Annotated in this window: 37 protein-coding genes, 1 tRNA gene and 2 pseudogenes; 29 read left to right on the top strand and 11 right to left on the bottom strand. The window is 67.7% G+C overall.

Translation table 11 applies throughout. From position 1 onward, the window contains the following. Nucleotides 1-1,256, top strand: a 1,256-nt coding sequence (locus JX283_RS01585; protein WP_204829037.1) for a polysaccharide deacetylase family protein, incomplete at its 5' end; no start/stop codon positions are given. A gap of 7 nt (nt 1,257-1,263) precedes the next feature. Continuing rightward, nucleotides 1,264-1,995 (top strand): GntR family transcriptional regulator, encoded by a 732-nt coding sequence (locus JX283_RS01590; protein ID WP_204829038.1) that lies wholly within the window; start codon nt 1,264-1,266, stop codon nt 1,993-1,995. A 231-nt stretch (nt 1,996-2,226) separates the two neighbouring features. On the opposite strand, the gene eda is transcribed toward JX283_RS01590, so the two are convergent. Both eda and JX283_RS01600 read right to left on the bottom strand, forming a co-directional pair. Further along, nucleotides 2,227-2,874, bottom strand: coding sequence for a bifunctional 4-hydroxy-2-oxoglutarate aldolase/2-dehydro-3-deoxy-phosphogluconate aldolase (eda, locus tag JX283_RS01595; RefSeq protein WP_204829039.1), 648 nt, complete (start codon nt 2,872-2,874; stop codon nt 2,227-2,229). Nucleotides 2,875-2,876: 2 nt separating this feature from the next. Further along, a complete protein-coding gene (locus tag JX283_RS01600) occupies nt 2,877-3,842 on the bottom strand; it encodes a sugar kinase (protein ID WP_204829040.1) in 966 nt (321 codons plus the stop codon). A gap of 367 nt (nt 3,843-4,209) precedes the next feature. On the opposite strand from JX283_RS01600, the gene JX283_RS01605 reads away from it, so the two are divergent. The 4 genes from JX283_RS01605 (at nt 4,210) to JX283_RS01620 (ending at nt 7,757) form a co-directional block, all read left to right on the top strand. Beyond that, entirely contained in the window at nt 4,210-4,971 is a 762-nt protein-coding gene (locus tag JX283_RS01605) for an SDR family NAD(P)-dependent oxidoreductase (protein ID WP_204829041.1), read from the top strand. A gap of 40 nt (nt 4,972-5,011) precedes the next feature. Further along, complete coding sequence (locus tag JX283_RS01610; RefSeq protein ID WP_204829042.1) at nt 5,012-5,962, top strand: C-terminal binding protein; 951 nt, start codon at nt 5,012-5,014, stop codon at nt 5,960-5,962. Between the two features lie 15 nt (nt 5,963-5,977). Further along, nucleotides 5,978-7,240 carry an MFS transporter gene (locus JX283_RS01615; protein WP_204829043.1) on the top strand — a complete coding sequence of 421 codons (1,263 nt, stop codon included), beginning with the start codon at nt 5,978-5,980 and terminating at the stop codon, nt 7,238-7,240. Between the two features lie 79 nt (nt 7,241-7,319). After that, nucleotides 7,320-7,757, top strand: coding sequence for an HIT family protein (locus tag JX283_RS01620; RefSeq protein WP_204829044.1), 438 nt, complete (start codon nt 7,320-7,322; stop codon nt 7,755-7,757). Between the two features lie 88 nt (nt 7,758-7,845). Here the strand turns inward: JX283_RS01620 and JX283_RS01625 are convergent, their stop codons facing one another. Beyond that, nucleotides 7,846-9,033, bottom strand: a complete 1,188-nt coding sequence (locus JX283_RS01625) for an MFS transporter (protein ID WP_204829045.1) — start codon at nt 9,031-9,033, stop codon at nt 7,846-7,848. Nucleotides 9,034-9,151: 118 nt separating this feature from the next. Here JX283_RS01625 and JX283_RS08735 point away from each other — a divergent pair. Together JX283_RS08735 and JX283_RS08380 are read left to right on the top strand one after the other, a co-directional pair. Next, nucleotides 9,152-9,355, top strand: a pseudogene (locus tag JX283_RS08735) (ArsR/SmtB family transcription factor); the annotation flags it as partial. Nucleotides 9,356-9,403: 48 nt separating this feature from the next. Beyond that, nucleotides 9,404-9,694 (top strand): hypothetical protein, encoded by a 291-nt coding sequence (locus JX283_RS08380; RefSeq protein ID WP_239652418.1) that lies wholly within the window; start codon nt 9,404-9,406, stop codon nt 9,692-9,694. A gap of 686 nt (nt 9,695-10,380) precedes the next feature. Here the strand turns inward: JX283_RS08380 and JX283_RS01635 are convergent. Both JX283_RS01635 and JX283_RS01640 read right to left on the bottom strand, forming a co-directional pair. Next, nucleotides 10,381-10,788 carry a hypothetical protein gene (locus tag JX283_RS01635; RefSeq protein WP_135977945.1) on the bottom strand — a complete coding sequence of 136 codons (408 nt, stop codon included), beginning with the start codon at nt 10,786-10,788 and terminating at the stop codon, nt 10,381-10,383. 170 nt (nt 10,789-10,958) lie between these two features. Continuing rightward, nucleotides 10,959-11,750, bottom strand: coding sequence for a DeoR/GlpR family DNA-binding transcription regulator (locus JX283_RS01640; protein ID WP_204829047.1), 792 nt, complete (start codon nt 11,748-11,750; stop codon nt 10,959-10,961). A 243-nt stretch (nt 11,751-11,993) separates the two neighbouring features. Between JX283_RS01640 and JX283_RS01645 the strand changes: the two genes are divergently transcribed. The 7 genes from JX283_RS01645 (at nt 11,994) to JX283_RS01675 (ending at nt 17,873) form a co-directional block, all read left to right on the top strand. Continuing rightward, on the top strand, nt 11,994-12,458 hold the full coding sequence (locus tag JX283_RS01645) for a PTS sugar transporter subunit IIA (RefSeq protein ID WP_204829048.1): 465 nt from the start codon (nt 11,994-11,996) through the stop codon (nt 12,456-12,458). Between the two features lie 78 nt (nt 12,459-12,536). Beyond that, nucleotides 12,537-13,952, top strand: a complete 1,416-nt coding sequence (locus JX283_RS01650; protein WP_204829049.1) for a PTS ascorbate transporter subunit IIC — start codon at nt 12,537-12,539, stop codon at nt 13,950-13,952. 165 nt (nt 13,953-14,117) lie between these two features. Next, the gene (locus tag JX283_RS01655) at nt 14,118-14,405 is read left to right on the top strand and encodes a PTS sugar transporter subunit IIB (RefSeq protein ID WP_204829050.1); all 288 of its coding nucleotides are present in this window, start codon (nt 14,118-14,120) and stop codon (nt 14,403-14,405) included. Nucleotides 14,406-14,537: 132 nt separating this feature from the next. Next, nucleotides 14,538-15,389, top strand: coding sequence for a transketolase (locus JX283_RS01660; protein ID WP_204829051.1), 852 nt, complete (start codon nt 14,538-14,540; stop codon nt 15,387-15,389). Continuing rightward, the gene (locus JX283_RS01665; RefSeq protein ID WP_204829052.1) at nt 15,389-16,351 is read left to right on the top strand and encodes a transketolase family protein; all 963 of its coding nucleotides are present in this window, start codon (nt 15,389-15,391) and stop codon (nt 16,349-16,351) included. The genes JX283_RS01660 and JX283_RS01665 overlap by 1 nt, the downstream gene beginning before the upstream one ends. Before the next feature lie 106 nt (nt 16,352-16,457). Next, nucleotides 16,458-17,099 carry a deoxyribose-phosphate aldolase gene (gene deoC / locus JX283_RS01670; protein WP_204829053.1) on the top strand — a complete coding sequence of 214 codons (642 nt, stop codon included), beginning with the start codon at nt 16,458-16,460 and terminating at the stop codon, nt 17,097-17,099. A gap of 105 nt (nt 17,100-17,204) precedes the next feature. Continuing rightward, nucleotides 17,205-17,873 (top strand): transaldolase family protein, encoded by a 669-nt coding sequence (locus tag JX283_RS01675; protein WP_204829054.1) that lies wholly within the window; start codon nt 17,205-17,207, stop codon nt 17,871-17,873. A 284-nt stretch (nt 17,874-18,157) separates the two neighbouring features. On the opposite strand, the gene JX283_RS01680 is transcribed toward JX283_RS01675, so the two are convergent. Beyond that, complete coding sequence (locus tag JX283_RS01680) at nt 18,158-19,375, bottom strand: Nramp family divalent metal transporter (RefSeq protein WP_239652419.1); 1,218 nt, start codon at nt 19,373-19,375, stop codon at nt 18,158-18,160. A 75-nt stretch (nt 19,376-19,450) separates the two neighbouring features. Further along, entirely contained in the window at nt 19,451-21,280 is a 1,830-nt protein-coding gene (locus JX283_RS01685; RefSeq protein WP_204829055.1) for a magnesium transporter, read from the bottom strand. A gap of 331 nt (nt 21,281-21,611) precedes the next feature. On the opposite strand from JX283_RS01685, the gene JX283_RS01690 reads away from it, so the two are divergent. From JX283_RS01690 to JX283_RS01705, 4 genes are all read left to right on the top strand, one after another. After that, entirely contained in the window at nt 21,612-22,367 is a 756-nt protein-coding gene (locus tag JX283_RS01690) for a DeoR/GlpR family DNA-binding transcription regulator (protein WP_204829056.1), read from the top strand. A 176-nt stretch (nt 22,368-22,543) separates the two neighbouring features. Then, nucleotides 22,544-24,838: a formate C-acetyltransferase/glycerol dehydratase family glycyl radical enzyme gene (locus JX283_RS01695; RefSeq protein WP_204829057.1), complete on the top strand. Its 2,295-nt coding sequence runs from the start codon at nt 22,544-22,546 to the stop codon at nt 24,836-24,838. Then, nucleotides 24,828-25,688: a radical SAM protein gene (locus tag JX283_RS01700; RefSeq protein ID WP_204829058.1), complete on the top strand. Its 861-nt coding sequence runs from the start codon at nt 24,828-24,830 to the stop codon at nt 25,686-25,688. Before JX283_RS01695 ends, JX283_RS01700 begins: the two co-directional genes overlap by 11 nt. Before the next feature lie 103 nt (nt 25,689-25,791). Next, nucleotides 25,792-26,460 (top strand): transaldolase family protein, encoded by a 669-nt coding sequence (locus JX283_RS01705; RefSeq protein WP_204829059.1) that lies wholly within the window; start codon nt 25,792-25,794, stop codon nt 26,458-26,460. Nucleotides 26,461-26,694: 234 nt separating this feature from the next. Here JX283_RS01705 and metA read toward each other — a convergent pair. Continuing rightward, nucleotides 26,695-27,615: pseudogene (gene metA, locus JX283_RS01710) on the bottom strand (homoserine O-succinyltransferase); the annotation flags it as partial. Between the two features lie 1,262 nt (nt 27,616-28,877). On the opposite strand from metA, the gene JX283_RS01715 reads away from it, so the two are divergent. The 4 genes from JX283_RS01715 to JX283_RS08745 all read left to right on the top strand — a co-directional run bounded on the left by JX283_RS01715 (nt 28,878) and on the right by JX283_RS08745 (nt 33,798). After that, nucleotides 28,878-30,149, top strand: a complete 1,272-nt coding sequence (locus JX283_RS01715; protein ID WP_204829060.1) for a DEAD/DEAH box helicase — start codon at nt 28,878-28,880, stop codon at nt 30,147-30,149. 114 nt (nt 30,150-30,263) lie between these two features. Beyond that, nucleotides 30,264-31,553 (top strand): class I SAM-dependent rRNA methyltransferase, encoded by a 1,290-nt coding sequence (locus JX283_RS01720; RefSeq protein WP_204829061.1) that lies wholly within the window; start codon nt 30,264-30,266, stop codon nt 31,551-31,553. A gap of 446 nt (nt 31,554-31,999) precedes the next feature. Beyond that, on the top strand, nt 32,000-32,689 hold the full coding sequence (locus JX283_RS08740; RefSeq protein ID WP_204829062.1) for a response regulator transcription factor: 690 nt from the start codon (nt 32,000-32,002) through the stop codon (nt 32,687-32,689). An 83-nt stretch (nt 32,690-32,772) separates the two neighbouring features. Next, a complete protein-coding gene (locus tag JX283_RS08745; RefSeq protein WP_370583389.1) occupies nt 32,773-33,798 on the top strand; it encodes a histidine kinase dimerization/phospho-acceptor domain-containing protein in 1,026 nt (341 codons plus the stop codon). A 16-nt stretch (nt 33,799-33,814) separates the two neighbouring features. On the opposite strand, the gene tadA is transcribed toward JX283_RS08745, so the two are convergent. After that, nucleotides 33,815-34,381 carry a tRNA adenosine(34) deaminase TadA gene (gene tadA / locus JX283_RS01730; RefSeq protein WP_255533399.1) on the bottom strand — a complete coding sequence of 189 codons (567 nt, stop codon included), beginning with the start codon at nt 34,379-34,381 and terminating at the stop codon, nt 33,815-33,817. Between the two features lie 52 nt (nt 34,382-34,433). Between tadA and JX283_RS01735 the strand changes: the two genes are divergently transcribed. Both JX283_RS01735 and JX283_RS01740 read left to right on the top strand, forming a co-directional pair. Then, nucleotides 34,434-34,523: transfer RNA gene (locus JX283_RS01735), tRNA-Ser, on the top strand. Nucleotides 34,524-34,582: 59 nt separating this feature from the next. Further along, a complete protein-coding gene (locus tag JX283_RS01740) occupies nt 34,583-35,137 on the top strand; it encodes a LemA family protein (RefSeq protein WP_204829063.1) in 555 nt (184 codons plus the stop codon). A gap of 222 nt (nt 35,138-35,359) precedes the next feature. On the opposite strand, the gene yfcE is transcribed toward JX283_RS01740, so the two are convergent. Next, nucleotides 35,360-35,884, bottom strand: coding sequence for a phosphodiesterase (gene yfcE, locus JX283_RS01745; protein ID WP_204406554.1), 525 nt, complete (start codon nt 35,882-35,884; stop codon nt 35,360-35,362). Between the two features lie 825 nt (nt 35,885-36,709). On the opposite strand from yfcE, the gene JX283_RS01750 reads away from it, so the two are divergent. The 4 genes from JX283_RS01750 (at nt 36,710) to JX283_RS01765 (ending at nt 43,869) form a co-directional block, all read left to right on the top strand. Continuing rightward, a complete protein-coding gene (locus JX283_RS01750) occupies nt 36,710-37,732 on the top strand; it encodes a Gfo/Idh/MocA family oxidoreductase (RefSeq protein ID WP_204829064.1) in 1,023 nt (340 codons plus the stop codon). Nucleotides 37,733-37,883: 151 nt separating this feature from the next. Beyond that, a complete protein-coding gene (asnS, locus tag JX283_RS01755) occupies nt 37,884-39,287 on the top strand; it encodes an asparagine--tRNA ligase (RefSeq protein WP_204829065.1) in 1,404 nt (467 codons plus the stop codon). Between the two features lie 992 nt (nt 39,288-40,279). Beyond that, complete coding sequence (locus JX283_RS01760) at nt 40,280-42,118, top strand: NAD(P)-binding protein (protein ID WP_204829066.1); 1,839 nt, start codon at nt 40,280-40,282, stop codon at nt 42,116-42,118. Then, the gene (locus tag JX283_RS01765) at nt 42,097-43,869 is read left to right on the top strand and encodes a [FeFe] hydrogenase, group A (protein WP_204829067.1); all 1,773 of its coding nucleotides are present in this window, start codon (nt 42,097-42,099) and stop codon (nt 43,867-43,869) included. Before JX283_RS01760 ends, JX283_RS01765 begins: the two co-directional genes overlap by 22 nt. A gap of 267 nt (nt 43,870-44,136) precedes the next feature. On the opposite strand, the gene JX283_RS01770 is transcribed toward JX283_RS01765, so the two are convergent. Continuing rightward, on the bottom strand, nt 44,137-45,326 hold a 1,190-nt coding region (locus JX283_RS01770; protein ID WP_204829068.1), incomplete at its 5' end, for a serine/threonine-protein kinase.

Consider the following 45,326-nt stretch of genomic DNA (forward strand, 5'->3'; position numbering starts at 1 on the left):
GCTTCAAGCCCGTGCGCGAGCAGCCCGGCTCGGGCCGCCGCCGCCTCGATCCCAAGAAGCGCAACCGCGCCATCCTCGTGATCGTGCTGGTGTTCGCGCTCATCGGCGCCATGGCGCTCGTCTCGTGGCTCAACCGCAGCGTTACGTTCAGCCTCAACGGGTCCGACGCCACCGTGAAGGTGGGCACCACCATCGAGCAGNTCATGGCCGACAAGGGCCTCTCCTACACCCCCGGCGACATGCTCAGCGTCAAGGGCGAGGTGCTCAAGCAGGGCGAGGGCAACCCCTTCTCGGCCAAGGTGGGCGACAGCGACCTTTCCGTGGACGACGCCCGCGCCTACCGCATCCAGGGCGGCGAGACCATCGAGCTGGGCGACGGCACCGACACCACCGAGCCCTACACCACCCAGGTGCAGGAGGAGCAGCCCAAGCTCGTCATGGACGGCACCTGGGGCGCCGTGAGCTACGTGAGCCAGTGGGGCAAGGTGGGCAAGGTGGAGATGCGCACCGGCTCCATCTCCGGCGAGACCGCCCAGGGCGACGTCATCCAGGAGGTCCAGAACTGCGTCATCCCCGTCCGCAACGTGGAGCCCANGGACGGCGAGAAGCTCGTGNCCCTCACCTTCGACGACGGCCCCTCCGAGTACACCCAGAAGTACCTGGACATCCTCAAGCAGTACGACGCCAAGGCCACCTTCTTCAACCTCGGCGANAACATCGNCAACTACCCCGACCAGGCCAAGGCCATCGTCGACGCCGGCTGCCAGCTGGCCAGCCACACCCAGACGCACCAGCAGCTGCCCACCCTGGGCGCCGAGAAGCTCCAGTCCGAGCTCAAGGCCACGTTCGACGAGATCGAGAAGGCCACGGGCGTCAAGACCACGGTCATCCGCCCGCCCTACGGCGACTTCAAGGAGCGCACCTGGCTGGAGAGCGGCGGGCTCATGAGCCTCTCGGTGCTCTGGAACCAGGACTCCCTCGACTGGAAGCGGCCCGGCGCCTCCACCATTGTGGACAACTCGCTGGTCAACATCACGCCGGGGTCCATCATCCTCATGCACGACGGCGGCGGGAACCGCGACCAGGACGTGGAGGCCCTGCCCACCATCATCCAGCGCCTCCAGGCCGACGGCTACAAGCTCGTGACCNTCGACGAGCTCCTGGCCAGCGACCCCAACGTGCCCGAGGACATTGCCACCGGCGACGCCACGGTGCCCGAGGGCTGCGTGTGGCCCACCGAGCTCGGCGACGCCTAGGGGCCCCGTGGGTATCGCTCAGCGCATAGAGGCGAGCATCGACGCCGCCTCGTGCATGCACCTGCTCGACCGCGAGCCGCGGGAGCAGGCGGCCGACTGGTGCTACCGGGTGCTGCTCCNCAACATCCAGATGCTGTACATGCCGCCGGGCNCCATCCTGCGGGAACCGGACCTCGCCGCGCGCATGGGGGTCTCCCGGACGCCGGTGCACGAGGCGGTCAAGCGGCTCGTCGAGGCGCACCTGGTCTTCGTGGCGCCCAAGCGGGCCACGTTCGTCTCCCTCATCGACATGGACGTCCACGCCCAGGGGCGCTTCGCCCGCACGGCGGTGGAACCCCTGCTCATCGCCAAGCTGCAGGGCCGGCTCACGCCTGGGCAGCATGCCGACTACGAGGCCAACATCGCCCGGCAGGCGGAGATGGCCCGCCTGGGCGCCAACCCGCGCGACGTGGTGACCGTGGACGACGAGTTCCACCACCTGCTCTACACCCACACCGGTAACGAGCTGGTGTGGGAGGCCAACCGCATGGTGTCGGCGCAGTTCGACCGTGTGCGCTACATGGGCCTGGTCCTGGGCTACGAGCACCTCATGGTGGGGGAGCACGACTTCCTCCTCGACATCCTCGAGACCGGCGACGTGCCCGTGGTGGATATCTACGACATGGTGGACGCCCATCTCAAGGGTTATCGCCGNTTCATCGACCGCCTGACGGCGGACCACCCCGACTACTTTGCCTAGGGGCCTTCGTTTCCCGGGGCCGCGGCGCCCGCATCGGCGGAGGCAATTCGAACGGGGGTGTGTATCTGGCGATACACACCCCCGTTCTCAGATGCCTCCTTATGATGCGGGCGCCGCGGCCNGAGCTGTGACCCCGTTGCTCCACCTGGGAGATGTCGAACCTTCGTCCCGTTGGTCGGACACCTCGGGTGTCACACGCCGCCGTGGCGCGTCGTTCCCGGCAGCGAGCGCCTACCGCACCAGGGCCGCCGCCTCGCGCACCAGGCGCTCCACGGTGGCGAAGTCGCCGGCGGCCACCACGTCGGCNNGGGCCACCCAGGTGCCGCCCACGCAGCAGACGTTGGGGGCGTCCAGGTACTCGTGGGCGTTGCCCGGCTTCACGCCGCCGGTGCACATGAACTTGACGCCGGGGAAGGGGCCGTTCATGGCGTGCAGCANGGCNGTGCCGCCCANTACGGAGGNGGGGAAGAGCTTCACATGGTCCACGCCCAGGTCGATGGCGCGCACGACCTCGCTCGGGGTGGCGAGGCCCGGAACCACGGGGACCTCGTGGCGCACGCACCAGCGCACGGAGTCCTCGGCGATGCCCNGGCTCACGATGNACTTGGCGCCGGCCTCCANGGCGGCCTCGGTGGTGGGCACGTCGATGACGGTGCCGGCGCCCACGAGCAGGTCGGGCACCTCCTCTGCCATGCGGCGGATGCANTCGGNGGCGCAGGGCGTNCNGAACGTGACCTCGGCCGCGGGCAGTCCGCCGGCCACGAGGGCGCGGCCCAGGGGCACGGCGAACTCCGGGTTGTCGATGGTGATGACGGGGATGATGCCGATCTGCTCGAACCGGTCGAGCACGGCGGTGACTGCGGGGTTGTCCTTGTACATGCTTACTCCTTGACGGGTGCGTGGGACGGGTCGGCCATGAAGGCGTCGAGCTGCTCGCGGGTGGGCAGCCCCTCGTTGTCGCCGCGGCTGGTGAGCTGGATGGCGCCGATGGCNCAGCCGNGCGTGNCGGCCTGCTCAACGTCCTGGCCCTCGAGCAGGGCCGAGATGACGCCGGCCGCGAAGCCGTCGCCGGCGCCCACGGTGTCCACGATCTCGTCTACCTGGAAGCCGGGCACATAGCCCTCGCGCCCGTCCTCGCAGGCGTAGTAGGCGCCGTCGGCCCCCAGTTTCACCACCACGAGCTTGGAGCCGGCCTCGAGGTAGCGGGCCGCGGCCTCGCGCTCGTCGCGGGTGCCGAGGAGCACCTCGNACTCGTTGATGCCGGGCAGGAAGATGTCGGACAGCGCCGCCNGGGTGTTGGTGGTCNCGACCATGGTCCGAGTGTCGGGCCAGAGCTGCGGGCGCAGGTTGCAGTCGAACGACACGGTCACGCCGGCGTCTCGGGCCTTGCCCATGAGGTCGAGGGTGGCGGCGCGGCAGGGGTCGGAGAGGGCCGGCAGGATGCCGGTGAGGTGCACCATGGCGCACTCGGACAGGTCGATGCCGGCGAGGTCCTCGGGGGAGAGGGTGCTGGCGGCGGAGCCTGCGCGGAAGTAGTAGATCTCGGGGTCGCCCTCGGTCACCTGGCTCTTGAGCATGAAGCCCGTGTTGCGCTCGTCGGTCCTGATCACCATCTTGGTGTCGATGCCGATCTCGTCCATGGACTTGACGATGCGGGCCCCGAAGGGGTCGGGGCCGAGCTTGGTGAGGAAGGCCGCCTCGTGCCCCAGGCGGGTGAGGCCCACGGCAACGTTGAACTCGGCCCCGGCCACGGCGAACGTGTAGCTGCCCACCGAGTCGAGCGGGCCGGGGTTGTCGGCGATGAACAGGCCCATGGGCTCACCCACGAGCAGGACCTTGTCGGACATGGTGCGACTCCTTTCGCATAGGTGCCCCTCTGGGCTCAGCGATTATATATTTCCACTCATGGGGAGCGATGGGGACGAGAATCGCGGTTTTTTGCCGAAGGCCCCTCATTTTTCTGTGAACGTTATCGCGTGAGAACAACCTGAAAAGAAGCGAGCTGAGAAGCCCATAAAACCACAGTTGAAATGACGTAGATGCTAGGAACTGTCCAGCATCTATAAATGAGATTGAAAAAGAGCTCGAACTACCGTCCACGGAGGGAAATATACCGTCTGCCGTCTGAACCACACCTAAGGGGACATGCATAGAAATATATAACCAGACACCGGGCCTGGCCGACACANGCCCGCGACCCCAGAGGAGGAACAGATGACTTCCCTTTTCGACCTCACCGGCAAGAAGGCCATCGTCACCGGAGGCACCCGCGGTCTCGGCCGCGGCATCGCCGAGGGCCTCATGGAGGCCGGCGNCTCCGTCACCATCTTCGGCACCGGCGAGTCCGCCAAGACCGTGGCCGACGAGTTCTGCAAGAAGGGCTTCGACTGCCGCGGCATCATCGTGGACATCNGCGACCGCGTGGCGTGCAAGGAGGCCTACGACGAGGCCGTGGCTGCCATGGACGGCCTCGACATCCTCGTCAACTGCGCCGGCGTGCAGTCCNGCCACCCCTCCGAGGAGTTCCCCTTCGAGGACTGGGACTGGGTCATCAACGTGAACCTCAACGCCANGTTCGAGCTCTGCCAGCTGGCCGGCAACACCTTCATCGCCCAGGGTCACGGCAAGATCATCAACCTCGCCTCCATGCTCTCCTTCTTCGGCGGCTTCACCGTCCCGGCCTACGCCGCCTCCAAGGGCGCCGTCGCGCAGCTCACTAAGGCCCTCTGCAACGAGTGGGCCTCCAAGGGCATCAATGTCAACGCCATCGCCCCCGGGTACATGGCCACCGACATGAACGCCGCCCTCACCGACCCCGAGAACCCCCGCTACAAGGAGATCACCGACCGCATCCCGGCCCACCGCTGGGGCACCGGCGACGACATGAAGGGCGCCGCGATCTTCCTGGCCTCCGCCGCCTCCGACTACCTCAACGGCGCGGTCATCCCCGTCGACGGCGGCTACCTCGTCAAGTAAGCCCCCCCCTGAACAAGCCCCCGGAAGGAGCCCCTGGACCATGCAGGTCATCATCACCGACAACGATCACGCNGANANCGACACCGAGCGCCGCATCCTGGAGGANGCCGACGTGCCCTTCCGCCTCGAGCAGTGCGCCACCGAGGACGACGTCATCGAGCGCTGCGCCGACGGCGAGATCTTCCTCAACCAGTACGCCCCCATCACGCGCCGCGTCGTGGAGGCCCTGCCCAACCTCAAGCTCGTGGTGCGCTACGGCGTGGGCGTCAACAACGTGGACGTCGAGGCCTGCACCGAGCACGGCGTGCAGGTGGAGAACGTGCCCGACTACGGCATGAACGAGGTGGCCGACCAGGCCANCGCCCTCATGATGNCCCTCCTGCGCAAGGTGGTCCTCATGAACGACCGTACCAAGACCGAGGGCTGGGACTACACCCGCTCGGTGCCCGTGCACCGCCTCTCCGAGCTCACCTGCGGCGTCATTGGCCTCGGCCGCATCGGCCGCGAGTTCGCCAAGCGCGCCCACGCTCTGGGCATGAAGGTGATCGGCTACGACCCCTACTTCACCCCCGGCGAGGAGTTCTCCTTCGTGGAGCAGGTGGACCTCGACGACCTCATGGNCCGCTCCGACGTCATCTCCGTGCACTGCCCGCCCGAGCACGCCATGGACATGTTCAACAAGGACGCCTTCGCCCGCATGAAGGACACCGCCTACCTCATCAACGTGGCCCGCGGCGGCATCGTCAACGAGGCCGACCTCGAGGTGGCCCTCACCGAGGGGCAGATCGCCGGCGCCGCCCTCGACTGCATGGAGAACGAGCCCGCGGCCNCGGGCAACCCCCTGTTCGCCCACGAGAACCTCCTCGTCACGCCCCACATGGCCTGGTACTCCGAGGAGGCCGCCGACGAGCTCAACACCAAGGTGGCCGAGGAGGCCGTGGCCTTCGCCTGCGGCGAGCCCATCCGCTACCCCGTCAACCACCTGGACTAACCCCGAGGAGGACCCATGCGCAAGCGCATCCCCATCCTGGTCGTGGGCACGGTGACCCTGCTGTTCCTCGGCCTCATCTACGGCTACTCCGTGGTCATGGCACCGCTCAAGGCCCAGTTCGATTNGTCGGTCTCGGGCCTGACCACCATCTTCGCCCTGTCCATGATCGCCTTCACCGTGGGCAACCTCGTGGCCGGCAAGCTCCTCAAGCGCCATAACGTGCGGTTCGTCATGACCGTGGCCATCGCCTTCCTCCTGGTGGGCTTCGTGGGCTCCGCCTTCGCCGACGGCGCCGCCAGCCTGCCGGTGGTGTGGCTCACCTACGGCATCGTGGCCTCGGTGGGCATCGGCTTCGTCTACAACGTCATCGTGCCCACCGTCACCGCGTGGTTCCCCGACAAGACCGGCATGGCCCAGGGCATCTGCCTCATGGGCTACGGCCTGGGCGGCTTCGTCCTTGGCCCCGTGCTCACCCAGCTCTACACCGTGACCGACTGGCGCATCGTGTTCGTGGCCATGGCCGTGGTCTTCTCGGCCCTCGTCTTCGCCAGCTCCATCGTGATCCACATGCCCACCCCCGAGGAGGCCGCCGAGCTGCCCGTCTCCCGCGCCGCGGGNGACAACGCCGGCAACGCCGCCGGCACCCAGGACGTGCCCACGTCGGGGCTCTTCCGCGACCCCACGTTCTACCTCTTCTACCTGTGGATGTTCCTGCTCGGCGCCGTGGGCATGGCCACCACCGGCATCGGNCGCGAGTTTCCCACGAGCCTGGGCGCCGACGCCGTGACCGCCGCCTTCGTCATCGGCTTCGTCAACATCGGCAGCGGCCTCGGGCGCCCCATCGGCGGCACCCTGCTCGACCGCATCGGCCGCGCCCCGTTCATGGTGGGCACTGCCTGCCTCTCCATCGCCGGCGCGCTGATCATGCTGGCGGCCCAGGTCGCCGGCTCCATCGCCGTCCAGGTGGCGGGATGCCTGGTCACCGGCCTCGCCTGGGGCGCGGTCATCGTCACCATGGCCTTCGTGGTGCGCAAGGTGTGGGGCCAGGCCAACTTCGCCGAGAACCTGGCCGTCGTGAACTCCTACGGCATCTTCGCCGCCCTCGTGGGCTCCATCGGCTCCGGCGTGCTGCTCCAGGCCGTGGGCTCCCTGGCCACGGTGCTCGTGGTCATGGCCTGCTTCGGCGTCGTGGGCCTGGTGGACGCCCTGGTCCTCAACGCTCACCGCTCCAAGGTGGCCCGCCTCAAGGCCGCCCACGCCGGCGCCCGGGCGGAGTAGGGGAGGCCCCGGCCCCGTGCCGCCGTCCCCGTCCCGCCCACGTTCGACCCCTCGCAACCAACCCCGTAAGGAGGTCCCCATGAAAGACGAGAAGTGCGCCTACTGCACGGCCTGGGACGACCCCAGCCTCATGGACGCCTACGGCATCCCCCTGGCCGAGCTCGAGAACTCCAACCTCATCCTGTTCAAGGAGCAGAGCCACCCGGGCCGCGNCATCGTNGCCGCCAAGCAGCATGTGGACGACATCTCCGACCTCACCGAGGACGAGGCCCTGGCCTACATGGCCGACGTCCGCCGCGTGTCCGCCGCCCTCCACAAGGCCTTCGCCCCGCAGAAGATCAACTTCGGCGCCTACGGCGACCTGATGCACCACCTGCACTTCCACCTGGTGCCCAAGTACGAGAANGACGAGTACGAGTGGGGCGACGTCTTTGCCATGAACCCCGGCCGCGTGGCCCTCACCCCCGAGGAGTGCGACGAGCTGGGCAAGAAGATCCTCGCCGCCCTGGAGGACTAGGGCGCTCCGAGACATGAAGCACGGCCGTAGGGGTGCCCCTGGTGACGGGGCACCCCTTCTTTGATCGGGGCCGCGGGCCCACCTGCCGTCAGACGGGGATTCGAAGGGCGGCGCAGCGGGCGGCCCATACCGCGATGGCGACAAGGGCGAACCCGAACACGGTGAAGACGGCGGCGGCACCCCACGCCTGGGCGATGGCCCCGCAGAGGAACGAGGACAGGGAGGCCGTCCCAAAAGAGGCGAGGCTTAGGACGGCCATGGACCGACCTCCTTCCCCCGATTCGACCGACCCGAGGTAGCTGGCGGTGAGAAACGCGGAGGCTTCTCCGGCGGCGGCCCCCGANAGGGCGACCCCTGCGGCTGCCAGCTCGGCGGAGGGGGATGCGGCAACGAGGCAGAGGGCGATCCCCATGACCGTCATGGAAGCCGCCACAACGAGGCCCAGGGGGTGGCGGCCTCTCGACGTGAGGGAGGCGGCGGCCCCTGCCACGGACCCGGCGCNATAGGCCGTCNCAAGCANCCCCATGGTCGCCGCCCCCCATCCACGGTAGTCCACGAGGAGCGTTATGCCCGTGGAGAAGGCCCCGGAGCAGACGAGCTCGGATACGGCCACANGTGCGAGCATGGCTCGGCACGGCCTTTTTTGCATGAGTTCGACGAGCGTTCGCAGGGTTCCCTTTTGAGGGTGGGCGTCGATGTCGTCGGGTCCGGTTCTGGTCGTCACCGAGTTCAAGGCGACGGCGGACAGCGCAAAGCAGGCGCCGATGGCCCCANATACGAGCGCCACGGGCCATTGGGCGAGCATAAGGCCGGCAAGTGCCGGGCCAAGCACCACGCCGCACCGCTGCACCACCGAGAACTGCTTCTGGACCATGGGAACCCGGGAGGGCTCCGCCACTGCCCACGGCATGGATTGGATGGCGGGAAGAAAGATCGCGTCGAAGGCGCCGACAAGGACTGCGGTCATCGCGAGGCCCGTCACGGTCTCGGCGCCAGAGCGAGCTGCGCTAAGACACGCGATGAAAATCACCGCCGCCTTGAGAGCGCTGGATATGGTCGCGACCCTTTTTGTCCCAAAGCGGTCTGCGAGCATTCCTCCGGGGAGCAGGAGCAGGGCTCTTGGGAGGCTGCCGATGCCCATGACCGTACCCACGACCATCGGGTCCGGGGTCAATGCGGCCGCATACCACGACAGGCTGAGGTAATAGGCTTGGTCCGCCAGCAGTCCGACCGCATAGGACCCGAGCCATCGGGCCGTGTTCTTGGGTAGGGTCATCGGTCTTTCCCTTGTGCGGGTTTTTGCGAGCGTCTCTCTCGGGTGCCGTATCCTCATGGTAGGGTGTCTTTCAAATAAAGACAATATGTGTTGCACATATACTTCTCGGAGGGGCTCCATGGAAGGAAAGAGGGACGTCCATCTGCGACTCAGGGCGCTCGGCAATGCGGAGCGGTTGCGCGTGCTGGCGTTTTTGCGAAACGCGGGGGAGGCNACTGTCGGCGNTGTGGNAAAGGCGCTCTCCATNGCTCCNGGAAGCGCGAGTTACCACATTGGCTGCCTGGTCGACGGGGGGCTTGTGGAGAGGGCCGAGCGNCCTGATGGCGATAAGAGAAAAAGCTGGTGGCGAGCGGTTGATGGGGAGAGCCGGTTGGAAGGGCACGAGGAGGCCTCTTTGTTCCAGGCCGCAAACAGCGCCTATGGAGACGCCTACGACCGGTATCTGGCAAGCAAAGACAACTTGTCCGACGCCTGGATCGAGGCCGAGGTGGGGGTGGACACGGTTCTTGCCCTCACAGTTGATGAGGCTGCCTTGCTCAAGGAGGAGCTGGAGTCCTTTGTGCGGCGATGGATTGAGGCGAACAAAAAGACGGCTGCGGCCCAAGGAGAGGAGCGTGGGCAGGTCGCCCTTGTGGTGAGGGCGTTCCGCTGGATCCCGTAGGGCGCTCTACCTGCGCCCCGCCCACCCCCTGCGCCTGAAAGCGATTGAGGGCACTCCCAATCAGGCGCAGGGGGCANGACGGGAGCGGGTTACTCGCTCGTTGGCTCAACGCGCAGGTCCCATCCGATGGTCTCGCCGCTTGTTGTTGGGCTATCGCTTGCTGCCGAGGCTCTAGCTGTCAAAGCGTTCCAAGGGCGTGCCGAGCAGCGCCCCGGCTTCGTCGTAGCCTTTGGCGAGCTCCCAGCCGCTTACGTAACCGGAGGTGTCCGAGGGATAGAGGTGTGTCCATGTGATGATGTCGCCCTTCTCCAGGGTCGCCATGACGTCTTGAACTGACGGCTCGTCGGTTTTGAATGTCACGAGCACGCAGATGCCTTTGTTGANGGAGTGGCTGTCCAGCACTCTCGCAACTACCAGGTACTTTTCGTCCTGCACGCCCTTCATTACGACCTCGCCGGTGGATGCAATCTTGACCATGCTGTCGATGCTCGGGCTGGACGAGCAGCTGGGCGGTGGCGAGAAGAGCGCAAGCATCAGGAGGACCACAAGGCCGGCTGCGACAAGAAGGCGCTTCTTGGAAAACGATGCCATGGGTGCAGTCTCCCTCCTCCGTGCGATAGCCCGGGGTCTGCCCCCGCGCCTGAAAGCCGTTGAGGGCGCCCTCAACGGCTTTCAGGCGCGGGGAGTTACTTGCTTGTCGATTTGACGCGCAGGTCCCACGCAGATATGTAGCCCAGGGTTTCGGGTGCGAGGGTGCTCATCCAGGTGATGAGGGTGCCGGGCGATACGGTTGCGTCAGCTACGGCATTGCGAAACGTCACGAGCACGTAGGAGCCAACCACGAGTCGGGGGCTGTCGAGCACCTTAGCGATCACGAGGAGCTGCTCTCCTTCCCTTTGCGAGAAGACCGCCTCGCCCTCGGATGTTCCGGCCGCTGCACCCTCGCCGCCGGTCTGCGCCTGGGAGGCGTCGCCGTCGCCCGCGTTCGGCGAGCGCGCTGTCTCGGTTTGGGCGCCCTGCCCGCATGAGGCTAGGGCGCCGCCAGCCAACAGGCCGGCAATTGCCATGAGGTGCCGCCGGGAAATGGCCACCACGTTGCCTCCCTCATTCGTGTNACGGGGGACGGTGCCATCTGTCACGTGCTCTATTTCACTCTACATGAGTTGGCGCAGGGGGGGCACGCGCAGTGGCAGGCCCGGGGACAGCGGGATAGCGGCGATGGCGGCAGCGGAGTCGCGGCAGGAGCGCGGCGTCCCGCCCACCCCTAGCAGAGCGTGGGGATCCCCATGGAGGCGATCTGGCCCAGCACCGCCACGTCGCTCTCGTTGGTGACCACGGCCGTGAAGTCCCGGATGGAGGCAAAGCGGTAGCCGGCCCGGTTGGAGAACTTCCAGTCCTCGGCCAGCAGGAACCTGTAGGTGGCGTTCTCTATGGCGCGCTGCTTCACCAGGCCGTCGTCCATGACGTCGGCCATGACGGCGTGCTTTTGCAGCGAGATGCTCGAGCACGAGACGAAGGCCTTCTCAAAGAGGAGCGGCTCGAGCAGGCTGATGGTGGTGGGGCCGGTGAAGCCGCGCATGTCGGGGGNGAGGTACCCGCCGGTGGCCAAGGCCGTTACCTTGGGGTTCTTGGCCAGGACCGTGGGGATGTCGATCATGTTGGTGGTCACGATGCAGCGCTTGTCGCCCGCGGCCAGAAGCTCGGCGATGTAGAGGCAGGTCTTGGAGACGTCCAGGAAGATGGCGTCGCCGTCGGCGATCTCCATGTAGGCGCGGGCGGCCACGGCCCTGCGACTGTGCTCGGCGGNGTCCTCCTCGGCGAGGTCGAGGGCCCCGTGGAGCAGGGCCGCCTCGCTGGCGGGCTCGGGCTCGGGCCGGTCGATCCGGGTGGCGCCGCCGTACTCGCGNCGGCAGACCCCCTCCGCCGCCAGGACCTGGAGGTCCTTGCGGATGCTATCCACCGAGACGGAGAACCGCTGGGCCAGCTCCTCCACGGTGGCGTGGCCCTCGGCGTCGATGTATGCGGCCATGGCGCGGCGGCGCTCTTTGGGAAACACGGGGCTCCTCAGGCGGTTGGCGGCGGGTTGGGGTGAGAAACCGGGAAAAGCAGACTGTTTCGAGACTCAATTTAGTCTCTGCATGCCGTTTTTTCCAGCTTCTTCCTGATTCATCTACCGTTCATCGTCAAATACCAACCGTTCGCGGGAGAAAACCGGAAGAAACAGGAAAAATCTAGGAAGTCCTGTCATTGTCAGGGCTGTCCAAGCATCATTAAGTTGTCTGAAGAGGAAAGGGGCGCCATGGNCAACGCTATCGAGTCCATGCTCAAGCGCGAGAACGTCCAGATCTGGGAGGGGGCAGACTCCTGGGAGGAGGCCGTGAAGGTGGCCGTCACCCCCCTGGTGGACGGTGGCTTCGTGGAGGACCGCTACATCCAGGGCATCATCGACAACGCCGCCGAGTTCGGCCCGTACTTCGTGATTTGCCCCGACCTCGCCCTTCTCCACGCCCGTCCCGAGCAGGGCGCCCTCAAGACCCAGCTGGCCGTCACGGTCATGCGCGAGCCGGTCTTCTTCAAGCCCGAGGGTCCCGGCGTGCGCGTTCTGGTGACGCTGGCCGCCACCGACTCCAACTCCCACATCGAGGTCATGCNCGAGCTCGCCACGATGTTCTCCGACCCGGCCACCATCGAGGCCGTGGCCTGCGCCGCCGACGCCGACGAGGCCTACCGCCTGTTCGTCGACGACGCTGANGCGTCTGGCTGACAGGGCATCATCCGGCCTCCGGGCCGGCAGCCATAGGAAACGNGTAAGGAACCAACGCGACAAGAAAGGAGACGGATGATGGCAGTGCTCGACTTCTTCGTCAACATCCTGTCCACTCCGGCGATCCTCGTCGGCCTCCTCNCGCNCATCGGCCTCGTGCTTCAGAAGAAGCCCGTCGAGGACGTCGTGAGCGGCACCATCAAGACCATCGTGGGCTTCCTGGTGCTCTCCGCCGGCGCCGCCTACCTCCAGAGCGGCTCCCTGCTCGCCTTCGGCGAGGTCTTCAACTACGCCTTCAACATGCAGNGCGTCGTCCCCAACAACGAGGCCGTCGTGTCCATGGCCCTCAAGGACTTCGGTCAGGCCACGGCCATCATCATGTGCCTGGGCATGGTGCTCAACATCGTGCTCGCCCGCTTCTCCCGCATGCCCTACATCTTCCTCACCGGCCACCACACCCTGTACATGGCCTGCATGCTCGCCGTCGTGCTCTCCATCGGCGGCCTCGAGGGCTGGGGCCTCTACGTGGCCGGCGGCTGCGTGCTCGGCCTGATCATGGTGCTCTCGCCGTTCTTCTGCCAGTTCACCTTCCGCAAGGTCACCGGCACCGACGCCATCGCCCTCGGCCACTTTGGCGGCATCGGCTACGCCATCTCCGGCTGGGTGGGCAAGTTCTTCGAGGGCGGCACCTNCACCGAGGACATCAACTTCCCCAAGCGACTCACCTTCCTGCGTGACACCGNGGTCTCCATCTCNATCACCATGATGGTGTTCTTCATCGTCGTCACCGGTGTGGCCGTGGGCCGCGGCATCCTCGACGCCGACCCCACCCAGTTCCAGTACCTGAACGATCTCCTCAACGTGGGCACCGAGACCCACACCAACTGGCTNGTCTGGGCCCTCACTTCCGNNNTGGCCNTCGCCGGCGGCGTGTACATCATCCTCTCCGGCGTGCGTCTCGTCGTGGGCGAGATCGTCCCCGCCTTCAAGGGCATCGCCACCAAGCTCGTGCCCGGCGCCGTGCCCGCCATCGACTGCCCCGTCGCGTTCCCCTATGCCCCCAACGCCGTCATCATCGGCTTCCTGGTCTCCTTCGTGGCCGGCATCGTGGGCCTCGTGATCCTCGGCGCCATNAACGCCTCCCTGGTGCCCGTCGCTCTGATCCTCCCCGGCGTCGTCCCCCACTTCTTCTGCGGCGCCACTGCCGGCGTCTTCGGCAACGCCCGCGGCGGCATCAAGGGCTGCGTGGCCGGCTCCTTCGTGCACGGCCTGCTGATCACCTTCCTGCCGGCTCTGTGCATGCCCGTCTTCACCGCCCTCGGCTTCACTAGCGCCACCTTCTCCGACTTCGACTTCTCCATCCTGGGCATCGCCTTCGGCAACCTCGCCCAGATTGTCCCCGGCATGCCGCTGCTCATCATCTGCGTGGTCTGCTACCTGGCGCCCATCGTCTACAACTTCGTGGCGCCCAAGAAGGCCGAGGAGGCCAAGTAAGGCTCCTTGCCCGTGCACTCCCGGCGGGGGCGCCCTGAGCCNCACCGGCCCGGAAGGCGCCCCCGCCGATTTCTCCACACCGTGGACGCATCAAAGTTCCACGATGGAACCCGTACCTACAACCCGGCGCCCCAGGGCGCAAGCAATGGAAAGGAAGTCACCACCATGGCTATCTCCAAGATCATGTGCGCCTGCGGCTCCGGCCTCGGCTCCAGTCTGATGGTCCAGATGAACATCGACGACGTCCTGGCCGAGCTCGGCCGCACCGACGTCACGGTGGACCACACCACCATCTCCGACGTCCAGCCCGGTGCCGCCGACCTCTTCGTCATCGGCCGCGACCTCGAGAGCTTCGTCAACGACATCCCCGAGGAGCAGAAGGTCGTCCTCGTGAACATCGTCGACAAGAACGAGCTGCGCGACAAGCTCAAGGCGAAGTTCGACGCCGAGTAGGCGCGGGCGCCCCACCCACCACAACGCAGGATCAGTGCGGCCCCTGATCTGGGCCGCGACTACCTGATGAGAGCCCCAGGCGGGCGGCCCTCCAGNACCGCCCGCCTTTGCTATCTAAAGAAAGGAGATACGATGCAGGCAGAAGAGTTGGAGCGCGTGACCACCCTCGCGGCCAAGATCCGCCGCGANGTGCTCGAGATGCTGCTNCCCCTGGGGTCCGGCCATCTGGGNGGGTCCTTCTCCATAGCCGACCTCATGGCCCTGCTCTACAGCAAGGTCCTGGCCTACGACCCCGAGAACCCCCGCTGGGAGNGCCGCGACCGCGTGGTCCTCTCCAAGGGTCACGCCGGCCCCGCCTGGTATGCTGCCCTCGCCGAGAGCGGGTTCTTCGGCCGTGACATGCTGCTCACGCTCAACCAGGGCCACACCGACCTGCCGAGCCACCCCGACCGCCTCAAGACCCCGGGTGTGGACATGACCACCGGGTCTCTCGGCCANGGCTGCTCCACCGCCGCGGGCATCGCCTACGCCAACCGCCTCAAGGGCTCCGACGCCTACACCTACCTCATCGTGGGAGACGGCGANCTCAACGAGGNCCAGTGCTGGGAGGCGTTCCAGTTCATCGCCCACAACCGCCTCAACCGCTGCATNGTCATCATCGACGACAACAAGAAGCAGCTCGACGGCTACACCGCCGACGTCATGAACCCCTTCGACATCGCTGGGAAGATGCGGGCCTTCGGCTTTGCCACCCAGCGCGTGAACGGCCAGGACGTCGTGGCCCTGGACGCCGCCATCACCTGCGCCAAGCACACCGATGACAGCGCTGTGGCCATCGTCATGGACACCGTCAAGGGCGCCGGCGTCCCCTACTTCGAGCAGCTGATGGACAACCACTCCGTGAAGTTCAACGCCGAGGCCAGGGCGGCCGCCGAGGCCGCCATCGCCGAGCTCGAGGCCGTCATCGAAGGGAGCCGAGCCTGATGTTCACCCTCGCCAAGGACCGTTCCCAGATGGGGACCGAGCTCCGCGCCGTGGTGGTCTCCACCCTCCAGGAGCTCATGGCCGAGCGCGACGACGTGGTGGCCCTCGAGGCCGACCTCGGCGGCGCCAGCGGCTTCACCAAGATCGCCAAGACCAACCCCGACCGCTTCGTGCAGTGCGGCATCGCCGAGGCCGACATGATGGGCATCGCCGCCGGCATGTCCTCCGAGGGCTTCGTGCCGTTCTNCCACACCTTCGGGCCCTTCGCCACGCGCCGTGCCTTCGACCAGGTGTTCCTCTCCGGCGCCTATGCCGNCAACGCCCTCAACNTCTACGGCTCCGACCCCGGCNTCACCNTGGCCACCAACGGCGGCACCCACACCACCTACGAGGACGTGGCGCTCATGCTCACCCTCCCCGGGGCNGCGGTGGCCNACGCCGCCGACGCCACCCAGATGGCCTGGATCGTGCGGGAGTTCGCCGGCCTGGGCACCGGTGTGCACTACGTGCGCGGCAACCGCAAGGCCGTCCGCGACGTCTACGCCCCCGGCTCCACCTTCGAGATCGGCCGCGGCAACGTGGTGCGCGAGGGCACCGACATCCTCGTGGTGACCGCCGGCCAGCTGGTCTCCGACGCGCTGGACGCCGCCGAGGCCCTGGCTGAGAAGGGCGTCTCCGTCGAGGTGGTGGACATGTTCTGCATCAAGCCGCTGGACGTGGACCTGCTCGTCTCCGAGGCCGCCGGCAAGAAGGCCGTGGTGGCCTTTGAGAACCACAACGTCATCGGCGGCCTGGGCTCTGCCGTGGCCGAGGTCATGGCGGAGCGCGCCATCGCCGTGCCGCTCGTGCGCCACGGCGTGGAGGAGCGCTTCGGCCAGGTGGGCCCCGCCTCCTTCCTGCAGGAGGAGTACGGCCTGACCGCCGACGCCCTCGCGGCCANGGTCGCCGAGGCGCTGGNCTAGCCGCCCGCCGCGCGACACGCGTGACAGAGGTGCCCGGCCCATCTGTCACTTCGCCTATTCAAGTACTGATAACCACTGACACCAACTGTGGAAAGGGGTAGGTCCCGTGAACCTGAACGCGTTGATCGACCACACCNTCCTCAAGGCCACCGCCACCNGCGACGACGTTNCCCNCCTCTNCGACGAGGCNGTCGAGCACGGCTTCGCCTCGGTGTGCGTGAACACCTGCTGGGTGCCCATGGTGGCCGAGCGCCTCGCCGGCACCCCCGTAAAGACCTGCTGCGTGGTGGGCTTCCCCCTGGGCGCCATGGCCACCGATCCCAAGGCCTACGAGGCCAAGTGGGCCGTGGACAACGGCGCCGACGAGGTGGACATGGTCCTCAACGTGGGCTGGCTGCTCGAGGGTGCGGACGACGCCGTGCGCGAGGACATCGCCGCGGTGGTGCGTGCCTCCCAGGGCCGCTGCGTCAAGGTCATCCTCGAGACCTGCTACCTCGACGACTCCCAGATCGCACGCGCCTGCCGCCTCTCTGTGGAGGCCGGGGCCGCGTTCGTGAAGACGAGCACCGGTTTCGGCACCGGTGGCGCCACCGTGGGCGACGTGGCGCTCATGCGCGCCACCGTGGGCGACGCCTGCAAGGTCAAGGCCTCGGGCGGCATCCACACCGCCGAGGAGGCCGCCGCCATGGTTGAGGCAGGCGCCGACCGCATCGGCACCAGCTCCGGCATCGCCATCGTCGCGGGGTAGCCCGCGGTCACGACCGGTCGGCCGTCAGCCGACCCGGGTGGGTTCTTCAACCAATCAGGCTGGGTACCAACGTCGTGACCCGGCACTTCCGAGAAGGGACACATCATGAAGTTCTTCATCGACACCGCAGACCTCGATCAGATCAAGACCGCCTACAGCTGGGGCTGCGTCGCCGGCGTGACCACCAACCCCTCCCTCTACGCCAAGACCGGCGGCAAGCTCGCCGACTTCGAGGCCCACATGGTCAAGATCGCCGAGGCCTGCCCCGANGTGCCGGTGTCCGCCGAGTCCANCGCCACCACCACCGAGGAGATGGTGGCCGAGGGCCTGCGCCTGGCCGCCCTCGCCCCCAACATCGTGGTGAAGCTGCCCATCTGCGCCGAGAGCCTTGCCGCCACCAAGGAGCTCAAGAAGCACGGCGTCGACGTCAACATGACGCTCATCTTCACCGTGCCCCAGGCCCTCATGGCCTGCTCTGCCGGTGCCCGCTACGTCTCTCCGTTCGTGGGTCGCTTCGACGACATCGCCGAGGACGGCATCGACCAGCTCTCCGCCATCGTGACCGCCGTCAAGAACTACTACGGCCCCGAGCACACCGAGATCATCNCGGCGAGCCTGNGCACCCCCAACCACGTGACCCAGGCCGCCCTCCTCGGTGCCGACATCGCCACCGTGCCCTTCGCCGCCATGGAGAAGTGCCTGCACCACCCGCTGACCGACGCCGGTCTGGCCGCCTTCGAGGCCGACTGGGCCAAGGTGTCCGCCGCGGAGTAGGGCGCTACCCCTTATCGTTGCCGCCCTCCGGCACCCCCCATCGGCACCTGAATGCGATTGAGGGCGACTTCCAGCGCGGAAACGTGCCGGAGTCGCCCTCATCGACGTTCAGGGAGGCGGAATCCGCCCTCAGGTGCGTTCAGGCGCGGAGAGAGGCGCCCTCAACCGTGTTCAGGTGCTGAGGGGGCGAAGGGCCGCGGGACCGCCCGGTGCACCTGGGGGTGCGACCGGCCGGGGCGACCGGCCAATGTGGGACAAAAGTGTCCGACCATTGGGACGGGGGCTCAGTAGCCCAGGGCCTGCAGCACGAACATCACCACGGTGAGGGCCGCGATGACGCCGATGGTGGCCCACGTGATGGCCGTCCACACGCGGCCGTTGACGTAGCGGCCCATGATCCTGCGGTCGCTGGCGATGCGCACCATGTAGACCATGAGCACCGGGAGCAGCACGCCGTTGACCACCTGCGCGGCCATCATGATGCCGAAGNGGTCCACGTCGGGGATGAGCACCACGCCGGCCGACAGGCAGATGATGGCGGTGATGATGCCGCGATACACCGGCGCCTCGCCCCAGGTGTGGTCGGCGCCGTGCTCCCAGCCGAAGGCCTCGCACACGGCGCTCGAGGTGATGCCCGGCAGNACGGAGGCGGCCAGCACCGAGGCACCCACGAGCCCCAGGCCGAAGAGCTTCTCGGCGTAGGCGCCGGCGATGNGCACGAGGGCCTGGGCCGCCTGGGCGGCGTCGTCCACGGCNATGCCCGCCGGGTGCAGGGTCACGCCGGTGGCCATGATGATGAACCAGGAGATGGCGGAGGCCAGGATGGCCCCGGTGGCGGTGTCGATGCGCTGGAAGGGGATCTCTGAGGCGCCCACGTTCTTGTCCACCACGTTGGACTGCGCGAGGAAGATCATCCACGGCGCGATGGTGGTGCCGATNTTTGCCACGAGNAGGCTCAGGTACTCGGGCGTGGCCTGGAGCCGGGGCACGAGGGTGGCGTTGAGGGCGTCGCCCCAGTCGGGGCCAACCATGAAGCCGGCCACCACGTAGGTGATGAACACGCAGCAGATGGCCAGCAGCACCTTCTCGATGCGCTTGTAGCTACCGCTCATGGTGAGCAGCCAGATGACGATGGCCGCCGCCGGCACGGATACCGTGGCCGGGATGCCGAACAGCGCCATGCCGCTGGCGATGCCGGCGAACTCGGACAGCGTGACCATGGTGTTGGAGACGAGCAGCGCGAGCATGGCGAAGGCCGAGAGGCGCACACCGAACTGCTCACGGATGAGGCTGGCGAAGCCCTTGCCGGTGACGCAGCCCATGCGGGCGGCCGTCTCCTGCACCACGANCATGAGGAACCCCATGATGGGCACGGNCCAGAGCTGGCCGAAGCCGAAGNNGGCGCCTGCGTNGGAGTAGGTGGCGATGCCGCCGGCGTCGGTGCCGGAGAGCGCGGCGATGAGGCCGGGGCCCATGGCGGCGAGCACGGTGCCCACGCGCATGGCGCGGCCGCCGTCGCGGCCCTTGTCGGGGGTGGTCTGCGGGGACTGGTCCCGCTTCCTGAGGGCGGCCACGGGTTACCCCTGGACCCAGATCATGGGCAGCGCCACGGCGCAGAACACCGCGATGGCCACGAGCAGGGCGCAGATGCGCAGCGAGAGGCGCGAGACGTCCTTGCCGCGGTCGTCGCGCACGCGGAGCACCCGCAGGTAGATAGGCGCTGTGACGTAGCTCACGAGCGATGCTGCCGCGGCGGCCCAGAAGCCGTCGAGCAGGGCGGCGGTGGCCGGCGCCTGGGGCACGAGCTCGCCGAACCCGGCGGCCACGAGCACCACGAGGGCCAGGTACACGAGGGCGATGCCCAGGCCGCGTGCGATGAAGGCGCCGGTGGACGGGGCGTCCTCGTCGTCGGGGTCGAACTCGATGAAGAAGCCGACCACGTAGCCCACCATGTCGTCGGCCATGAGGAGGCAGACCGGCAGGGCCACCGACGCCACGANGGCCGGCTCGCCGATGCCGAGCACGCCCCCGACGGCGGCCNTGGCGCAGGCGCCCACCACCCACAGGAAGAACCACAGTTGGCTGCCGAGGAGCCAGCGCAGGTCGTGGGTGGGTCGGTCGGGGTCGNAGTCGGAGCGGCCGCCGGCGAGCTGGAGGTCCTCCTCGTGCTCCTCCTCGAGGACGTCGAGGGCGTCGTCCACCGTGACGATGCCCACGATGCGGCGCTNGTCGGTGGCCACGGGGATGGCGAGCAGGTTGTACTTGGAGATGGCCTCGGCCACGTCCTCCTGGTCGTCCTCGGGGTCGGCGCAGATGACGTCGGTCTCCATGATGGAGGAGAGGGTGGCCTCCATGGGCTCGATGAGCAGGGTGCGCAGGGAGAGCACGCCGAGGAGGCGGCGGTCGGCGTCGGTGACGTAGATGTAGTTGACGGTCTCGACCTCCTCGGTATCCACCGAGCGGATGGCCTCGATGGCGTCGCGCACCGTGGCGGTGGGGGGCAGGTCGATGAACTCCGAGGTCATGATGCGTCCGGCGGTGTCCTCCCGGTAGCCCAGGAGCTGGCGGATGGCCCGCTCCTCCTTCACGCCCANGAGGCGCAGGAGCGTCTCGGCGCGCTCGTAGTCGAGCTCGCTCACGAGCTCGGCGGCGTCGTCGGGGTCCATCTCCGAGAGCATGCGGGACGCGTCGGCCGCGTTCATCTCGTCCATGATCTCGGCGGCCATCTCGTCGTCGTCGAGCTCGGCCATGGCCTCGGCCGCCTGGACGTCGTCGAGCTGCGCGAAGACCTGGCCGCGGAGGCGTGGGTCGAGCTGCTCGAGGATGTCGGCGATGTCGGCGGGGTGCATGTCGTCGAGGGTCTTGTGGCTCACGTTGAGCTGCACGTCGGAGAGCTCGCGGTCGAGGAGGTCCATGTAGCTCCAGGCNATGATTTTCTCGGGGNGCTCGTGGCCGAAGACGCGCCCCACCTTGACCGCCAGCGACTCCAGGTGCGGGGAGAGGCCGCGCAGCACGCCGCGGGCGCCCACCTCGGCGCCGAGGAGGCGCAGCTGCGACGAGCCGGAGTCTGAGAGCTTGAGGTCGTTCACGCGCACCACGCGCAGGCCGCGGGTGTCCACGATCTGCTTGTTCATGAGGTCCCGGTTGATGAGGACCTCCTCGGGCTGCAGGTAGGAGAAGCGGATGTCGGTGGCGGGCACCTTGAGGCGCACGGCGTCGCCGTCGAAGTCCTCCACGTACTTGCGCCAGCTGATCATGAACGGCGTCTTGCCCGGGCCCACGAAGGCCAGGGAGGTGACCCGGGGGAAGACCTCGCCGGTGGCGATGCCCAGGTCGTTGACGGTGCCGACCTGCTCGCCCTCGGAGTCGACGACGGGAAGGCCCAGCATCTGGGACAGGTAGATCATGCGTGCTCCTTCGTGGTCCAGGGTCTCGCCCTGTCACGGTGCCGCCCGTGGGCGGCCGGACACCCCTCGCCCGGTGTCCGAACGGTCTCGGAGTCACGCGGGAGGGGTCATCGACTGCGAGGTCGGGGTTTCATCGATGTCCCTTCTCATGTAGTGAGGCTGCCGGCCCGTCGCCGGCGCAGACGGTTCGTAGTATAGCCGCCCCGGCCACGGGTCAGAGGCCGGTTTTCCCGCCGCGGGCCCACCGTTTGCGGGGAGCCCGGGTCGCCGCGGTCCAAATACGATAAAATCGGACAAAACAATACGTGAACAACGGCAAAGGGGGTGCCCGGTGTTTCTCCAGGAGCGGCAGAACGCCATCGCCGACCTCATCGCCGAGCAGGGCCGCGTGGCCGTGGACGACCTCGCGGCGCGCTTCGACGTGAGCGAGGACTGCATCCGCAAGGACCTCAAGCAGCTGGNGGAGGAGGGGCGTGCCAAGAAGGTCTACGGCGGTGCCATACGCCCGGAGGTGCCCCTCGAGCGCGTGGTGCTCAACCGCGTGGACATCAACGCGGACGCCAAGCGCGCCATCGCCGAGCGGGCCTACGGCCTCATCGAGCCCGGCGACACGGTGTTCCTCGACGTCTCGTCCACCAACCACTACCTGGCGCAGCTCCTGGCGNCCGGGGACACCCGCTGCCAGGTGGTGTCGACCATGATCGACATCCTCCAGATCCTCGCCGCGAACCCGCTGGTCACGGCCGTGGGCACCGGTGGCACGGTCAACCGGGAGCTCAACGGCTTCGTGGGGGCGCGCACCGTGGAGGCGCTGGGGCCGCTGCGGTTCGACCGCGCGTTCATCGCCGCGCTGGGCGTGGACGCGGCGTCGGGCGACGTCCTCACCTTCGACGCCGACGACGGCATCGTGAAGCGGTGCGCCCTCGAGCGCTCGCGCGAGGCCTACCTGGTGGCCGATGCCGAGAAGTTCGGCGTCTGGGGCACGTACGCCTACGGCAACGTCCGCGACTTCGCCGCGGTGATCACGGCCCCCGCGACCCCGGCCCTGGTGGAGTCGCTGGAGGAGGCCGGGGCGACGGTGCTCTGAGCGGAGCCGGATGCGGGCCCGTTGCCGGGCTGGNGCCCGCGGCGCCGACCCGGCCCCCAGATGGGCCTCCATCGGTGGAGGTGCTGTGGAGTCATTCAGTCTGTCTTGTTCTTGTAGATACCACGACAGAATAGGATAAAGTAAGAGCAAGTAATAACCCCANCAGGGAGGACGCCATGCTCACCCAGCGCACCCAGGCCATCAAGGACAGTCTCTTTGCACAGGAGCGCCCCATCGACCNCGAGCGCGCCACCCTCTATATGGAGAGCTACGGTGAGACCGAGGGTCAGCCCGCCATCCTGCGCCGCGCCCGCGCCCTCGTCCATCTGCTGGAGAACCATGAGATCGTGATCGACGACCACGACCTGCTCGCCGGCAACCGCACCCGCGTGCCCCGCGCCGGCGTGGTCTCGCCAGAGATGAGCCCCTACTGGATCCTCGACGAGCTCGACGAGATCGGCACCCGCCCGCAGGACCGCTTCTCCATCACCGAGGAGGACAAGGCCTACTACCGCGACGTCCTCTATCCCTTCTGGCGCGGCCGCAGCCTCAACGACTGGTACCGCGCCCACGTGCCCGCCGAGGTGGTGGAGGCCCAGAGGACCCGCGTGTTCGCCGTGGCCCAGACCGACAAGGGCCAGGGCCACATTATCCCTGACTTCGAGGCCGTCATCACCCGCGGCTGGGGCGCGCTCCTCGCCGNGGCCCGCGGGCACCTGGCCGCCGAGCCGGGGAACGGGTTCTACCAGGCGGCCGTGATCGTGCTCGAGGGCACCGTGGCCTACATCCGCCGCTACGCCGAGGCCTGCCGGGCCCTGGCCGCCACGGCCGGGCCCGCCCGAGCCGGGGAACTCTCCCGCATGGCCGCCATGCTCGACCACCTGGCCGAGGGCCCGGCCCGCGACTTCTACGAGGGCCTGCAGGCGCTGTGGCTCGCCGAGCTCGTATTCGAGCACGAGTCNAACGCCAGCTCCATCTCGCTGGGCCGCGTGGACCAGTACCTCTGGCCCCTCTACCGCGCCTCCCGGGACGCCGGCGCNGACCCCGCGTTCATCCGCGAGCTCATCCAGGACTTCTACCTCAAGTGCAACACCGTCGTGTTCGTGCGCAGCACCGAGAGCGCCAAGTTCTTCGCCGGCTTCCCCTCCGGCTTCAACATCGTGGTGGGCGGCGTCGACGAGACCGGTCGCGACTGCTCCAACGAGCTCTCCGAGCTGCTGTTGGACGTGCAGAACGACACCCGCCTGCCCCAGCCCAACCTCTCGCTGCGCATCCACTCCACCACCCCGGCGCGCCTGCTCCGCACCGCCGCCGAGGTGATCCGTCTGGGCGACGGCATGCCGCAGGTCTTCTCCGACGACGCCAACATCCTGTCGNNCGTCNACCGCGGCGTCTCCCTCGAGGACGCCNGCGACTACGGCGTGGTGGGCTGCGTGGAGCTGTCCATCCCCGGCCGCATGTACGGCCTGCACGACATCTCGATGTTCAACATGGTGCGCTGCATNGAGATCGCCCTGGCCGAGCACCCGGAGGGCTTCGACACCTTCGAGGNGCTCGTCTCCGCCGTGGAGGCCGTCATCGACCGCTACGTGGNCCTCATGGNGGAGGGGTGCAACGTCTGCGACCTCGCCCACCGAGAGACCAGCCCCANCCCGCTTTTGTCCTGCGCCGTCCGCGACGCCATGGAGAAGGGCGCCGACATCACCGCCGGCGGCGCGCGCTACANCCCCTCCGGCGTGCAGGGCGTGGGCACCGCCAACCTGGCCGACTCCCTGCTGGTCATGAAGCAGGCCGTCATCGAGCAGGGCCTGCTCTCCTGGGGCGACCTCTACGCCATGCTCGACCGCGACTGGTCCGGCGAGGGCGACGAGGTCTGGCGCCAGCGCTTCGTCAACCGCTTCGCCAAGTACGGCAACGATGTCGACGAGGTCGNCCTCATCGGCGAGCGCCTGCTCTCCCACTACGGCCACGAAGTCGTGCGGTACGACAACCCCCGCGGCGGCCGCTTCCAGCCCGGCAGCTACACCGTCTCGGCCCACATCCCGCTGGGCGAGGCCTGCGGCGCCACCCCCGACGGCCGTTGCGCCCACGAGCAGCTGGCCGACGGCGGTCTCTCGCCCATGGTGGGCCGCGACAAGGAGGGCCCCACCGCGTCGCTGCGCTCCGTGGCCAAGCTCGACAACACCCTCGACTCCAACGGCAGCCTCCTGAACGTCAAGTTCTCGCCNGCCACGCTGGCCGGCGACGACGGCGTCGAGAGGCTCTGCGCCTACCTGCGCGNCTTCAANCGCCTCAAGGTCCAGNACATCCAGTTCAACGTGGTGGACAGGGCCACGCTCCTCGACGCCCAGGAGCACCCCGAGGANCACGGGGACCTCGTGGTGCGCGTGGCCGGCTACTCGGCCATGTTCGTGGAGCTCGCCCGCGGCATCCAGGNCGACATCATCAACCGGAGCGAGCATGTCCTCTAGGGCCGGGCAGACGGCCTGCGTCACCAACGTGCAGCGCTACTCGCTCCACGACGGNGGCGGCANCCGCACCACCGTGTTCCTCANGGGCTGCCCNTTCACGTGCCCATGGTGCTGCAACCCCGAGAACCTCTCGGCNGCCCCGGAGGTCTCCTTCAAGGAGCGGCTGTGCATGGGGTGCTCCCGCCGCGAGCCGGGCGGCCTCTGCGCCACGGCGCCCGAGGACTGCCCCACCGGCGCCAAGACGCTCCTCGGCGAGGAGCTCTCCGTGGACGACGTCATGGACCGGGTGCTGCGCGACGCGGCCTTCTACGAGGAGAGCGGGGGAGGGCTCACGGTCTCCGGCGGCGAGGCGCTGCTCTGGCAGCCCTTCGTGCGGGCGCTCCTCGGGCGGGCCAAGGCCGAGGGCCTCGGGACCGCCGTCGAGACCACCCTGGCCCTGCCCATGNCGGACCCCGCGGGGCTGGCCGCCGTGTGCGACCGCTGGCTCGTGGACTTCAAGGTGGCCGACCGCGACCGCTCCGTCGGGGTCTGCCGCATCGACCCGGAGGTGCGCGACCGCAACCTGGCGCACCTCCGGGGGCTCGGCGCCGACGTCGTGGCCCGGATGCCCATCGTCCCCGGCCACACGGACTCCCCGGAGAACGTGGCCGCCAACCTCGACGCTGTGGGGGCCGCCGGTCTCACCCGCGTGGACGTGCTGCCGTTCCACCAGCTCGGCAGCGCCAAGTACGACTCCCTGGGGCTCGACTACGCCATGGGGAACGTCTCACAGCTCTCCGAGGCCGACGTCGCCTGGGTGGTCGACGAGGCCCGCGCCCGCGGCCTGGACGCCCGCGTCCGTGGGGAGTGAGGCTGGTATATATATCTGTTCGTAGCATATAATCGTTTCGTTCGTAAACAGCTATCATAAGGCCAGTGTAGAAAACCCAGGCCGGGACCAGAAAGGGAAGACCATGGAACTCATCCTCGACACCGNCGACATCGACGCCATCCGCGAGCTCAACGAGGTCTACACCGTCGACGGCGTGACCACCAACCCCACCATCATCACCCGGAGCGGTAAGACCTTCGAGGAGGTCCGCGACGGCATGCTCGAGGTGCTGGCGCCCGAGCAGAAGCTGTTCATCCAGGTGGTATCCACGGACTTCGACGGCATCATGGCCGAGGCCCGCTACATCTGCGCCCTGCGCCCCGAGAACACCTACGTCAAGATCCCGGTGACCCACGAGGGCATGCGCGCCATCAAGGCCTGCAAGGCCGAGGGCCTGGGGGTCCTGGCCACCGCCATCTACTCCGCCAGCCAGGGCTTCATGGCCGCCAAGAACGGCGCCGACTACCTGGCTCCCTACGTCAACCGCATGTGCAACCTGGGCGACGGCGTGGGCGAGGTCGTGCGCCTGCAGGCCATGCTCGACCAGGCCCGCATGGACACCCGCATCGTGGCCGCCTCGTTCAAGAACGTGGAGCAGGTCAACGAGCTGCTCGAGAACGGCATCGAGGCCGTGACCGTCCCCGTGGACGTGGCCNGGAACATGCTCGACATCCCCAGCACCCCCATGGCCGTGGACGAGTTCACCCGCAACTGGGACGCCGCCTACGGCCGCAAGACCCTGCTGGCCTAGCCGCTCTGTCCCACCGGTCGGACACTTCTGTCCCAATGGTCGGGCACTTGTGTCCCACAAGGGTTTGATGTCGAGGGGCCCCGACGCGCCGAAGCGTCGGGGCCCCTCGACCGTGCGTCGGGTACGGAGATGCGCCGTGCGGGTGGGTGGGGCGACAGGTGCCGTCGTCCCCTCGTCACGNCACAGCTTGGCNGGCACGCCGTGCTCGGCTNCGGCCTGCTCGGCCAGTTGGGCCTTGACCGCAGGCATCGTCTCCAGCTCGTAGGGCGTCATCTGGTAGACGTAGTTGAGCCAGTTGCGCCACAGCAGGTTGGCGTGGGCGCGCCAGGTGAAGATCGGCTGGCGCTCCGGGTCGTCGTCGGGGAAGTAGTTCTCCGGCAGCTGGATGGGCAGCCCCGCCTTGAAGTCGCGCCAGTACTCGCCGGCCAGGGTGTCGCGGCAGTACTCAAAGTGCCCGAGCACGTACACCTCGAAGAANTGGGGCNTGGCCNCGAGGGCCGGGCCGCTCGTGAAGCCGCGGGAGAGCACCTGCAGGGACGGGTCGGCCTCGATGGCGTTGGGGTCGCTCGTGGCGTGGCGCGAGTGGGGCATGTTGTGCACCTCGTCGAACCCGTTGGTGAGGAAGTTGTACTCGTCGCACAGGCGCTGCGGGAACACGCNGAAGANCTTGNCCCCCAGCAGCCGCTTGGGCACGCCGTGCAGGTGGTAGAGGCCGGCCATGGCGCCCCAGCACAGGTACATGGTGGAGAACACGTGGGTCTGGGCCCAGTCCATGATCTCGCAGAGCTCGTCCCAGTAGTCCACATCCTCGAAGGCCATCTGCTCCACGGGCGCGCCGGTGATCACGAGGCCGTCGTAGTAGCCGTCGCGGAAGGCGTCGAACGTNTCGTAGAACTTCACCAGGTGGTCCTGGCTCACATGGGTGGACTCGTGGCTGGAGACGCGCATGAANTCGACGTCCACCTGCAGCGGGCTCTTGGAGATGAGCCGCAGGATCTGGGTCTCCGTCTCCACCTTGGTAGGCATGAGGTTGAGGATGACCACGCGCAGCGGGCGGATGTCCTGGTTGGAGGCGACCTCCTCCTCCAGGGCGAAGATGCGCTCCTGCCGCAGGATCTCCTTGGCGGGCAGGCCGTCGGCGACTTTGATGGGCATGGGACCTCCGGCGCTCTGGCTGAACGTTGGTTGACAGGGACCCATGCTATCAGGTGCGCCTCCGGACTTGCGGCTCTTACCGATTGTGGGAGATCGGGCCTTGCGGGTTGTCTGCCAAAAAATAATATTCAGTCCTATTTTAAAGGACTAACGGTAAGAAATAATGCTATAAATGAGGTAGAAGAAGGATAATTAGCTGATAGCTAAGAGAGGAGGTCGTAAGCATTCTCCGATGGTTTATGCATTATGAAAAGGAGAGAATAATGAAGAAAAGGATTCTGATCCTCCCCTTGTTGGCTGCTGCGGCGCTCTGCTGCGGCACTTTTGTCGTCACTCCTGCGATGGCCTCTGAGGCCATCGCCCCCTTTGCTCAGGAATCTCCTGCTAGGCGCCCCACCATGCAGGCAACCCAGACGCTCTATTACAACTGTGGTGCTCGCATTTGGGTTACCTACACTATCTTGTCGGACAAAATCANCGGGATTNTGTCCTATCAGGTNACCACCCAGCCCACATCCTCCCAGAACTATTCCGTGAGTTACAGGGCGGTTGATGGTGGGGCTCGCCATGACTTCACTATTCGGTACACCTTCGCAGACGGAAGTGTGCACACCGAGACGAAGTACCTTCTTCCTTAAGTTGGGAGGGATACCATGAAGCGCAATGGTGCAAGGTCGCGTGCGCTGCTTCTTTTTGGCTTCGGTNCGCTCCTTCTCCTTGGGGCAGCGACGGTGGCGCTTGCGAGCAATGCNCCCCAGTTTGTCACCCAGTCTCCTGCTAACGAGTGTGCTCCGGGCGTCGNGCAGTTCAAAGGCCGCGTCACTCATGTGGGAAACGGGCGCATCGTGCTCGAAGACCCGCGAGTATTGACCCACGACCCCATCCCGGAGGACGAGGAGCCCTTCAGGGTCTTCATGGTGGATGGCTCCACGTTGGTCACCGATGCNCGCGGCAACTCCATTGATTTGGAATGCCTAGAACCCTTGTCTTGGGCTTTGGTCGAGGTCTCTTCGGGCCAAGAGAACGAGAGGTATTCCACGGCGCTTCGCATATGTGCTGTTGACCTTCAGACGCATCTGGATGCCATGGAGGAGCCGGCTGTAGAACACTAGGTGCAAGCGAGTGATTTTAAGCCCGCCGCCCACTGTCCTGGGCGGCGGGCTTTTCGTCCTGCCGTACCGACCCGTGTGCCGTGGGCAGCCCTCGTGCAAATTGGCTGGTCTCGCGCGTGGCTGCGGCGCGTTTGTCCCATACTGGAGAGCATGTCTACTTCATTTGCCGAGCTCGGGCTCACAGAGCAGATTCTCTCGGGCGTCGACGCCCTCGGTTTCACCCAGCCCACCCCTGTGCAAGCCGACGCTATCCCCTGCGTTCTTGCAGGTCACGACGTCGTGGCTTCCGCCCAGACCGGCACGGGCAAGACGGCCGCCTTCGTGTTGCCGGTGCTCCAGCGTATCGCCCAGAGCGCCCAAGCCGATAAGCGCCCCGCCGGTGCCACGGCGCCCCAGGCCCTCGTGGTCACCCCCACGCGCGAGCTGGCCCAGCAGATCGAGGACGTCGCCTCGGTGGTGTGCGGCAAGACCGGCCAGCACGCCGTCATCGTCATGGGTGNGGCGCGGTTCGAGAGCCAGCTCAAGAAGCTCGAGAAGGGCTGCNACCTGCTCGTGGCCACCCCGGGGCGCCTNNTCGACCTCNTGGAGCGCAGGCTCGTGGACCTCGACGCCGTGGAGGTGCTCGTCCTCGACGAGGCCGACCGCATGCTCGACATGGGCTTCTGGCCCAGCGTCCGCCGCATCATCCACGCGCTGCCCGAGGAGAAGCAGACGCTGCTCTTCTCGGCCACCCTCCCGCCGTCCATCTCGTCGACGGTGAACGCGCTGCTCCACGACCCCGACGTCATCGAGATCGCCCGGGTGGGCGAGACGGCCGCCACGGTGGAGGAGGCCCTCATGCCCGTGGTCCAGGGCCAGAAGACGCCGCTTCTGGAGGAGCTCGTGCGCCGCGACGACTTCGAGCGGGTGCTCGTGTTCTGCCGCACCAAGGCGCGAGTTGACCAGCTGGAGCGCTCCCTCAAGAACGCCGGCTTCAAGGTGGACGTCATGCACGCCGACCGCCCCCAGAAGGCCCGTGAGCGCGCGTTGGAGCGCTTCCGCGACGGGCGCGTGCGCATCCTCGTGGNCACCGATGTCATGAGCCGCGGCATCGACGTCTCGGGCATCGACGCCGNGGTCAACTACGACGTGCCGTTGGACCCGGAGGACTACGTGCACCGCATCGGCCGCACGGGCCGCGCCGGCGCCACGGGCCACGCCTACACCTTTGTGGCCCCCGACGAGATCAGCCCCCTGCGCGAGATCGAGTANTTCACGAAGAAGCTCGTGCCGGTGGCCGACCTCGAGGGTTTCGAATATGCCGCCGGGCGCATCGTGCCCAACCCCCGCCGCTCCACNGTGAAGCCCCGGCGCACGATGTTCTCGGGCTCCCGGTCCCGCGGACGCGGCCCCTCGGGTGGGCGGTTCGGCCGCCACTCGTAGCGGCCACGTCGGATGTGACAGCGGTGCCTGGCCCATCTGTCACTTAGCCTNTTGAGAANCTGATTGTCCTGCCCGCGGTGTTTGCCGCGCGCGGCCCGCGACCCCGGAGGAACCATGAAGCAGCTGCGCCCATACCCCCAGGCGGTCGTCACCAAGAAGGCCGCCCGGGCCATCTCGGCGGGACACCCCTGGGTCTTCGAGGGAGAGGTCCGNTCCCTGGAGCCGTCGCCGGCCACCGGGGAGGCGGCCACCAACGGCTGTGTGGTGGACGTGCGCGAGGAGAAGGGCACCTATCTTGGCACGGGTCTGCTTTCCGAGCAGAGCAAGATCCGCGTGCGGCTGGTCACCCGCNACGCCAACGACCGCGTGGACGACGCCTTCTGGCGCCGCAAGGCTGCCTGGGCCTGGGACTACCGCGAGTGCGTCATGGGCGCCCGGGCCCTCCCCGGCGCAGAGCCCGACACCAACTGCTGCCGCGTGGTCTTCTCCGAGGCGGACGGCTTCCCGGGTCTTACGGTGGACCGCTATGAGGACGTGCTCGTCTCGCAGGTGGGCACTGTGGGCATGGAGCGCCTCCGCCCCACGGTGTACCCCGCGCTCCTCGACACCCTTCGCGGCCGCGGCCAGGCCATCCGCGGCATCTACGAGCGCAACGACATCGCCAGCCGTGCCAAGGAGGGGCTGCCGTCCTACACCGGCTGGTGGCCCGAGCCCGGTGCCTGCGACCCCGGCGAGCCCTCCGTGGTGGCGCGCGAGANCGGCGTCGCTTACGCCCTTGACCTCGTGCACTCCCAGAAGACGGGCTTCTTCCTCGACCAGAAGTACAACCGCCGCGCGGTCCGCGACATCGCGGCCGGCCGCCGCGTGCTCGACTGCTTCTCCCATGTGGGCCCGTTCGGTCTCAACGCCGCGGCGGGAGGGGCGGCTTTTGTGCGCTGCGTGGACATATCGCAGGCGGCGTGCGACCTGGCCGCCGCCAATGCCCGTCTGAACGGCCTCGAGGACGTCATGGGCTTCACCTGCGCCAACGTCTTCGAGTACCTGGACGCCCTCATCGCCGACAAGCGCCGCCGCACCGAGGAGGGCGGCCCCTTCGACCTCATTGTTTTGGACCCGCCGGCCTTCACCAAGAGCCGCAAGAACGTGTCCGCCGCCGCCCGCGGTTACCGCGAGATCAACAACCAAGCCCTGCGCCTGCTGCCCCGCGGCGGCTACCTGGCCACGTGCAGCTGCTCCCACTTCATGGACGCCGACCGCCTCAAGGATGCCGTCGCCCAGGCGGCCCACGACGCCAACGTGCAACTCCGCCAGGTGGAGGAGCGCCAGCAGGCCCCCGACCACCCCATCGTCTGGGGCATCCCCGAGACCCACTACCTGGACTTCCTGATCTTCCAGGTGGTGTAGGGCTCCGCGCCCGCCTCTGTCTCCAGCTCTCTGTGCCAGGTCATCCCTCTACCTGATTCTGCGTCTGACCTGCGCCTGAAATCGATTGAGGGCACCCTTAATCGCCTTCAGGCCAGCGGTGGTCCAGCCGTGGGAGATCCGTGATGCTGCTGAAAGGACTGGCCGTAAATAATTAGAACACGTCCAATCAAAGAAGGGAGATGCAAGATGTCCAGTGGCGGTTTGAGTGAGCGGTTGGCGCTTTCGAGGTACGGGAGGCGCGAGTTTCTCCAGATTCTTTCCCTTGCTGCGGCAGGGGCCCTTCTCCCCTGCCCCAAGGTGTCAGAGGCTGCAGAGATGCGCCGCGCGCGTCTCGAAGAGGTCTTGGACACCTACTGTGAAATGTAATTATAAAACATGGTAATTAAAGTCGATTGATGAATAACGGTTCAACGAAGGGGGCCACCATGGCATCCGTCCTCTATGTGGAAGACGAAGTGCGGTTGGCCTCCCTCGTTGGCCGCTATCTTGCGCGGGCGGGCCATGATGTGCGGCTCCTCTCCACTGGGGAGGAGCTCATTGAATCCATAGGGACGGTACCTTGCGACCTCGTTCTCCTTGACTTGGGGCTGCCCGGAATGGATGGTCTGACGGTCATAGGTCGCGTTCGCGAACGCTCTTCAGTTCCACTTGTGGTACTTACCGCTCGGAGCGCCGACCTCGACTGCACTCAGGCAATTGCTGCCGGTGCGGACCTCTTTTTGTCCAAGCCGTTCCGCCCCATGGTGCTTGTTTCCCATGTGGATGCNTTGCTTCGGCGTGCGGCACAGGGTCCGGCGACGGCTAGCCTTTCCTACGGCGATCTGAGGGTGGACCCCGTCACCGGGGATTTCCTGTGCCGAGGGGTGCGGCTTCTCATGGCCCCGCGGGAACGGAGACTGCTGCTTGTCCTCATGTCAAACGACGGGAGTGCAAAGACCCGTGAGCACCTAGCTTCTGCAGTCTGGGGCTCTAGGGCCGGCAGCTCCCATGCGATGGATGAGTCTGTGCGACGCCTTCGTCGGGCTTTGGAGGATGCCGGGTCCGCTGTGCAGGTTTGCACTTTGTGGGGAAGGGGTTTTTGCTTGGAGGGGTNAGATGAAAGGGATGCCCAATGAAGTCGAATCGAAGCAATCAGGTCTCCCCAAAAACACGGTCTTCTCTGGACCGTCTCATGGATTTGGCCCGATGGACGCCGTTCGTGGCCGCTGTTATCGTGCTCCTTTATGCGCTGTTGGCGACTGGGCTTGTTAACGTACAGGCTCGACGCTCCCTTATNGCGGCGCAAAATACCGCGGTTTTGGGCCTGGGCTATCCGCCTTACCACATGGGGCCTGTAACCGACATTACCTATAGCGGGCCGGACTCGGCCGGCATGCTCCAAGTGAACCTGTTCTCCCATATCCTCCATGACCAAGAGGCGGGCACCCTCGTCATGGACGAGATAAGGCCTTACGAAGATGGCTTGGTGAGCGGCTGGTACTACGCGTTCGACGGCGACCTTTTCTCTTTTGAGACCGGCGGCCTGTTGGCATGTTGGGTGGATACCACCTTTCCCGTTTTTGCCGTCCGTGCATCCACAGCAGTCTTGGCTGCTATGGCTGCCCTTGCGTCCCTTGCTGTGNGCCACNCCTGCAGGCNGGCCCGAGGCGCGCTGGCGGGGGAGCGCGACCGCGCGAGGCATGCGTTTTCGCGGGCATCCCATTCGATGAAGGCGCCTTTGGCCGTGATTCAAGGGTATGCAGATGGCCTTGAAGACGGCGTAGTGAATCGGGACGAGGCTGTGGCGGCCATATCGGATGAGGTTCGCCGTGCCACGGCCATGGCAAACCAGGTATTGCAAAAAGCACTGGTGGAGGAGGGTGCCGTTGGTCCGGATTTGAATCGGCGAAAGGTATGCGACTTGCTCGATGCCGTCGCTCCTCATTTAGAGGGCGTCAGGATAGAACAAAAGTCGGTGCCCGATGAGGCTACAGCTATCTGTGATGAGGATTATATCATTGCTCTATTTAATATATTGGAAGGAGGGGGCTGCTNTTCTGTAGTGGCCTCTTNGGAGGGTGGCGCACTTTCCCTTGCAGCGGCGCTGGACGACACGGCGACTATGCCCGAGGGCTACGGGCTTGGGCTCGACCTTGCTGCGTTGCTCGTCGAGCAGCAAGGAGGAGCTTTTGACGTCAGCAAGGAGGATGGTCGCGTTCGGGTGAGGATTACTCTCTGTCCTTAACCCCTCGTCTCTGCTTTCAGGCGGAGGGGGGTGCGCCGTCAGTCGCAGGGTCCGCGAGTGCCGAGACGAGCGTGCTTGCGGCCTTTGCCGCGTCCCGCCGCGCCTCCTTCGCCGCCNGCCGCCGTGCGCGGAAGAACTCCCGCAGCATCCCGGCGCACTCCTCCTCCAGCACGCCNCCACAGACCTCGAACGCGTGGNTGAGGCGCGNATCGCCGCTCACGTCGTAGAGGGTCCCCACGGCCCCGCCCTTGGGGTCGGGGGCGCCAAAGANGCAGCGGTCCACTCGCGCGTTCACCATGAGGCCGGCGCACATGAGGCAGGGCTCCAGGGTCACGTACACGGTGCAGCCGGTGAGCCGCCAGCGGTCCAGGGCCTGCGCGGCGGCCACCATGGCCGAGAACTCCGCGTGGGCGCTGGGGTCGCGGTCGGTCTCTCGGCGGTNGNGGGCTGCCGCCACGACCTCGCCGTCGCACACCACCANGGCGCCGATGGGCACCTCGCCCTCCTCGGCGGCCTTCGCCGCCTCTCCNAAGGCCAGGGCCATGAACCTCTCGTCTTGGGCCTGAGCTGCAGAAACGTCCACCGNCCGCCTTTCGGTTTGAANCNTGGAGATATGCGGTAGGATAACAGGACCCGGGGAGATGGCAGAGCGGTCGAATGCAGCGGTCTTGAAAACCGCCGGGCGCGCAAACGTCCCGGGGGTTCGAATCCCCCTCTCCCCGCCAGGTACGAGTTCCGCCGGGCCGCGAGCGTGGCCCGTCGTCACCCTCCGGAAGGAGCAACCATGGTCGCCGTCATCGTCNTTCTCGTCATCGTGGTCGTGCTGGTGGTCGNCTGCATCTCCATCTACAACGGCATCGTCCAGAAGCGCAACCGCGTGGACAACGCTTGGCAGAACATCGACGCCAACCTGCAGCGCCGCAACGACCTCATCCCCAACCTCGTCGAGGCCGTCAAGGGCTACGCCAAGCACGAGAGCGGCACCTTCGAGGCCGTGACCGAGGCCCGCGCCGCCGTGGCGGCCGCCCCCGACCCGCAAGCCGCCATGGAGGCGAGCGACATGCTCACCGGGGCCCTGCGCCAGCTCTTCGCCGTGGCCGAGGGCTACCCCGACCTCAAGGCGTCGGCCAACTTCATCAACCTCCAGCAGCAGCTGGACGAGACCGAGAACCGCATCGTCTACGCGCGCCAGTCGTACAACGACTGCGTCTACCTCTACAACACGGCCATCCAGACCTTCCCCGGCAACCTCGTGGCGGGCGTCGGCCACTTCACGGCCAAGGACGGCTTCAACGTCGCGGACGACTCCGTGCGCGACGCCCCCGAGGTCAGGTTCTAGGACCGCCGCCACATCCCGCCATGACGAAGGGCCCCTCCGCGGAGGGGCCCTTTTCTCTTGGCTGCCATGCGGCGGCGTGGGCTGGCGCATGCAGGTGGCTCTNCAGTGAGTGGCGTCGGCCCCTTCGGTGAGCGGATCGGCCGCTCACNGAAGCTTCCGTGTGCGGAAAAGCGCTCATCGAGCGGCCTGTGCCCACTCACCGAACGAGGGGCCGCCCGCTTCCTACCCCTCCTCGAGCAGCTCGAGGCGGAACCTGCCGTCCTCGTAGATGCCGAAGGAGTGGCTGCCGTCCTTGGGGATCGACACGCTGCCCGGGTTGAAGACCGTGACGCCGCCCTCGACCTCCTCGAGCACCTTCACGTGGGTGTGGCCGTAGAGGAAGGCGCTGCCCGGTTGCAGCGGCGGCAGGTTGCCGGGGTTCCACAGGTGGCCGTGGGTGAGCCAGAGGGTGCGGCCGCCCGGGTCGACGATCTCGGCGTAGTCGGCCATGCAGGGGAAGTCGAGGACCATCTGGTCCACCTCGGCCTCGCAGTTGCCGCGCACGGCCACGATGGCAGGCGCGAGGGGGTTGAGCATGGCGATGACGCCCTTGGGGTCGTAGTCGCGGGGCAGCGCGTTGCGCGGTCCGTGGTAGAGGACGTCGCCGAGGATCAGGATCTTGTCGGGCCGCTCGGCCTCGACGCGCTCCATCAGGCGGCCGCACCAGTAGGCGGAGCCGTGGATGTCGCTGGCGATGAGGTACTTCATGGACGCTCCTAGGTCGCGGTGGCTGACCCCATTGTCGCACCCGGCCGCCACAAAAAAGGTACCGAGAAGCCCGTCGCTTCTCGGTACCCCATCGGTTGCGGGAGGGGTCGCGCGACCGGCGCTACTTGTCGGATCCGGCCTCGGACCGGGCGTCCGCCTCGTCTGCGAGCTCCTCCATGGCCTTGTTGGGGGAGTCCACGGACTGGGCGTCGAGCTCCTGGTCGAGCGCTTCCTGGAACTGCGGGGCGGCCGTCTTNTCCTGCCGGTGCATGTGCCAGAAGGCGAAGAACGACAGCACGCAGGGCACGACAAGGAAGAACCAGTAGGCCGGGAAGCAGCAGATGGCGACGATGTAGACGATGCCGGCGGCTAGGTTCCACCAGCTCTTGCCCAGGAACANGGCCAGGGCGGTGAGGTCGAAGGCCACCACGGTGGCGATCAGGTGCGGCATGAGGATGTAGACGGCNAGGACGGCCACGTCGTTGCCGCCCGCGATCTGGCCGCCCCAGAAGATGGCGCAGTACAGCACGTAGGCGGCGGCGAAGATGAAGGCGATGATAGTGAGCAGCCGCTCGTTGATGCGGTTGCNGGTGACTTNNGCGTTCATGGCNACTCCNTTTGCACGGGGCCCGTTAGGTCGTAGCAGACGTGCGTTGTGTACCCCGCCCGGCATTCAGCCATCGGCAAGGAACCCCTTTATCCCGTCTGCGCCGGACGCCCGGTCCGCGGATTGTCTAAAAACCGTCTGCCTATTGTACCGCCGTGCCATTACTAAGGGACACATTGCAGGCACCCCGCCTCGACCCCCGTGCGAAAGGAGCCCCCATGGACCGCGCCCTCGGGATCTGCGTCATCGGCTGCGGCCGCGCCGGCATGATCCACGCCCACTCGTTCAAGGGCTCCGTCTCGGGCGCCCGCCTGGCCGCCATCTGCGACCCGGCGCCCGACCGCCTGCGCGAGGTCGCGGAGGAGCTCGGCTACCCCGCATGCTACGAGCGCTACGAGGACGCCCTGGAGGACCCGGCCGTGGACGCCGTCGTGGTGGTCACGCCNACGGACGCNCACCGCGACGTCGTGCCGGCCGCCGCCGCGGCCGGCAAGCATGTGCTCTGCGAGAAGCCCATGGCCGCGAGCCCCGCGCAGTGCGACGAGATGATCGCCGCGTGCGAGGCCGCCGGGGTAAAGCTGCAGATCGGCTTCATGCGGCGGTTCGACCCGGGCTTCCGCCGCATGAAGGAGCTGCTGGACGCCGGCGAGGCGGGCGAGCCCACCCTCGTGAAGTCGCTCACCCACGGCCCCAGCGAGCCCCAGGGCTGGATGTACGACGTCTCCCACGGCGGCGGCCCCCTCGCCGAGGCCAACAGCCACGACTTCGACACCCTGCGCTGGCTCGCCGGCTCCGAGATCGCGTGGGTGCACGCCGTGGGCCACAACTTCCGCAGCCCCGAGGTGGCCGCCGAGTACCCCGACTATTACGACACTGCCGCCTGCCTCCTCGAGTTCGAGAACGGCGTGCTCGGCATGGTTGAGGGCTCCCAGTACGTGCGCTACGGCTACGACGCCCGCGCGGAGGTGCTCGGAACCACGGGCCACCTGTCCGTGGGCACGCAGCAGGCCAACAGCGTGGTGCTCGCCCGCGGCGACGGCCAGCTGGTGGAGGACTCCATGCCCACGTGGCGCACGCTCTTCTCGGCAGCCTACATGGAGGAGGACGCAGCCTTCGTGCGCTGCGTCCACGACGGCACGGAGCCCGAGGTCACGGGCCACGACGGCAAGATGGCCCTCATGCTGGTGGAGAGCGCCATCCGGTCGCTCCGCGAGGGGTGTCCCGTGCGCGTGGGGGAGTAGGGGGCTCGCGGGGCTGCTCGCCGCCGGCCTCCGGCGCTGTCCCCGGCCCAGAAGGGCCCGCGCCGCCCGCCGCACGCGCGCCGGCCCGCCGTGCGGCGCCGTCCTACAATGGGGGCCGTGAAACCCGCACGTCACGCCAGAAAGGCCGCCCATGAAGAGGACAACCATTGCCCGGATCTACGCCGACCCCCAAGCCTTCGCCGACCATGACGTCACCGTGGCCGGGTGGACCCGCTCGGTGCGCGACATGAAGAACTTCGGCTTCGTCACCCTCAACGACGGCAGCTGCTTCAGGGATCTCCAGGTGGTCATGAACGTGGGCGAGGTGGGCAACTACGCCGAGGTCGCGGCATGCGGCACCGGCTCGGCCCTGCTCGTCAGCGGCGTCGTGGCCCTCACCCCCGACCGCCCGCAGCCCTTTGAGCTCAAGGCCACCTCCATCACCGTGCTGGGCNAGAGCGCGCCCGACTACCCCATGCAGAAGAAGCGCGCCACCCGCGAGTTCCTTCGCACCCACCAGCACCTGCGCAGCCGCACCAACCTTTTCCGCGCCGTGTTCCGCGTGCGCTCGGTGGCGGCCTTCGCCATCCACCGCTTCTTCCAGGAGCGCGGCTTCGTGTACGTGACCACCCCCATCATCACGGCCAGTGACGCCGAGGGCGCCGGCGAGATGTTCCGCGTCACCACCCTCGACGTGGACAACCCGCCCCGCACGGAGTCGGGCGAGGTCGACTGGAGCCAGGACTTCTTCGGCAAGGCCACCAACCTCACGGTGTCGGGCCAGCTCCAGGCCGAGAACTTTGCCATGAGCTTCGGCGACGTCTACACCTTCGGCCCCACCTTCCGTGCCGAGAANTCCAACACCCGCCGCCATGCCGCCGAGTTCTGGATGATCGAGCCGGAGATGGCCTTCTGCGACCTCGAGGGCGACATGGAGGTGGCCGAGGCCATGCTCAAACACGTCATCCGCGAGGTCGTGGACTCCTGCCCCGACGAGATGGAGATGTTCAACAAGTTCGTGGACAAGGGCCTGCGCGAGCGCCTGGAGCACGTGGCCTCCTCCGACTTCGCCCGGGTCACCTACACCGAGGCCGTGCGCATCCTCGAGGAGGCCNAGGNCGCCGGCCATGCGTTCGAGTACCCGGTGAGCTGGGGCATCGACCTCCAGACCGAGCACGAGCGCTACCTCACCGAGGAGCACTTCCGCCGCCCGACCTTCGTCACCGACTACCCGCGTGAGATCAAGGCCTTCTACATGCGCGCCAACGACGACGGCANGACCGTGGCCGCNGTGGACTGCCTCGTGCCGGGCATCGGCGAGATCATCGGNGGCTCCCAGCGCGAGGAGCGCCTGGAGCTGNTCCAGGCCCGCATCGAGGAGCTGGGCATGGATCCCGAGCAGTACCGCTACTACCTGGACCTCCGCCGCTACGGCACCTGCGAGCACGCGGGCTTCGGCCTGGGTTTCGAGCGCCTGGTGATGTACCTCACCGGCATCGACAACATCCGCGACGTCCTGCCGCACCCCCGCACTGTGGGCAACGCCGACTTCTAGGCCTCACGGAGTTCGGCCCCTGCCCAGCGATTCACGGACGCTCCGGCGCCGACCCGTCCCACGGCGGGTCGGCGCCCCCGTATGGGGGTAGGTACCTCCCGCTGGCCGCGTCGACCCAGGAGGCACCGTGCTCTTCCTCGTCGTCCTCGTCATAGGCGTCCTCTACGTGGTGTCCGAGTCGTTCGGGTACAAGCCGGCGTCTCGCCTCGCCCAGGTGGGCATCCCCACGTACTCCCTCGTCATGGCCGTGGTCACGCTCGTCCACGACCCCGCCCAGTGGCCGTGGGTCTTCCTGGCGGTGCCCGTNGGCATGCCCATCGGCTGATTCCAGACCACCCACGTGCGCGTGCGGCGCACCGGCGACCGCGACCGCCGCGGCCGCCGCACCGTGGAGNTNCNCCGCGGCTGGAGCTACGCGCTCGGATGGCTGCTGGTCTTCGTGTGTGGCGTCGCGTTCCACGTGGCCCTCGACGGGGTGCTCCCCTGGGACGAGGTGCTGGACGACCTCGCCTCCGACGTCGCGCGCGACATCTTCTCGTTCCTGCTGCTCACATCGGGCCTGAGCTGGTACGTCTGGGCCCTCTCCGGCTCCGCCGGCTACACCTACGCCCTGCTCCTGCGCCTCACCGACCCCGCCGTGGNNGAGGCCCTTCACTAGGCGCCACNCCCGNGCCANGNGGAGGGCTGGTGCCCCTCGCCGCTGCAGCGGCTCCCCGACCGCCTGGGGCCCCACGCCTCCTGACGCCCCTGTCCCACCACCCGGACACTTTTGTCNNATCACTCGCGCACTTTTGTCCCACCNTGCCGCTCGGACCGCCGCGGGCTCCATCATTCTTTTGATAGACGAAGTGACAGATGGGCCAGGCACCTCTGTCACACCGGGCACCTCCGTCACACGCACCCTGCCCCGTCGATGCTTTCAGGCTCGCTTGGTCTATGATGGTGCGTGCTACTGAAATGTCAGTCGCACGCATCCCCAGAGAGGAGCAGGAATGGCACGACTGCACGTCATGNAGAGGANCGAGGCCCAGGCCGTCATGGACGGCCTGCACCGCGCCCTCGAAGGGCGGCTGTCGGTGAGCTCGCTGGCCCCGTGCCCCGTTGAGTTCACCGCCGCCTACATCGCCATGTGCGCCACCCAGAGCTGCGGCAAGTGCACCCCTTGCCGCGTGGGCCTCAACGCGCTGCACGACCTGTTCGAGGAGGTGCTCGAGAACCGCGNCACCCCGGCGACCCTCGGCCTCATCGAGCGCACCGCGCGCAGCATCTACCTCTCGGCCGACTGCGCCATCGGCTACGAGGCGGCCGCCATGGCCCTCACGGCAGTCCAAGGCNTCGCCGACGACTTCAGGAGCCACGTGGAGAACCACGTCTGCGGCTTCAAGCAGTCCGAGCTCGTGCCCTGCGTCTCCGGCTGCCCGGCCGGCGTGGATATCCCCGGCTACATCAGTCTCGTGGAGGCCGGCCGCTACACCGACGCCGTGCGCCTCATCCGCAAGGACAACCCGTTGCCCCTCGTGTGCGGCTACGTGTGCGAGCATCCCTGCGAGATGTACTGCCGCCGCGGCATGGTGGACGACCCCATGAACATCCGCGGCCTCAAGCGCTTTGCCGTGGACCACATGGAGGGCGACTACCGTCCCTGGATAGCGCCTGCCACCGGCAAGCGCGTGGCTGTGGTGGGCGGCGGCCCCGCGGGCCTCTCGGCGGCCTACTACCTGGCCATCATGGGTCACGACGTCACCATCTTCGAGGCCCGCAGGCACCTGGGCGGCATGCTGCGCTACGGCATCCCCAACTACCGCCTGCCCCACGACCTGCTCGACGGCGAGATTCAGTGGATCCTCGACTGCGGCATCAAGGTGGAGCTCGAGTGCCCCATCGACGACCTGCGCCCCCTGCGCGACGGTTTCGACGCGGTCTACCTGGCCATCGGTGCCCACGGCGACAACCGCTTGGGCCTTCCCGGCGAGGACTCCCCGGGCGTGATCAGCGCCGTGGAGATGCTCCGGGCCGTGGGCGACGGCGAGGCCCCCGACTTCACCGGCAAGCGCGTGNCCGTCATCGGCGGCGGCAACGTGGCCATGGACGTGGCCCGNTCCGCNGTGCGCTGNGGCGCCGAGAAGGTCACCATCGTCTACCGCCGCCGCGTGGCCGACATGACGGCTCAGGACGAGGAGATCGCCGGCGCCCAGGCCGAGGGGTGCGAGCTTCTCGAGCTCAACGCGCCCGTGCGCATCGAGTGCGACGCCTCCGGTCATGTGGCCGGCGTGGTGGTGCAGCCCCAGATCATCGGCGGCCTCAAGCGCGGCCGCCCCGCGCCCCGCGNCGCCGAGGCGTCCGNGGTGCTCGTCCCCTGCGACGTCGTGGCCGTGGCCATCGGCCAGGCCATCCAGAGCGACACCTTCGCCGAGCAGGGCATCCCCTGCAAGTGGGGCCGCNTCCAGGCCGCCGAGGACGGCTCCATCGAGGGCTTCCCCGGTGTGTTCGCCGGCGGCGACTGCCAGAGCGGCCCGGCCACGGTCATCCGCGCCGTCAACGCCGGCAAGGTGGCCGCGGGCAACATCGACAACCACCTCGGCTTCAACCACACCGTGGGCTTCGACGTCGAGCTGTCCCACGTGCAGTTCAGGGGCAAGACCAGCTGCGCCCGCTGCGAGATGACCGAGCGCGAGGCGAGCGACCGCATCGGCGACTTCGACCTGGTGGAGCACGGCCTCACGGCCGAGGAGGCCCACCAAGAGGCCGGGCGCTGCCTGCGCTGCGACCACTTCGGCTTCGGCGCGTTCCGCGGAGGGAGGATCGACCAATGGNAGGGACCAAGACCGTGACCGTGACCGTCGACGGCCGTGCGGTGGAGGTGCCCGACGGCTCCACCATCCTCGAGGCCGCCCNGGCCGCCGGCGCCCAAGTNCCCACGCTCTGCTACCTCAAGGACCTCAACGAGATCGGCGCCNGCCGCGNCTGCCTGGTCGAGATCGAGGGCACCGAGCAGCTCGTGGCCTCCTGCAACAACGTGGCCCTCGACGGCATGACCGTGCGCACCAACAGCCCCCGCGTGCGCGCCGCCCGCAAGGCCAACCTGGAGTTCCTGCTCTCCCGCCACGACTCCACCTGCACGAGCTGCGTGCGCTCGGGCAACTGCTCGCTGCAGTCGCTGGCCAACCAGTCCGGCATCTCGGAGCTCCCCTACAGGAAGGAGCTCACCTGCACCCCGTGGAACCAGGACTTCCCGCTCATCCGCGACGCCGACAAGTGCATCCACTGCCTGCGCTGCATCCAGGTGTGCGACAAGGTGCAGAACACGGGTGTGTGGGACCTCACCAACCGCAGCAGCCACACCTGCGTGGGCGTGGCCGGCGGCGCCCCCATCGAGCAGACCGACTGCACTCTCTGCGGCCAGTGCGTGACCCACTGCCCCACGGGCGCCCTGCGCNAGCGNGACGACACCGAGCGCGTCTTCGATGCCATCGCCGACCCCGACACCACCGTGGTGGTGCAGGTGGCCCCGGCCGTGCGCGCGGCCTGGGGCGAGTCGCTCGGCCTCTCCCACGGGGAGGCCACCATCGAGCGGATGGCCGCCGCGCTGCGCGAGGTCGGCGTCGANTACGTNNTCGACACCAGTTGGAGCGCCGACCTCACCATCATGGAGGAGGGCAGCGAGCTCNTCGCCAAGGTGNCCGAGGCGCTTGAGCTGGGGCCGGACCACCCGGACGCCCCGCGCTTCCCCATGTTCACGAGCTGCTGCCCCGGCTGGGTGCGCTACGCCAAGGCCCACCACCCGGAGCTCGTGGACCAGCTGTCCACGGCCAAGTCGCCGGGGCAGATGTTCGGTGTCGTCACCAAGAGCTGGTTTGCCGAGAACGCCGGGCTCGACCCCCACAGGATCTTCTCCGTGGAGGTCATGCCGTGCCTGGCCAAGAAGGCCGAGGTGGCCTACGGGCCCATGAACGACGCCTGTGGCGACCCCGACGTGGATGTCTCGCTCACCACCCGCGAGATGGACCGCATGTTCCGGGCGGCATGCATCGATGTGGCGTCGCTGCCCGAGGGCGAGCTCGACCAGCCCCTGGGTACCTTCACCGGTGCCGGCGTGATCTTCGGCGCCACCGGCGGCGTCATGGAGGCTGCCCTGCGCACGGCCCATGCCCTCACCACGGGCGAGGAGGCCGACGCCNACGCCTTCTCGGACGTCNGCGGCATGGACGGCTGGAAGGAGGCTGTGTTCGACATGGGCGGCATGCCCCTGTCGGTGGCCGTGGTGAGCGGCCTGTCCAACGCCGAGCGGCTCATCGAGGCCGTGGAGGCGGGCGAGGCGAGCTACCACTTTGTGGAGGTCATGGCCTGCCCCGGCGGCTGCGCAGGCGGCGGCGGACAGCCCATCCATGACGGCTGCGAGCTGGCCGACGAGCGCGGCGACGTGCTCTGGGGCCTGGACCGTGCCATGCCCCTGCGGAAGTCCCACGAGAACCCGCAGGTGCAGGCCGCCTACCGAGACTACTTCGGCGAGCCTCTGAGCCACCGCTCCCACGAGCTGCTCCACACCGACCACCACGCGTGGAAGATGCCCAACGAGGTGTAGGCCTCGTAGGCACAGGCGCGACGACCGAGCGGCGGCCCCCGCACCCGGTGCGGGGGCCGCTTCCTGTCTTCCCGCACCCCCCTCCGCACCTGAACACGGTTGAGGACACCCCCTCCGGCACCTGAACGTGTTCGGGGGTGGATTTTGCACANCTGAACACAGGCGAGGGTGATTTCCGGGCCCGTTNCGTGTCCGAAGTCGCCCTCAACCGTGTTCAGGTGCCGTGGATGCNGTGGCTGCCGCGGTTTTCGGGGTCCGGGTGCGCCCTCACCCCTCGAACAATGCGGACGAGATGCCCACCAGCAGCAGCGTCGCCACAAAACAGGCCCCGAGAAGGGCGACCCAGAGAACGGCGGGGTGCCGGGCGGTCGAGAAGCGCCGCTCGCCTCTGAGGAACCACCGGGTGAGAAGGCCCGGCACCAGGCCCATGCACACGCCGATGGAGAGGCACTGGAAGTCCCAGAGCGGCTTGCCCATCCCGGGGTGCGACGGGGTCATGAGGAGGCCGCAGGCCATGAGCGCGCAGAACAGCGCCCCTACCACGGTGGCGGCGGTGGCCAGGCGTCGACGCCAGGCGGGAGGGGCGCCGCCCCCTCGGGGCGTCCCCGCGGGCGAAGGGTGGATCGTCCCCTGCGCCGTAGGCCGACGATCCCGCCCGTCGTGACCTGCGGGAGAGGCCGTCGGGCGTTCGGGCCGGTGCGCCNCGGCGGAGCCCTCGCCGACGGNGCGCTNCAGGTTCCGGGCGAAATCGAGGGCGGTGGCCGGACGGTCGGCGGGGGAGAGGGAGCACGCCCGCTCGATGACCCGGCGTAGGGGTGCGGGCACCACCGCGGGGTCGTCGAGGGCCTCCTCGCAGATGGGCGATGCGGGCGACAGCCCCGTGAGCAGGAAGGCGGCGAGTCTGCCCANGGCGTACACGTCCGTGCGGGGGTCCGTCTCGGCAAACCCGTACTGCTCGGGGGCCGCGAAGCCCCGCGTGCCCAGCACGACGGTGTCGTGGCGCTTGGTATCGGGGCCCGGGCGCCGGGCGAAGCCCGCGTCGATGATGCAGGCGCCGAGGGGCCCCACGACGACGTTCGCGCAGGAGAGGTCCCGGTGGACGATGCCCAGCCTGTGGAGCTCGGCCGCCCCTTGGGCCACTTGGCCGATCAGCGGGACGACGTCCTTGGGGGCGAGGGCGCCCTGGGCCTCCACGACCTGCTCGAGGGTGGGGCCCGGCACGTAGTCCATGAGCACGGAGAGGCCCCAGGGCTCCCGGTCCACCTGCCACACCCTCACCAGGGCCGGGTGGGACGTCCGGGAGAGGGCGTCCCACACCTCCGGGTTGGCCGTCTCCGCGGGGACGAGCTTCTGCACGAACACCCGGTCGGCGCCGTCGCTCACCAGCAGGGTGGCGTCGTGCTCGGAGCGTCGTGCCAGCTCCTTGAGCCGTGTCAGCGGTGGGATGGGCTGTCTCT

Origin of the sequence: Olsenella sp. CU969, from assembly GCF_905219715.1 — a bacterium.
Taxonomy (GTDB): domain Bacteria; phylum Actinomycetota; class Coriobacteriia; order Coriobacteriales; family Atopobiaceae; genus Granulimonas; species Granulimonas faecalis.

Excerpts from the sequence above, each read along its gene's own strand:
- JX283_RS01655 (WP_204829050.1), top strand. The coding sequence starts at position 14,118 with ATGGCTATCTCCAAGATCATGTGCGCCTGCGGCTCCGGCCTCGGCTCC.
- yfcE (WP_204406554.1), bottom strand. The coding sequence starts at position 35,884 with ATGAAGTACCTCATCGCCAGCGACATCCACGGCTCCGCCTACTGGTGC.